The organism is Nonomuraea harbinensis (assembly GCF_019396385.1).
Classification (GTDB): Bacteria; Actinomycetota; Actinomycetes; order Streptosporangiales; family Streptosporangiaceae; genus Nonomuraea; species Nonomuraea ferruginea.
Map to the genome: position 1 here is coordinate 1 of NZ_JAHKRN010000042.1, position 56,744 is coordinate 56,744.

53 protein-coding genes and 3 pseudogenes (1 of these 56 running past the window's edge) are annotated in these 56,744 nt (G+C 72.4%); 25 read left to right on the top strand and 31 right to left on the bottom strand.

Translation table 11 applies throughout. The features are described from left to right. Positions 1-64: 64 nt before the first annotated feature. The 4 genes from KME79_RS32710 to KME79_RS32725 all read right to left on the bottom strand — a co-directional run bounded on the left by KME79_RS32710 (position 65) and on the right by KME79_RS32725 (position 5,454). Positions 65-2,287: a hypothetical protein gene (locus tag KME79_RS32710; protein WP_219548666.1), complete on the bottom strand. Its 2,223-nt coding sequence runs from the start codon at positions 2,285-2,287 to the stop codon at positions 65-67. Between the two features lie 73 nt (positions 2,288-2,360). Then, positions 2,361-3,767 carry a hypothetical protein gene (locus KME79_RS32715; RefSeq protein WP_219548668.1) on the bottom strand — a complete coding sequence of 469 codons (1,407 nt, stop codon included), beginning with the start codon at positions 3,765-3,767 and terminating at the stop codon, positions 2,361-2,363. Positions 3,768-3,837: 70 nt separating this feature from the next. Next, on the bottom strand, positions 3,838-4,797 hold the full coding sequence (locus KME79_RS32720) for an arabinan endo-1,5-alpha-L-arabinosidase (protein WP_261808618.1): 960 nt from the start codon (positions 4,795-4,797) through the stop codon (positions 3,838-3,840). A 321-nt stretch (positions 4,798-5,118) separates the two neighbouring features. Further along, the gene (locus KME79_RS32725) at positions 5,119-5,454 is read right to left on the bottom strand and encodes a hypothetical protein (protein ID WP_219548671.1); all 336 of its coding nucleotides are present in this window, start codon (positions 5,452-5,454) and stop codon (positions 5,119-5,121) included. A gap of 73 nt (positions 5,455-5,527) precedes the next feature. Here KME79_RS32725 and KME79_RS32730 point away from each other — a divergent pair, with 73 nt between their 5' ends. Genes KME79_RS32730 through KME79_RS32740 form a run of 3 tightly spaced genes read left to right on the top strand, consistent with a single transcriptional unit; the run spans position 5,528 to position 10,290 of the window. After that, positions 5,528-6,676, top strand: a complete 1,149-nt coding sequence (locus KME79_RS32730; RefSeq protein WP_219548673.1) for a carboxylate-amine ligase — start codon at positions 5,528-5,530, stop codon at positions 6,674-6,676. A gap of 12 nt (positions 6,677-6,688) precedes the next feature. Then, positions 6,689-8,464, top strand: coding sequence for an N-acetylglutaminylglutamine amidotransferase (locus KME79_RS32735; protein ID WP_219548675.1), 1,776 nt, complete (start codon positions 6,689-6,691; stop codon positions 8,462-8,464). Next, positions 8,461-10,290 (top strand): S9 family peptidase, encoded by a 1,830-nt coding sequence (locus KME79_RS32740; RefSeq protein ID WP_219548677.1) that lies wholly within the window; start codon positions 8,461-8,463, stop codon positions 10,288-10,290. Before KME79_RS32735 ends, KME79_RS32740 begins: the two co-directional genes overlap by 4 nt. A gap of 16 nt (positions 10,291-10,306) precedes the next feature. Here the strand turns inward: KME79_RS32740 and KME79_RS32745 are convergent, their stop codons facing one another. The 3 genes from KME79_RS32745 to KME79_RS32755 all read right to left on the bottom strand — a co-directional run bounded on the left by KME79_RS32745 (position 10,307) and on the right by KME79_RS32755 (position 12,678). Next, on the bottom strand, positions 10,307-11,335 hold the full coding sequence (locus tag KME79_RS32745; RefSeq protein ID WP_219548679.1) for a glycosyltransferase family 9 protein: 1,029 nt from the start codon (positions 11,333-11,335) through the stop codon (positions 10,307-10,309). Continuing rightward, complete coding sequence (locus tag KME79_RS32750; protein WP_219548681.1) at positions 11,332-11,595, bottom strand: hypothetical protein; 264 nt, start codon at positions 11,593-11,595, stop codon at positions 11,332-11,334. The genes KME79_RS32745 and KME79_RS32750 overlap by 4 nt, the downstream gene beginning before the upstream one ends. Before the next feature lie 69 nt (positions 11,596-11,664). Then, positions 11,665-12,678, bottom strand: coding sequence for a TerC/Alx family metal homeostasis membrane protein (locus KME79_RS32755; protein ID WP_148032189.1), 1,014 nt, complete (start codon positions 12,676-12,678; stop codon positions 11,665-11,667). A 223-nt stretch (positions 12,679-12,901) separates the two neighbouring features. Between KME79_RS32755 and KME79_RS32760 the strand changes: the two genes are divergently transcribed. Further along, the gene (locus KME79_RS32760; RefSeq protein ID WP_219548683.1) at positions 12,902-13,534 is read left to right on the top strand and encodes a pyridoxamine 5'-phosphate oxidase family protein; all 633 of its coding nucleotides are present in this window, start codon (positions 12,902-12,904) and stop codon (positions 13,532-13,534) included. Here KME79_RS32760 and KME79_RS32765 read toward each other — a convergent pair whose 3' ends face one another. After that, positions 13,535-14,557 carry a zinc-dependent alcohol dehydrogenase family protein gene (locus KME79_RS32765; RefSeq protein ID WP_219548685.1) on the bottom strand — a complete coding sequence of 341 codons (1,023 nt, stop codon included), beginning with the start codon at positions 14,555-14,557 and terminating at the stop codon, positions 13,535-13,537. It abuts the gene before it with no gap. Between the two features lie 198 nt (positions 14,558-14,755). Between KME79_RS32765 and KME79_RS32770 the strand changes: the two are divergent. The 4 genes and pseudogenes from KME79_RS32770 to KME79_RS32785 all read left to right on the top strand — a co-directional run bounded on the left by KME79_RS32770 (position 14,756) and on the right by KME79_RS32785 (position 16,882). Further along, positions 14,756-15,245: pseudogene (locus KME79_RS32770) on the top strand ((2Fe-2S)-binding protein). Continuing rightward, complete coding sequence (locus KME79_RS32775; RefSeq protein WP_219548687.1) at positions 15,242-15,949, top strand: FAD binding domain-containing protein; 708 nt, start codon at positions 15,242-15,244, stop codon at positions 15,947-15,949. The pseudogene KME79_RS32770 and the gene KME79_RS32775 overlap by 4 nt, the downstream one beginning before the upstream one ends. Next, positions 15,946-16,281: pseudogene (locus KME79_RS47545) on the top strand (xanthine dehydrogenase family protein molybdopterin-binding subunit); the annotation flags it as partial. The gene KME79_RS32775 and the pseudogene KME79_RS47545, both read left to right, overlap by 4 nt. A gap of 157 nt (positions 16,282-16,438) precedes the next feature. Continuing rightward, entirely contained in the window at positions 16,439-16,882 is a 444-nt protein-coding gene (locus KME79_RS32785) for a molybdopterin cofactor-binding domain-containing protein (protein WP_246640818.1), read from the top strand. A 48-nt stretch (positions 16,883-16,930) separates the two neighbouring features. Here the strand turns inward: KME79_RS32785 and fdhA are convergent, their stop codons facing one another. The 9 genes from fdhA to KME79_RS45585 all read right to left on the bottom strand — a co-directional run bounded on the left by fdhA (position 16,931) and on the right by KME79_RS45585 (position 28,178). Beyond that, positions 16,931-18,151 carry a formaldehyde dehydrogenase, glutathione-independent gene (gene fdhA, locus KME79_RS32790; protein WP_219548689.1) on the bottom strand — a complete coding sequence of 407 codons (1,221 nt, stop codon included), beginning with the start codon at positions 18,149-18,151 and terminating at the stop codon, positions 16,931-16,933. A 49-nt stretch (positions 18,152-18,200) separates the two neighbouring features. Next, positions 18,201-19,085 carry an MIP/aquaporin family protein gene (locus tag KME79_RS32795; RefSeq protein WP_281429563.1) on the bottom strand — a complete coding sequence of 295 codons (885 nt, stop codon included), beginning with the start codon at positions 19,083-19,085 and terminating at the stop codon, positions 18,201-18,203. Between the two features lie 79 nt (positions 19,086-19,164). Then, positions 19,165-20,970: a selenocysteine-specific translation elongation factor gene (locus KME79_RS46600; protein WP_219548693.1), complete on the bottom strand. Its 1,806-nt coding sequence runs from the start codon at positions 20,968-20,970 to the stop codon at positions 19,165-19,167. Beyond that, complete coding sequence (gene selA / locus KME79_RS32805; protein ID WP_219548695.1) at positions 20,970-22,268, bottom strand: L-seryl-tRNA(Sec) selenium transferase; 1,299 nt, start codon at positions 22,266-22,268, stop codon at positions 20,970-20,972. The genes KME79_RS46600 and selA overlap by 1 nt, the downstream gene beginning before the upstream one ends. Before the next feature lie 117 nt (positions 22,269-22,385). Then, positions 22,386-23,309, bottom strand: coding sequence for an NrfD/PsrC family molybdoenzyme membrane anchor subunit (nrfD, locus tag KME79_RS32810; protein WP_308249134.1), 924 nt, complete (start codon positions 23,307-23,309; stop codon positions 22,386-22,388). Then, positions 23,306-24,082: a 4Fe-4S dicluster domain-containing protein gene (locus KME79_RS32815; protein ID WP_219548851.1), complete on the bottom strand. Its 777-nt coding sequence runs from the start codon at positions 24,080-24,082 to the stop codon at positions 23,306-23,308. The genes nrfD and KME79_RS32815 overlap by 4 nt, the downstream gene beginning before the upstream one ends. A 4-nt stretch (positions 24,083-24,086) precedes the next feature. Next, positions 24,087-27,263 (bottom strand): formate dehydrogenase, encoded by a 3,177-nt coding sequence (fdh, locus tag KME79_RS32820; protein WP_219548697.1) that lies wholly within the window; start codon positions 27,261-27,263, stop codon positions 24,087-24,089. A gap of 79 nt (positions 27,264-27,342) precedes the next feature. Continuing rightward, positions 27,343-28,014, bottom strand: coding sequence for a cysteine desulfurase family protein (locus KME79_RS32825; protein ID WP_308249135.1), 672 nt, complete (start codon positions 28,012-28,014; stop codon positions 27,343-27,345). Then, entirely contained in the window at positions 27,969-28,178 is a 210-nt protein-coding gene (locus KME79_RS45585; protein WP_246640810.1) for a hypothetical protein, read from the bottom strand. Before KME79_RS45585 ends, KME79_RS32825 begins: the two co-directional genes overlap by 46 nt. A 266-nt stretch (positions 28,179-28,444) precedes the next feature. On the opposite strand from KME79_RS45585, the gene KME79_RS47745 reads away from it, so the two are divergent. From KME79_RS47745 to KME79_RS47185, 3 genes are all read left to right on the top strand, one after another. Then, on the top strand, positions 28,445-28,726 hold the full coding sequence (locus KME79_RS47745) for an FmdB family zinc ribbon protein (RefSeq protein WP_219548703.1): 282 nt from the start codon (positions 28,445-28,447) through the stop codon (positions 28,724-28,726). A gap of 27 nt (positions 28,727-28,753) precedes the next feature. Further along, positions 28,754-30,010 carry a formamidase gene (gene fmdA, locus KME79_RS32835; RefSeq protein WP_219548707.1) on the top strand — a complete coding sequence of 419 codons (1,257 nt, stop codon included), beginning with the start codon at positions 28,754-28,756 and terminating at the stop codon, positions 30,008-30,010. Between the two features lie 115 nt (positions 30,011-30,125). Beyond that, positions 30,126-32,240 carry a sensor histidine kinase gene (locus KME79_RS47185; protein ID WP_219548712.1) on the top strand — a complete coding sequence of 705 codons (2,115 nt, stop codon included), beginning with the start codon at positions 30,126-30,128 and terminating at the stop codon, positions 32,238-32,240. Between the two features lie 22 nt (positions 32,241-32,262). On the opposite strand, the gene KME79_RS32845 is transcribed toward KME79_RS47185, so the two are convergent. From KME79_RS32845 to KME79_RS32860, 4 genes are all read right to left on the bottom strand, one after another. Then, entirely contained in the window at positions 32,263-32,511 is a 249-nt protein-coding gene (locus KME79_RS32845; RefSeq protein WP_219548719.1) for a DUF6071 family protein, read from the bottom strand. Between the two features lie 106 nt (positions 32,512-32,617). After that, complete coding sequence (gene cobM, locus KME79_RS32850; protein WP_219548725.1) at positions 32,618-33,361, bottom strand: precorrin-4 C(11)-methyltransferase; 744 nt, start codon at positions 33,359-33,361, stop codon at positions 32,618-32,620. After that, positions 33,358-33,450: a hypothetical protein gene (locus tag KME79_RS47750; protein ID WP_504739485.1), complete on the bottom strand. Its 93-nt coding sequence runs from the start codon at positions 33,448-33,450 to the stop codon at positions 33,358-33,360. The genes cobM and KME79_RS47750 overlap by 4 nt, the downstream gene beginning before the upstream one ends. 219 nt (positions 33,451-33,669) lie before the next feature. After that, positions 33,670-34,056 (bottom strand): pyridoxamine 5'-phosphate oxidase family protein, encoded by a 387-nt coding sequence (locus KME79_RS32860; protein WP_308249137.1) that lies wholly within the window; start codon positions 34,054-34,056, stop codon positions 33,670-33,672. Between the two features lie 78 nt (positions 34,057-34,134). Between KME79_RS32860 and KME79_RS32865 the strand changes: the two genes are divergently transcribed. The 3 genes from KME79_RS32865 (at position 34,135) to KME79_RS32875 (ending at position 36,652) form a co-directional block, all read left to right on the top strand. Next, positions 34,135-34,416: an SAM-dependent methyltransferase gene (locus KME79_RS32865; RefSeq protein WP_246640811.1), complete on the top strand. Its 282-nt coding sequence runs from the start codon at positions 34,135-34,137 to the stop codon at positions 34,414-34,416. Between the two features lie 144 nt (positions 34,417-34,560). Then, a complete protein-coding gene (locus KME79_RS32870; protein ID WP_219548740.1) occupies positions 34,561-35,121 on the top strand; it encodes a hypothetical protein in 561 nt (186 codons plus the stop codon). 139 nt (positions 35,122-35,260) lie between these two features. Next, a complete protein-coding gene (locus KME79_RS32875; RefSeq protein WP_308249138.1) occupies positions 35,261-36,652 on the top strand; it encodes a PepSY-associated TM helix domain-containing protein in 1,392 nt (463 codons plus the stop codon). Here KME79_RS32875 and KME79_RS32880 read toward each other — a convergent pair. From KME79_RS32880 to KME79_RS32890, 3 genes are read right to left on the bottom strand one after another with little or no spacing between them, the layout of a single operon-like run. Next, positions 36,649-37,773, bottom strand: a complete 1,125-nt coding sequence (locus tag KME79_RS32880) for an S-methyl thiohydantoin desulfurase family protein (protein WP_219548751.1) — start codon at positions 37,771-37,773, stop codon at positions 36,649-36,651. The two genes, KME79_RS32875 and KME79_RS32880, sit on opposite strands and share 4 nt — an antisense overlap. Continuing rightward, a complete protein-coding gene (locus KME79_RS32885; protein ID WP_308249139.1) occupies positions 37,758-39,350 on the bottom strand; it encodes a hydantoinase/oxoprolinase N-terminal domain-containing protein in 1,593 nt (530 codons plus the stop codon). The genes KME79_RS32880 and KME79_RS32885 overlap by 16 nt, the downstream gene beginning before the upstream one ends. A gap of 29 nt (positions 39,351-39,379) precedes the next feature. Then, a complete protein-coding gene (locus KME79_RS32890) occupies positions 39,380-40,711 on the bottom strand; it encodes a purine-cytosine permease family protein (protein ID WP_219548761.1) in 1,332 nt (443 codons plus the stop codon). Between the two features lie 78 nt (positions 40,712-40,789). On the opposite strand from KME79_RS32890, the gene KME79_RS32895 reads away from it, so the two are divergent. The 3 genes from KME79_RS32895 (at position 40,790) to KME79_RS32905 (ending at position 43,400) form a co-directional block, all read left to right on the top strand. Continuing rightward, positions 40,790-41,044, top strand: coding sequence for a hypothetical protein (locus KME79_RS32895; RefSeq protein WP_219548767.1), 255 nt, complete (start codon positions 40,790-40,792; stop codon positions 41,042-41,044). Positions 41,045-41,114: 70 nt separating this feature from the next. Further along, positions 41,115-41,618: a cytochrome P450 gene (locus tag KME79_RS32900; RefSeq protein ID WP_219548772.1), complete on the top strand. Its 504-nt coding sequence runs from the start codon at positions 41,115-41,117 to the stop codon at positions 41,616-41,618. 738 nt (positions 41,619-42,356) lie between these two features. Further along, complete coding sequence (locus KME79_RS32905) at positions 42,357-43,400, top strand: TerC/Alx family metal homeostasis membrane protein (RefSeq protein WP_219548783.1); 1,044 nt, start codon at positions 42,357-42,359, stop codon at positions 43,398-43,400. A 105-nt stretch (positions 43,401-43,505) separates the two neighbouring features. Here the strand turns inward: KME79_RS32905 and KME79_RS47755 are convergent. Then, positions 43,506-43,673, bottom strand: a pseudogene (locus KME79_RS47755) (hypothetical protein); the annotation flags it as partial. A gap of 261 nt (positions 43,674-43,934) precedes the next feature. On the opposite strand from KME79_RS47755, the gene KME79_RS32910 reads away from it, so the two are divergent. Both KME79_RS32910 and KME79_RS32915 read left to right on the top strand, forming a co-directional pair. Further along, positions 43,935-44,720, top strand: coding sequence for an alpha/beta fold hydrolase (locus KME79_RS32910; RefSeq protein WP_219548789.1), 786 nt, complete (start codon positions 43,935-43,937; stop codon positions 44,718-44,720). Positions 44,721-45,056: 336 nt separating this feature from the next. Next, entirely contained in the window at positions 45,057-45,440 is a 384-nt protein-coding gene (locus KME79_RS32915) for an STAS domain-containing protein (protein WP_219548795.1), read from the top strand. A 68-nt stretch (positions 45,441-45,508) separates the two neighbouring features. On the opposite strand, the gene KME79_RS32920 is transcribed toward KME79_RS32915, so the two are convergent. Continuing rightward, complete coding sequence (locus KME79_RS32920; RefSeq protein WP_219548798.1) at positions 45,509-46,663, bottom strand: FAD-dependent monooxygenase; 1,155 nt, start codon at positions 46,661-46,663, stop codon at positions 45,509-45,511. A gap of 436 nt (positions 46,664-47,099) precedes the next feature. Here KME79_RS32920 and KME79_RS32925 point away from each other — a divergent pair, with 436 nt between their 5' ends. Next, the gene (locus KME79_RS32925) at positions 47,100-47,558 is read left to right on the top strand and encodes a GbsR/MarR family transcriptional regulator (RefSeq protein ID WP_219548801.1); all 459 of its coding nucleotides are present in this window, start codon (positions 47,100-47,102) and stop codon (positions 47,556-47,558) included. Positions 47,559-47,667: 109 nt separating this feature from the next. On the opposite strand, the gene KME79_RS32930 is transcribed toward KME79_RS32925, so the two are convergent. Beyond that, positions 47,668-49,182 carry an FAD-dependent monooxygenase gene (locus KME79_RS32930; RefSeq protein WP_219548807.1) on the bottom strand — a complete coding sequence of 505 codons (1,515 nt, stop codon included), beginning with the start codon at positions 49,180-49,182 and terminating at the stop codon, positions 47,668-47,670. 101 nt (positions 49,183-49,283) lie between these two features. Between KME79_RS32930 and KME79_RS32935 the strand changes: the two genes are divergently transcribed. After that, a complete protein-coding gene (locus tag KME79_RS32935; RefSeq protein ID WP_219548812.1) occupies positions 49,284-49,895 on the top strand; it encodes a TetR/AcrR family transcriptional regulator in 612 nt (203 codons plus the stop codon). A gap of 140 nt (positions 49,896-50,035) precedes the next feature. On the opposite strand, the gene KME79_RS32940 is transcribed toward KME79_RS32935, so the two are convergent. Further along, a complete protein-coding gene (locus KME79_RS32940) occupies positions 50,036-50,302 on the bottom strand; it encodes a GlsB/YeaQ/YmgE family stress response membrane protein (protein ID WP_219548817.1) in 267 nt (88 codons plus the stop codon). 259 nt (positions 50,303-50,561) lie between these two features. On the opposite strand from KME79_RS32940, the gene KME79_RS32945 reads away from it, so the two are divergent. The 4 genes from KME79_RS32945 to KME79_RS32960 all read left to right on the top strand — a co-directional run bounded on the left by KME79_RS32945 (position 50,562) and on the right by KME79_RS32960 (position 54,213). Continuing rightward, positions 50,562-51,005, top strand: a complete 444-nt coding sequence (locus KME79_RS32945) for a potassium transporter TrkG (protein ID WP_308249140.1) — start codon at positions 50,562-50,564, stop codon at positions 51,003-51,005. Positions 51,006-51,129: 124 nt separating this feature from the next. Beyond that, positions 51,130-51,795, top strand: coding sequence for a TetR/AcrR family transcriptional regulator (locus tag KME79_RS32950; RefSeq protein ID WP_219548819.1), 666 nt, complete (start codon positions 51,130-51,132; stop codon positions 51,793-51,795). After that, positions 51,788-52,660: an ABC transporter ATP-binding protein gene (locus KME79_RS32955; RefSeq protein ID WP_308249141.1), complete on the top strand. Its 873-nt coding sequence runs from the start codon at positions 51,788-51,790 to the stop codon at positions 52,658-52,660. Before KME79_RS32950 ends, KME79_RS32955 begins: the two co-directional genes overlap by 8 nt. Next, on the top strand, positions 52,657-54,213 hold the full coding sequence (locus KME79_RS32960) for an ABC transporter permease (protein WP_219548821.1): 1,557 nt from the start codon (positions 52,657-52,659) through the stop codon (positions 54,211-54,213). Before KME79_RS32955 ends, KME79_RS32960 begins: the two co-directional genes overlap by 4 nt. Before the next feature lie 23 nt (positions 54,214-54,236). Here the strand turns inward: KME79_RS32960 and KME79_RS47695 are convergent, their stop codons facing one another. The 3 genes from KME79_RS47695 to KME79_RS32970 all read right to left on the bottom strand — a co-directional run. After that, on the bottom strand, positions 54,237-54,563 hold the full coding sequence (locus KME79_RS47695; protein WP_308249142.1) for a hypothetical protein: 327 nt from the start codon (positions 54,561-54,563) through the stop codon (positions 54,237-54,239). Then, a complete protein-coding gene (locus KME79_RS47195) occupies positions 54,560-55,192 on the bottom strand; it encodes a potassium transporter TrkG (RefSeq protein WP_308249143.1) in 633 nt (210 codons plus the stop codon). The genes KME79_RS47695 and KME79_RS47195 overlap by 4 nt, the downstream gene beginning before the upstream one ends. A gap of 240 nt (positions 55,193-55,432) precedes the next feature. After that, positions 55,433-56,744, bottom strand: partial view of a glycosyl hydrolase family 95 catalytic domain-containing protein gene (locus KME79_RS32970; RefSeq protein WP_246640812.1) — the 3' end only. Its footprint extends 1,475 nt past the window's final position; 1,312 of the gene's 2,787 nt are visible here — the last part of the coding sequence; the start codon falls outside the window, past its right edge; it ends in the stop codon at positions 55,433-55,435.

Below are 56,744 nucleotides of genomic sequence, written 5' to 3' on the forward strand. Positions count from 1 at the left end.
GCCTGAGTGACCGCTCCGGCGCCGTGGGCGGGGCTCCCGCCCACGGCGCCGGTTTTGTCGATCGTCACGCCGGCCTGGCCAGCCTGGCGAAGGAGAGCACGACCACCGTGGACAGCAGCCATCCCAGCAGGCCGGCCACGTTGAGCAGCCCCGACACCAGCGAGCCGCCGCCGGTGCGCGTCTCCGGGTACCACGTCGCCCGCTGGCCCAGGGACAGGAGCGGGACGACGGTGTCGACGGTGTAGAAGAGCGGGTCGAAGCAGCGCACCTGGCCGTCGCCGCACGGACCTGGCCGGGGATCCCGGCCGGACACGGTGACGGTGCTGTCGTCCGACGGGGTGGCGGCCTCGACGGTGACCAGGCGGCCGTCCGCCGCGTACACGTTGCCGCGCGGGTCGGTGGCGCGCAGGGTCTCCTGCACGACCGGAGTGAGCAGCATGGCGTAGACGAGGACGAGCAGGGCGCCGAGCAGCCAGAGCACGCGCCCCGGGCGGTAACCGTAGCCGACGGTGAGGCCGTAGAGGGCGTCGATGGTGTCCCTGATCCAGCCGCGCCGGGGCGCCCGGCGGCGCAGTTCCATGAGCAGGTGCTCGGCTTCGACCGGGCGGCCGTGCTGGCGGAAGACCCGGGCCGCCTGCTCGTACGGGCTCGCGTCGTACGAGGTCATGGACCGGAGCCAGTCGCGGCGCTGCCGCCAGTCCCAGGCGTCGTCGAAGCGGTCGTAGACGAAGCCGGAGATCGCCGTGTCGGACGGCCAGCGCGTCACGTCGTCGGCGAGGACCGTGGTGGCCGCGCCGGTCAGGTCGACGTGCGGCGGCACTTCGGCCCAGCGCAGGCGCATGCCCTCGCGCGTGGTGGCAGACACGGCCTTGATGCCGGCGGTGAAGGTGCCGTCGTCGCAGTCGAGCCGGCCTTCCGCGGCGCACCGGTTGAGCACGACCTCGCCGTCCGCGGTGAAGCCGGCGCTGAGCAGGATCGGGCCCCGGATGAGGGCCTGTTCGAGGGAGAGCGCCTGGCCGCCGGGGTTGTGTAAGCGGGCGTTGCGGACGTTGACCACGCCGCCGACCGTCGCGGCGCGGAAGCCGAGCCGGCCTCCCTCGGTCTTCACCTCCCGCATGTTGACCATGCCGTCGATCACGGCGCCCTGGGCGGAGATGACGGAGGTCTCCTCCGGGTGGCTCCAGCGGGTGCCCCGCAACGTGAGGTCGCCCCGGATGTGGGCGCCGGCCAGGCGGAGCGTGCCCGCGACGGTCGCGCCCTCCTCGATGAGGAGTCTCGACCGCAGCTCGGCGTTGGTCAGGTCGAGGGCGCGGCCGCCGGGGACGGTGAAGACGCTCTCGCGGCTGATCTGGATGGTGCTGAACGACCCCATGCTCAGGTCCACGCCGCCGCTGATCCTGCACTCGCCCTCGATGCCGAGGGGTCCGCCGACGACGAGTCCGGGGGCGCTGATGGCGGTGCCGGTGCTGCGGCCGCTGGTGTAGTTGACGCCGGTCACCGGGCCTGTGGGGTCGATGGTGGCATTACGGATCAGGACATGTCCGGAGATGCGGGTGTTGCCGAGGTCGATCCGGCCGCGGACCAGCGGGCGCCTGCCGGTCTGGTCGTCGATGAGGAACACGCTGCCGCCGATCTCGGCGTCCCCCAGGTCCAGCGCCAGGTCCTGCTGCGGGCGGGTGAGGCTGGCGCCGGTCAGGTCCAGCGAGCCCTCGACCCGCGCGCCGATCAGCCGCAGCGCGCCGCGTGCCTCGAACCGGTGCAGCAGCCGGATCGTCCCGCCGACCCTGATGCGATCCGCCTGGATCGCCCGGCCCTCGGACTCGATGAGCGTGTCCAGGCAGAGCAGGCGCCCGCCGATCTCCGACTCGCACAGCCAGACGGCCGCGGTGGACGAGGTGCTGGCGGGAGTCCGGAGGTCGCCGGTGATGCGGGACCTGGACAGATCCAGGTCCCGCCGTACGCGCAGGCCGTTGGCCAGCAGGCCGGGGACCGCGCAGCCGTCGAGCGCCAGCAGGTGGAGGTCGGCGCCGTCCAGGTCGAGGGGCTCGTCGAACACGCACCTGACGAAACGGAGCGGGAAGGTGACCGCCATCCCCGTCAGGTCGAGCCCGCCCGTGATCCTGGCCCCCTCGATCACCAGGCCGCGGGGGTCGATCTCCGCCGGGTCCCGCCGGCACACCTTGCGCACGAGATCGGCGTCGACGACGAGCTCTTCCCCGCGTGACGCCCGCACGACCTGGCCGGCCCGGCAGGCCCGCAGCAGGGCGGCCTCGCCGAAGGACGTCACGACGGGTACGCGATCGCAGACATGGCCATGAGGCCAACCTAGCGCTTAATGATCTCCGCGTCCCGGGCGGACGCTAGCCGCCGTACAGCCCGGCGAGGCGCTCGCGGAGGTCGGCGCCGTAGTCCCGGTGGTAGACCTGGGCGGAGCAGTAGACGGGGCCGCCGTTACGTGACAGGCCGGACGTCCAGGTGGCGGCGTTCTCGACGCCGGGGTCGCTCAGCTGGATGCCGGTCAGCGCGATGTCGTCCACGCTCACGTCGACGAAGTAGTTCGTCACGCCCTTGAGCTCGAACAGCCGCCACTGGAGTTTCGCGCTCGTCCGCCCGGCCAGCTGGTCCGTCAGGTCGATCGTGGCCTTGGTCCACGTGTCCTTGGCGTCGGCGGTGACGTCCCGCTGCCACACCAGTTTCCCGTCCACGAGAAGCTGCTTCTTGTGGTGGCCGGCCGGGCTCTCGGAGCCACGGCCGTCCCGGTGGTAGAAGGTGACCGTGCGCTTGGTCGCTCCGGGCGTCAGCTGGACCGTGCGCTCGGCGCCGCACCACATCCCGGCCTTGGTCGGAGTGCCGGACTCGACGACGAAGCTCAACCGTCCGTCGCCGGTGCGGGAGAGGTCGTCGGTCGCGGGGCGCGTCCAGTTGGCGTCGCGGGGCATGAGCGGGAGCTTGTACTGGATGACGCCCGCGGCCTCTCCCGCGCGGACGAGGTCGAGCGCCTGCTTCGTGATCGTCTCGACGTAGGACACCGTGGGCTTCTGCGCGGCGTGGCTCAGCGGGTGCGCGTACGGCATCACGTAGACGTCGGTGCCGGGAAGGCGCTGGGCGAGCTGCTTGACCTGGTAGGACAGGCTCCACGACCAGGAGGTGTCGCGGTGCGGCGAGTCCCTGAACGGGAAGATCACGCCGTCCAGGAGCGGGATCTGCTGGGCGATGAAGTCGTCAGTGAACTGCTTGTAGTAGACGGTCGGGTTGAACGTGAACGCCGGGTTGACCGCCTTGGCGGCGTCCCTCATCTGGCGGACGTACGCGGGGGTGAAGGTCTTCCCGATGTCGTAGGCGTAGTCGTCCACGGTCCAGCCGGCCAGGTTCGGGTGAGTCTTGGAGAGGGTGGCGAGCTCGCGGGACCAGGCCACGTAGTCGTGCTTGAACGGACGGGAGACACAGCAGCCCTGCTGGCTCGGCGAGTACACCATCACCCACACCTTGATCCCGGCGTCGGCGGCGGCCGGCAGGAACTCCTCGCGCAGGTCCTCCCAGTGCACGTTGTCACCGGCCATCGGATAGACGTACGTGTTCACGTTGAGGGCCTTCAGGGCCGCGATCATCGCCTTGGTGTCCATGTGCCTGATCCCGTCGTCCCGTGGCGCCTCCTCCCTGATGAGGTTGCCTTCCGTCCCCCGCACGCCCGGGACGTCGGCGTGGACGACGCCGGGGATGAGCGCCGGCAGGAGGGCGGCGAGGGTCACGAGCGCCAGACGGGTCACGGGGGTCCTTCAAGATCAGACGATGGAGGGCCGTCAGCCTAGTCACCTCCGGTATGCCGGCGGTAAATCGTCAGCTCACGTGCGGCCAGCCGTCGGCGTCCCAGGCGAGCCGGTTGAGCCCGAGCTTGGGTGTGCCGCCGTCGTCGCCGTCGTAGTAGTGGTAGACGAGCACGTCGCGGCCGCGGTCGCGCATGACGCTCTGGCCGCCGGGGCCGACGAAGCGGCCGTGGGTCTCCAGGAGCAGGGTGCCGCCGCCGGTCATCATCGGCTGCCCGTCGCGGCCGGTGTACGGGCCGGTCGGGCTGGTCGAGCGGCCGACCTTGATCTTGTAAGTGCTGTCCAGGCCCGCGCAGCAGCGGTCGTAGGAGGCGAACAGGTAGTAGTAGCCGCCGCGCTCGACGATGTCCGGCGCCTCGACCGCGTACGGCGCGTCGGGGCGGGTCGCGAGGTGGTACAGGGTGCGGTCCTTCTCGTGCCGCAGCCCGGTACGGGGGTCGAGGCGGATCATGCGGATGCCGGTCCAGTACGAGCCGAAGCTCAGCCACCAGCGGCCCTCGCGGTCGACCAGCAGGTTGGGGTCGATGGCGTTGTGGTCCATGCCGAGCTCGGTGGCGTACACGATGCCGCGGTCGGTCCAGCTTCCCGGGCGGCCGGTGCGGCTGGTGGCCAGGCCGATGGCCGAGTGGTTGCTGCCGAAGCTGGAGACGGCGTAGTACATCAGGTATTTCCCGCGTTCGTGGGAGATGTCGGGGGCCCAGGGGTCGTTCTCGGCCGAGTACGTGCTCCACCAGGCCGGCGGCGTGTCGAACGCGTCGCCGGCGCGGGTGAACGTGACCCCGTCGGCGGAGGTGCGGGCCTCCAGGTGGCCGTGGGTGGAGTACAGGACGTAACCGAACGGGGTGCGGATCATCGTCGGGTCGTGCACGACCGTGTCACCGGCGACCTGGCCGGGCGGCGGGTAGGCCAGCGCGGGAGTGGTGTTGAGCAGCAGGGTGACGACGGCCGCCATGACGGTGATGGCTGGGCGCACGATGGGTCCTCTCCTGGTGGGGGGTGGAGGAGACCGTGCGCCAGGGGTCGAGGGGAATATAGACACGAATCATGACAACGGTCAATGCCCTTGACTGGCGGTGGCAGTCGGCGTACTTTCATGCGGACACGCAGTGATAACGCTAACAGCGTCGCCGGAGACCGTGCGCCACACAGAACCCGGCCGCGCGGCACCGGCTCACCCCAACCGGGCGAGCGCCTGGTCGTAGAACCGGTCTTGACGTCCCGGCCGTCGGCCCTGGTGAGGGCGATGGTCACGTATCGCGCGCCCGGTCTCGTCCGGATGTCGGTGGTGGCCCCGTTACGCGGGATGCTCCTGCGGGGCACCTTGGCGTTCCTGCCGATGGTGCGGACCACCTGCTGGTCCGAGATCGTGCGCGCCGGGCCAGCCCAGGAGGCGGGCGCCCAGGGTGGCCGTCTCCAGGGCGTGCCGTTGGATGGGCCGGCCGAGGCCGTAGCCGGTGAGCCGCTGGATCCGGCCGATGGTCTCCTTGCGCAGGATGTCGGCGATGCGGCGGGCTTCCGCCCACGAGCCGCGGCCCGCAGTCTCCCGGCACGAACATTGCCGACGACCGGCAAAGTCGGCGGAGGACCCGGCGGAACACCGCCCGGACACGCCGTCCCCGCGACCGCGCACAGTGATCGATCCCACGTGAGGAAGGCCTTTTTCAGGGGAGGGGGCATGTCATACGGGCACGAAGGAGGTACTGGTGGCGGGTGACGCGGGATCGATCCGGGTGGGGGTCGAGGAGGAGTTCCATGTGGTCTCCCTGGACACCCGGCGCCTGACCGGGCACGCCGATCTGTTGCTGGAGCAGTTGCCGCCCGATCGTTTCACCCACGAGCTGCAGCGTTCGATGGTGGAGTCCAACAGCTCGCCCTTCCTGCGGCTGGACGACCTGGCGCGGGACCTGGGCGACCTGCGCGGGCGGCTGATCGGGCTGGCCGACGAGGCGGGCCTGGGGATCAGCGCGGCGGGCAGCCCTCCGCTGGTGGACATGCACGAGCTGAAGGTCTCCCCGGACCCCCGCTACGAGCAGATGCTCAGCGACTACCAGCAGCTCACCCGTGAGCAGCTGATCTGCGGCACCCACGTACACGCGGAAGTGGACGATCCGGACCTGGCCGTCGCCGTCGCGCACCGGCTGACGCCGTGGCTGCCGCCGCTGCTGGCGCTGTCGGCCAGCTCCCCCTACTGGGACGGCGACGACACCGGATACGCCAGCTACCGCAGCCTGGTGTGGCGGCGCTGGCCCACCGCCGGTCCCATCGCGAAGTACGACTCCGCCGCCGAGTACAACGAGATGATCAAGGAGCTCATCCGGTCGGAGGTGATCAGCGATCCCGGGATGATCTACTACGACATCCGGCCGTCGCAGCATGTGCCCACGGTCGAGCTGCGGATCTGCGACTCCTGCCCCCGGCTGGAGGACATCGTGCTGATCGCGGGGCTGTTCCGGGCGCTGGTGGCCAGGGAGCTGGAGGCGGTGCGCCAGGGCGTGGAGCGCGAGGTGCACCTGGAAGCGGTGCGGGCGGCGACGTGGCAGGCGGCGCGATCCGGGCTGGAGGGCGAGCTCATCGACCCGGTGGGCGGCGTGCCGCGGGCCGCGCCCATGGTGATCCGGCGCCTGGTCGAGGGCCTGCGGCCGCAGCTGGAGGAGTCGGCGGACTGGGAGCTCGTCTCCGGGCTGACCCGGGAGGCGCTGGCGCGGGGCAGCTCGGCGGCGCGCCAGCGCCAGGCGTTCGCCCGCCGGGGGCGGCTGGCCGACGTCGTGGACCTGCTGCTGGCCGAGACCCGGGCCTGTGAGTGGAACCGGCCCCTCGGCGACTCCCCGCCGTACCGGTCCGCGGCGTCCTGAAAGGGAAAGGCGATGTGCGGGCTGAGCGGTGAGATCCGCTTCGACGACGCGGAGGCGGACCTCGGCGCCGTGGGCCGGATGACCGAGGCCATGCGCGACCGCGGGCCCGACGGCTCCGGCCTGTGGTCGCACGGGCCCATCGCCCTCGGCCACCGCCGCTTGAAGATCATCGACCTGTCGGAGAAGGCGGCCCAGCCCATGGTCGACGCCGAGCTGGGCCTGGCTGCGGTGTTCAACGGCTGCCTCTACAACTACCGGGAGCTGCGCGCCGAGCTGCGCCGCGCGGGCTACCGCTTCCAGTCCGGCTCCGACACCGAGGTGCTGGTGAAGGCGTTTCACCGGTGGGGCGCCGGATGCGTGGACCACTTCACCGGCATGTTCGCGTTCGCGGTCGCCGAACGCGGCGGCGGCAGGCTCACCCTGGGCCGCGACCGGCTCGGCATCAAGCCCCTGTATCTGTCCGAGGACGGCCGGCGGCTGCGGTTCGCCTCGTCGCTGCCCGCCCTGCTGGCCGCCGGCGGGGTGGACACCGGCATCGACCCGGTCGCCCTGCACCACTACATGACCTTCCACTCGCTGGTGCCGGGCGAGCGCACCATCCTGGCCGGGGTCCGCAAGCTGCCCGCGGCCACCGTACGGGTGATCGAGGCGGACGGCACGAGCACCGAGCACCGCTACTGGGAGCCCCGCCACCGGCGCCCGGCGGCGCCCGCGGACGACGGCGAGTGGCGCAGGGCCGTCCTCGACGCGCTGCGCACGGCGGTGCGCAGGCGCATGGTCGCCGACGTGCCGGTGGGCGTGCTGCTGTCCGGCGGGCTGGACTCCAGCCTGATCGTGGCGCTGCTGGCCGAGCAGGGGCAGCGGGAGCCGGCCACGTTCAGCATCGGGTTCGAGCCGGCCGGCGGCGAGCAGGGCGACGAGTTCGCCTACTCCGACCTGGTGGCCCGGCGCTTCGGCACCGACCACCACCGCATCCGCGTCCCGGACTCCCGCCTGGCGCAGGGGGTGGAGCAGGCGGTGCACGCGATGAGCGAGCCGATGGTCAGCCACGACTGCGTCGCCTTCCACCTGCTGTCGCGGGAGGTCGCCGGGCACGTCAAGGTCGTGCAGTCGGGCCAGGGCGCCGACGAGGTGTTCGCCGGCTACGACTGGTTCCCGCCGCTGGCCGGGGTGCCGCGCGAGCGGGCCGCGGACACGTACCTGGAGGCGTTCAGGGACCGCCCGCACCACGACCTGGCGCGTATCCTCGCGCCCGATCACCTGCTGGACTCCGACGTCAGCGGCGACCTCGTCCGCGCCCACCTCGCCAGGCCGGGCGCGGACACCGCGCTGGACGCCGTGCTGCGCCTGGAGACCACCGCCATGATGGTCGACGACCCGGTCAAGCGGCTCGACAACATGACGATGGCGCACGGCCTGGAGGCGCGCACGCCGTTCCTCGACCACGAGCTGGTCGAGCTGGCCGCGGCCTGCCCGGCCGAGCTCAAGCTGGCCGGCGGCGGCAAGGGCGTGCTCAAGGACGCCGCCCGCCGGATGCTGCCCGCCGAGGTCGTCGACCGGCCCAAGGGCTACTTCCCGGTGCCGGCGATCCGGCACGTCGAAGGGCGGCTCCTCGACCTCGTCCGCGACGCGCTCACCAGCCGGGCCGCCCGCGACCGCGGCCTGTTCCGGCGGGACTACGTCGACCGGCTCCTCGCCGACCCCGGCCGCGACAGGGCGGCGACAGGGGTGAACACGCTGTGGCAGCTCGGCCTGCTGGAACTGTGGCTGCAGGCCCACCTCGGATGACGCCGGAGATCATCGGCGGCCTGTCGCACCTGCCGTCGGCCGCCAGCCTGACCGCGTGGAGCTGCCTGGCGCCCGCCCTCGCCCCGGACGACAGCGCCGTCGCCTTCGTCAGCGACAGGGACGGCTCTCCCCGGGTGTGGATCCAGCCGGTCGGCGAGGACGCCGAGGCGTGGGTCGTCGACACCGGGCCGCAGCCCGCCGTCGACGTGAGCTGGGCGCCGACCGGTGCCCGGCTGGCCGTGCTGCTGGCTCCGGGCGGCGGCGAGCACACCCAGGTCTGGACGGTGCGGCCGCACGGCGGCGACCTGCGCCTGCTCTCCGCCCCCGCCGGAGGGTCGGCCGCGCTGGTCCGCTGGACGGGGCGGGGCGAGGAGGTGCTGGTCGCCGAGACGTCGGCCGCCGGCCACACCCACGCCGTGCTGGCCGACGCCGCCACGGGCGGGCGCCAGGTCATCGCCGCGGGCCGGTTGCTGTGGCCGGCCGCCATCAGCCGCGACCACGCCACGATGCTGCTGCGGCGGGGCCCGCGCGGCCGGCGGCACATGTACGTGGCGACCCTCGTCGCCGAGGCGCTGGGCGCGCACCTGCCGAGCGGGGAACGGCCGCTGCTCTCCGGACTGCCGGGATCCACCGACGCCGGCGCCCTCTCCCCCGACGGCCGCACCGCGTACGTGGTCTCCGACGCCGGCCGCGACCGGGCCGCGCTGCTGGCGGTGCGGCAGGGCGCGGACGCGGTCGTGCTGGCCGAGCGGCCGGACGCCGAGCTGGACCGGTTCGCGCTGAGCGCGGACGGGCGCCGCGCGCTGCTGGTGTGGAACGAGCACGGCCGCTCCGGGCTGGACGTGCTGGAGCTGGAGACCGAGCAGCCCAGGCCGCTGCCGCCGCCGCCCGCCGACGTGGTGACCTCCGCCAGGATCAGCTGGGACGGCACCCTGGCCGTCCTCGCCGCGGAGAGCCCCGGCGACCCCTCGCACGTGCTGCTGTGCGACCTGGACCGGGGCGGATACCGGCGGGTCGCGGGCGCCCGCCGGCTGGCCACGGCGGCGGGTGCGGAGCTGGTGCGCTTCCCCGCCCGCGACGGCCTCGTCCTGGCCGCCTGGCTCTACCGGCCGCCGCACGTGCTGGGGCCGGCGCCGTTCCTGGTGTTCCTGCACGGCGGCCCCGAGGACCAGGAGCGTCCCACGTTCAACCCCCTCTACCAGAACCTGCTGGCCGCCGGGATCGGCGTGCTGGCCCCGAACGTGCGCGGCTCCGGCGGATACGGGCGCGCCTTCCGGCAGGCGGACGACCGCGAGCTGCGCTTCCGCGCCGTCGACGACGTGGCCGACTGCGTGGCCGGGCTGGTGCGCACCGGCGCCGCCGCGCGGGACCGGATCGCCTGCATGGGCTGGTCCTACGGCGGCTATCTGACCCTGGCCGCGCTCGTCACCCATCCGGGGCTCTTCCGCGCGGGCGTGACCGTGAGCGGCATCGCCGACTTCGAGACGTTCTACGCCCGCAGCGAGCCGTGGATCGCCGCGGCCGCGGTCAGCGAGTACGGACACCCGGAGACCGACCGCGACCTGCTGCGCGCCCTGTCGCCGCTGCGCGCGTTCGACCGGCTGGCCGCCCCGCTGCTGGTCGTGCACGGGGCGCACGACACCAACGTGCCGCTGTACGAGGCCGAACAGGTCGTCGACGCGGCCACGGCCCGCGGCGTCCCGTGCGACCACCTCTTCTTCGAGGACGAGGGCCACGAGATCCGGCGGATCGGCAACCGGATCAGCTTCGTGACCAAGGTGGTGGACTGGCTGACGAACCGCCTGCACATCCACGGAGCCGGGTGACCGCCGGACCGCAGGGTCACTTCAGCAGGTCCCCGGCCTCCGCCGCGACCGCGTCCACCGGCACGTCGGTCACCCATGACACCTCGTGCGCGCACCGACCGGCGTGCGGGTCGAGCCCGCCCGCGCCGCAGACCGGGCAGGCGGGCGTCCACGACACCAGCGGCCGGTGGCGGTGGCGGGAGAGCGGGCCAGCGTTGATCAGGTTGCCGCACCAGTAGACCGCCACCGTCGCCGTCCCCACCGCGGCCGCCAGGTGGCGTGGCCCGGTGTCGTTGGCCACCAGCAGATCGCACCGCTCGTACAGCGCGGCCAGCCCGCCCACGCTCAGCTCCCCGGCGACCGCGGCCGGGGGCCGCCGCATCGCCCCGGCCACCCTGGCCACCAGGTCGCGCTCCGCCCGCGACCCGGTGACCACGACCGGCCGGCCCAGCCGGTCCGCCACCGCGGCGAAGCGCTCCGGCGGCCACCGCCGCCTCGGGTCGTTGGCCCCCGGATGTATCGCGACCAGCCCTTCCGGCAGCTCGCCCAGCTCCGCCCGGTCGCGCGCCGTCACCGTCAGGCGCGGCTCGGTCAGGCTGGTGTGGCCGCCCACCAGTGCCGCGACCTCCAGATACCGCATCGTCTCGTGCTGGAAGTGGATGTACCGCACCCACCGGTCCAGCGGCGGCGCGTCCGGGGCGCGGAGCCCGGCCGTCGTCCCCGCGCCGAGCGCCCGCACGAACGGGTTGGAGTAGCGCCCGCCGCCGTGGATCTGCACCGCCAGGTCGAAGCGCGACTCCCGCAGCCGCTCCAGCAGCCCGGCAGGCGCCCGGTGGCCGTCCTCGGAGGTGGACACCCCGGTGATCGGCGGGAGCGCGATCACCTCGTCCACCGGGCCCGGCCGCCCGGCCAGGAAGTCCGCGTGCCACGGCAGGGCGAGCAGCGTGAGCTCGGCGTCCGGGTAGGCGTTCCTGATCGCCTCGACGCCGGGCAGCGCCAGCAGGAAGTCGCCGAGCGCGTTGGCGCGCAGCACCGCGATCCGCCGCACCCCGGCGACCGTGCTCACGGCTGTTCCAGGACGGTCGTCGGCGGCTCCAGACGGTAGGCCCGGCCCGCTCCCCCGTACCGCTCCCTCACCCGCGGCCGCCTCACCACGTCCTCGTACGCGGACTCCGCCGGCGGGTCGTCCGCGACGGGCGCCCGCGACCGGTCGGAGATCACCACGCGGGCGCCGGTCACGCGCCGCGCCGCCAGGCCGGCCAGGGTGACCAGCACGGGACGGTCCCTGGCCGGGACGAGCACGTCGAGGTCGCGGGCGTCGGGCACGGTTGCCGGGCTACCCCCGCCTCCGGGGCGACAAACCAGACAACCTTGCTGACCTGGGCATACGCCGGGTCACCGGTCCGGGCGTTCTCCGGCGCGGCGCTCGTCGCGCTGGTTGGCGCGCACGCTGGTGAGCGTGACGGTGAGCAGGACCGTGACGATGACGCCCAGCGAGGCGAGGGTCGGGATCTCGGGGACCTGCGGCCAGATGCCGTGCGCCCAGTGCAGGACGAGCTTGACGCCGATGAACGCCAGGATGAGCGCGAGCCCGTGGTTGAGGTAGCGGAGCTTGCTGAGGGCTCCCTGCAGCACGAAGTAGAGCGCCCGCAGGCCGAGCAGGGCGAAGGCGTTGGTGGCGAACACCAGGAACGGGTCCTCGGTGACGCCGTAGACGGCGGGCACGGAGTCGACGGCGAACACGATGTCCGTGGCGAAGACCGCCACGATGGCCAGCGCCAGCGGGGTCAGCGCGTACCGCCCGGCCTCCCTGACGACGAGCCGCGAGCCCCGGTAGTCGTCGGTCACCGGCACGAACCGGCGCAGCAGCCGGATCGAGCGGATGGAGGAGATGTCGACCTCCTGCTCCCGGCCGCTCGCCGCGTCCTTGAAGACCTTCCCGGCCGTCAGCACGAGGATCGCGCCGAACAGCAGGAACGCCCACGTGCCGCTCTGCAGGGCGGCGGCGCCGAGCGCGATGAAGACGGCCCGCAGCACCAGCGCCCCGATGATCCCGTAGAGCAGGACACGCTGGGCCAGCGCGGCCGGCACCGCGAAGGCGCCCAGCAGCAGCATGAACACGAACAGGTTGTCCACCGACAGCGACTTCTCCACGACGTAGCCGGTGAAGAACTCCACCGCCACGGTGGACCCGGCCCACGCCCACAGGCCGAACCCGAACACCACGGGAAGGGCCAGGTAGAAGATCGACCAGCCGGCCGCCTCGCGCATCCGCACCTCGTGCGGGCGCCGCGTGACGACGAAGTCGAGTACGAGCAGGGCGACCAGCCCCGCGATGGTGATCGCCCACAGCTGGGGTGAGGCGATCGTCTGCAGTTCGACGGCAGCCAAGACTGACGTGGCGGGCATGCATCCTCCTCGAACGCTGAGCCGTTCGAGGTCTCCTTCACCCGCTTGACGCGGGCGGCCGCCCGGGGACCCGCCACAGGTCCGTACTGACCGGGTTCGACGCTTGGGAAGTACTCCCCTCGTTGCCCTCCACGGTAAAGCATCCGTGGAGGGTGATCCACCCGGGGATGCTCACGTACGGGCCGGGGGCTGCGGGCGGCGTGCCCACCACTATATTGAGGCGGTGCATCACGCTTCTGAGATCCGTACGGTGACGACCGAGGCCGAGCTCCGGGAGATCGTGCCGGAGCCGTCGCAGGGCATCTGGGACAAGGACATCGGCCGGATCGACGAGCACGCCCGCGCCATCATCGCCCACTCGCCGCTCGTGCTGCTGGCGACCTCGAACCCCGACGGGACGTGCGACGTCTCGCCGCGCGGCGACCCGGCCGGGTCGGTGCTGGTCCTCGACGACCACCGCCTGGCGCTCGCCGACCGGCCCGGCAACCACCGCGTCGACAGCTTCCGCAACGTGCTCCACAACCCCCACGTCGGGCTGCTGTTCATCGTGCCGGGGATGAACGAGACCCTGCGGGTCAACGGCCGCGCCACCCTCGTGTCGGACGCGCCGTTCTTCGACGACCTGGTGGCCCGGGGCAGGCGGCCCCGGCTGGCGGTGCTCGTGGACGTCGAGGAGCTCTACATGCACTGCGCGAAGGCGTTCCTGCGGTCGTCGCTGTGGAAGCCCGAGACCTGGCCGGCCCGCGACAGCCTGCCCACACTCGGGCAGATCGCCAAGGACCACCTGGGACTCAGGGACGTTCCGGCGGCGGCGATCGACGAAGGGCTCGCCCTGGACGCCCGCACCAACCTGTAGTCAGGGCAGGAGGAGTGCCTTGATCGCGCGGCGCTCGTCCATCGCCCGGTAGCCCTCCGCGGCCTGGTCCAGTGGCAGGGTCAGGTCGAAGACCTGGCCGGGATCGATCTTCCTGTCGCAGATCAGCCCGATCAGCTCGGGAAGATACTGCCGCACCGGCGCCGGCCCGCCGTGCAGGTGCACGAGCGAGAAGAACAGCTCGTCGCCCTGCAGCGCGACGTCGTGGGAGACGCCGACGAAGCCGACGTGGCCGCCGGGGCGGGTGGAGCGGATGGCCTGCGTCATCGACTCCTGGGTGCCGACCGCCTCGATGACGCTGTGCGCGCCGAGCCCGCCCGTCAGCTCCTTGATCCGGGCCACCCCTTCGTCGCCGCGTTCGGTGACGATGTCCGTGGCGCCGAACCGGCGGGCCAGCTCCTGCCGGGGCGCGTGCCGGCTCATCGCGATGACCCGCTCGGCCCCGAGCTGCCCGGCCGCGAGGATCCCGCACAGTCCGACGGCGCCGTCACCGACGACCACGACGGTCTTGCCCGGCCCGGCCGCGGCTGCGACGGCGCCGAACCAGCCGGTGCCCAGCACGTCGGAGGCGGCCAGCAGGCTCGGCACCAGATCGGCGTCCGGCATGCCGGGGGTCGCGACGAGCGTGCCGTCGGCGAGCGGTATCCGCGCCAGCTCGGACTGGGTGCCGATCGAGCCCATGAGCACCCGGTGGACGCAGCCGCTCTGGTAGCCCGCCCGGCAGATCTCGCAGGTGTTGTCGGAGGCCCAGAACGAGCCGACCACGAACTGACCCGGCCTGATGGTGGTGACCTGGCCGCCGACCTCCTCCACGACGCCGACGTACTCGTGCCCCATGGGAGCCGCCCCGTCGAGCTTCTCGACCCCCCGGTAGGGCCACAGATCGGATCCGCAGACGCAGGTCGCCGAGAGCCGGATGACCGCGTCGGTGGGCTCGACGATCACCGGGTCGGGACGGTCCTCGACGCGGACGTCGCCCGGAGCGTACAGAACTGCTCCACGCATGGTGAATCCCCTCTTCCACGTAGGTGTCAGGCTTCCCCCGCCCCGCTTCCGAAAACGGGAAGGCCGGTGCGGGGCGCCCGGGTTTACCCGGCCCAAGCCCTCGCCTCAGCTCCTCCGTACCTTCGCCGGGTAGGGAAGGACAGGCCAGCGGCCAGGGGAAGGGAAGACCATGTCCGATACCGTCGCCGCCCGCGCGTCATCCAGGGGCCGGAGAGCGTCCCGGTGTCGCTGAGGATCAACGGCAGGCCCCGGGTCCTCCAGGTCGAGCCGCGCGTGAGCCTGCTCGACGCGCTGCGCGAGCACCTCGGCCTGACCGGCACCAAGAAGGGCTGCGACCAGGGCACCTGCGGGGCCTGCACCGTGTGGTCCGACGGCCGGCGGGTGCTCGCCTGCCTGATGCTGGCCGTCACCGCCGCGGGGCGCGAGATCACCACGATCGAGGGGCTCGCCGGCGACGACGGGCCGCACCCGATGCAGCGGGCCTTCGTCGAGAAACGACGCCTTCCAGTGCGGCTACTGCACCCCTGGACAGATCATGTCCGCGGTCAAGCTCATCGAGGAGGGCAACGCCGCCACCGACGAGGACATCGCCGAGTTCATGAGCGGCAACCTCTGCCGCTGCGCGGCGTACCCGAACGTCCGCGCCGCCATCCGGCAGGTCCGCGACGGCGCGGGGGGCGCGTCGTGAGGCCGCTCACCTACAGCAGGGCCAGGGACGTCGGCGACGCGATCGCCCTGGCGGCGGCGAGTCCCGCGAGCGCCTTCCTGGCCGGCGGGACCAACGAGGTGGACCTGATCCGGGCGGGCGTCTCCCGCTCCGGCCACCTGGTGGACATCGACGACCTGCCGCTGACGGCCGTCGAGGACCGTCCCGGCGGCGGCCTGCGCATCGGCGCGCTCGCCCGCATGACCGACGTCGCGCGGGCGCCGATCGTCGTCCGCCGCTTCCCGGCGATCTCCCGGGCGCTGCTGCTGGGCGCCTCCGAGCAGTTGCGGAACATGGCGACGATGGGCGGCAACCTCTGCCAGCGCACCCGCTGCCCCTACCTGCGCGACGGCGTCTCGCCCTGCAACAAGCGCGAACCGGGGACGGGCTGCTCGGCGCTCGACGGGCTGAACCGGGGCCACGCGATCCTCGGCACCAGCGAGCGCTGCATCGCCACCCCACCCGTCCGGCTCGCTCTGGGCGGGGTCGGCACGAAGCCCTGGCGGGCGAGGCGGGCGGAGACGGCGCTCGTCGGCGGCCCGGCGGACGAGGCGGCCTTCCGGCGGGCCGCCGCGCTCGAACTCGACGCCGCCGTGCCTCGCCGGTACAACGCGTTCAAGGTCGAGCTCGCGCGCCGCGCGGTGGTGCGCGGCCTGACCCACAGCCTGAGGGGAGCCCGGCCATGACCACGGTCGGCACGCCGGTCACGCGGGTGGACGGCCCGGCGAAGGTGACCGGCGCCGCGCGGTATTCAGCGGAGATCTCGCCGCCGGGGGCGGCGCATCTCGCGATCGTCGGCGCGGCCGTCGCCGCCGGCCGGGTGTCCGCGATGGACACCGGCGCGGCGCACGCGGCGGAGGGCGTCCTCGCCGTCCTCACCCACGAGAACCTGCCGAGGATCGCCGCGCCGCCGCGCCTGCTGCCGTCGCTGGCGGGCCTGACCGCGCCCGGCGAGAGCTTCTTCCCGATGCAGGACACCGTCGTGCACTACGCGGGACAGCCGGTGGCCCTGGTCGTCGCCGAGACGTACGAGCAGGCCCGGTACGCGGCTTCGCTGGTGCGCGTCTCGTACGACGTCGTCCAGGCGACCGCCACGCCTGCTCGAACGCCACCACCTGTCCGACGCGGAGGCGACGGGCACGTGGCGGCCGCCGCCGCTGGACACGCCGCACGGCCTGCTCACCTTCGGCGCCCAGTTCGCCGAGGTCGCCGTGGACCCGGAGTTCGGCCTCGTCCGCGTCCGCCGGCTGAGCGGCGCGTTCGCGCCCGGACGGGTCCTCAACCCGCTCCTGGCCCGCAGCCAGCTGATGGGCGGCATGCTCTGGGGCCTGGGCCAGGCTCTCCTGGAAGGCGACCACGCGGACCCGCGCACGGGCCGCTGGGCCGCGGCGAACCTGGGCGAGTACCTCGTGCCGGTCAACGCCGACGCGCCCGAGGTCACGGTCGACCTCGTCGAGGTGCGCGACGAGGTCGTCGGCCCGCTCGGCGTCAAGGGGGTCGGGGAGATCGGTCAGGTCGGGGTGGCCGCCGCCATCGCCAACGCCGTCTTCCACGCGACCGGCCGCCGCGTCCGCGGCCTGCCCATCGCGCCCGAGACGGTGATGGACCCGGCCTGGTGACGGCCCGGGGGACCGCGAGCGACGGCTCGCGCCGCTCGCGGCGCATGGTCACCTGGACGCGAGCATGCCGTGCGGGTCGATCACGTACTTGCGCGCCGCGCCCTCGTCGAACTCGTGGTAGCCGCGCGGGGCGTCGTCCAGCGAGATCGGGGTGGCGTTGACCGCCTTGGCGATCTGCACGCGGTCATGCAGGATCGCCTGCATGAGCTGGCGGTTGTACCGCATGACCGGGCACTGGCCGGTGACGAAACTGAGCGACTTGGCCCAGCCGAGACCGATCTGGATCGACAGCGAGCCCTGCTTGGCCGCCTCGTCCGCCGCGCCGGGGTCACCGGTCACGTAGAGTCCCGGGATGCCGAGCGCGCCACCCGCCCGGGTGACGTCCATCACCGTGTTGAGCACGGTCGCGGGCTGCTCCTTCTCCGCCTCCTTGCCGTGGCCGCGGGCCTCGAAGCCGACGGCGTCCACGGCGCAGTCCACCTCGGGCTCGCCGAGGATCTGCTCGATCTGGTCCTTCGGCTCGCCCTCGGCCACGTTGACGGTCTCGCAGCCGAAGCTCCTGGCCTGCTCCAGACGGTCCTTGTTCAGGTCGCCGACGATGACGACGGCGGCGCCGAGCAGGAACGCCGAACTCGCCGCGGCGAGCCCGACCGGTCCGGCCCCGGCGATGTAGACGGTCGAGCCCGGCCCCACCCCGGCGCTCACACAGCCGTGGAACCCGGTCGGGAAGATGTCCGAGAGCATGGCCAGGTCGAGCATCTTCTCCATCGCCTGGTCCTTGTCCGGGAACTTCAGCAGGTTCCAGTCGGCGTACGGCACCAGGACGTACTCCGCCTGGCCGCCCACCCAGCCGCCCATGTCGACGTAGCCGTAGGCGGAGCCGGGCCGGTCCGGGTTGACGTTCTCGCAGATGCCGGTCTTGCGTTCCTTACAGTTGCGGCAGCGGCCGCAGGAGATGTTGAACGGCACGGACACGAGGTCGCCGTTCTTGACGTACTCGACGTCGGGGCCGGTGTCGACCACCTCGCCGGTGATCTCGTGACCGAGGATGAGGCCCGTCGGGGCCGTGGTACGGCCTCGGACCATGTGCTGGTCGCTTCCGCAGATGTTGGTCGCGACCGACTTGAGTATCGCCGCGTGGGGCAGTTTGCGGCCCACGTTGGCCGGGTTGACGCCCGGACCGTCCTTGAGTTCGTAGTCGGGATAGTCGGTCACGCGTACCTCGACCTTGCCGGGGCCCTCGTAGGAGACTCCTCTGTTACCTGACATGACGTGCCCTCTCCCTTGTACGGGGTGCGAATGGCGGGTGGTCACGTGGTCATCGATCACCCCCGGGGCCGGGGCGGCGGCGTGGGCCGTGCGCCGGGCGGTCGCGTACCGGGTCGTCGCGAGAGCTCCGGGCCACCGGGACGTCCCGCGCGAGGTCCTCCTCGTCACCCGGCCGCCGGGTGCCGGTGATCTCCCCGGCGGTGCCCTGCTCGGCCGCCTCGGGCAGCTCGCGCGCCGGGCGCGCCACCTGGTCGTACACGAGCACGGCGAGTACGGCTCCGACGACCGGGCCGATGATGTAGACGCCGAACTCCGACCATGGCGTGTCACCGCCGAACACGCTCGTCGTCAGGTACGGGCCGAAGGTGCGGGCGGGGTTGACGGAGCCGCCCGTCATGGGGCCGATCACGAAGATCTCGCAGGCGACGGCCATGCCGATGATCCACCCCGCCCAGCCGCTCGGCGCCCGGCGGTCCACGGCCATCGCCATGATGGTGAGCATCAGCAGGAACGTGCCCATCACCTCCAGCAGGATGCCCTGCCCATAGCTCACGCCCTCGCCGAGAGCGGTGAGCCCGGTGCCCAGGTCGGCGGCCCGGCGGCCGAAGCCGCCCACGATGAGCAGACCGCCGGCGAACGCCCCGATGAGCTGCGCCACGATGTACGGTGGCACCTCCGCCCACGGGAACCTGCGGCCCGCCGCCAGCGCGAGGGTGACGGCCGGGTTGATGTGCGCGCCCGACGTGGTGCCGAAGGCGTAGATGACGAGCGCGACGACCACGGCGAACGACAACGAGATGAAGCCGAGCGCGGCGTAGGAAAGCTCACCGTTGCCCATGAGCAACGCGGCCACCACGGATCCCGGACCGAAGATCACCAGCAGCATTGTCCCGATGGCTTCCGCGACGAGCCGCCGTGGAAGGTCTCCGACCATCGCAACCCCCAGATGACGATGGTTCACAATCCCCCTGATTTCCCAATATATATACCCAGGTCCAGGCCCCTAAGCGGAGTCATCCGCAGCGGCGGCGCACCTCGTCCAGCCGCTCGGTGAGACCGGCCCTGTCGAGGTGTTCGAGCAGCGGCACGGCGACCCGGCGGGTGGTGCCGAGCGCGCGTCTGGCCTGGCTGACCGTGAACGGCTGCGGCAGCCGGCTGAGCACCTCGGCCGCCCGCCCGTCGGCTCCCGGCAGCAGCACGATCCCCTCGCCCACCCGCAGCAGGCTCCCCGCCCGCACGGCCGCCGCCAGCTCCTTCGGGCCCAGCCCCAGCTCGGCCAGCCGCCCCGCCTCCGGCGCCTGGAACGGCCGCGCCGCCAGCTCCCGCTGCACCCGCTCCACCGCCAGCGCCACGGGCCCCGGCAGCCCTGCCTGCCTCGCCACGATCCGCCCGCCGGCGAGCGTGAGCGGCGGCCCCACCAGCGCCGCGACCAGCCGCCGGTCCGGCAGCCCCAGCTCGCGCCGGGCCGCCTCGACCGGCATGGCCGGCTCCAGGGGATTGCGCTCCGCGTACCGCCGCGCCGCCTCGCCCAGCCGCCTCCGCGACTCCTCCCAGTACAGAGGATCGGCGTGCCACTCCCCCGCCACCCCGGGAACCTCGGGCGCCGCCCCCATGGCCCGCAGGTCGGCGGCCCGCAGCAGCCGATGCACCCGCAACGCGAACGCCGCGTCGAGCCCGGCGGGCTTGTCGGGAGCCTCGGGGGCGGGCTTCGGAAGGGCCGTTTCCAGCTGGGCGGCTCGCTCTCTGCCGGCGCCCCGGCCGCGCAGGGCCCGGGGGCGCACGTCGAGGACGGCCGCCCCGGCGAGCACCCGCACCTCGGACCGGGCGCGCCCGGGGTCGCGCAGCAGCAGCACGTCGCCGAGATGCAGCGGCACCGGCCGGTCCAGGCGCAGCCGTACGAAGCGGCCGCCGAGGTGCCGCGCCTCGGCCGTCACGGCCGCCGACCCCACGTGGACGGTCAGCCGCCGAGGCAGGCCGGGATCCTCCTGCGGCTGTTTCCCGACGGGCGCGACGCGTACGTCCACCGACTCCGTGTACGTCCACCCGCCCGGTGTGACGAGCGCCTGCCCGCGCTCGGGGAGGTCGTGCCCGCGCAGGTTGACCGCCACCCGGGCGACCCCGGACACCGTGTCCCGCGCCCGCTTCAACGACTCCAGGCCCCTGACCCGCACCGGCTCGCCGTCGAGCAGCAGCTCGTCGCCCACCGACACCGTCCCGGCGGGCAGCGTCCCGGTCACCACCGTCCCGCTGCCGGTCACGCTGAACGTCCGGTCGATCCACAACCGGACCGCCGCCCCCGGATCCGGCCGGGGCAGCCCCGCCACCACCCGGTCCAGCGCCCGCCGCAGTTCGTCCAGCCCCTGACCGGTGCGCCCGCTCACGGCGACCGCCGCCACCCCACCGCCCGGCTTCCCGAGAGCCTCGTCCAGGCGGGCGCGGGACCGCTCGATCGCCGGGGCCGGGTCGGCGAGATCCGAGCGGGTCACCACCAGCAGGCAGTGCCGCACCCCGAGGGCCTCCAGGGCCACCAGGTGCTCCTCCGACTGCGGCATCCACCCCTCGTCGGCCGCCACCACGAACACCACGGCCGGTACGGGCCCGACCCCCGCGAGCATCGTGCCGAGGAACCGCTCATGACCTGGCACGTCCACGAAAGCGAGCGGCTCCCCGGATGGGAGGTTCGTCCACGCGTACCCGAGCTCGATGGTGAGGCCGCGCCGGCGTTCCTCGTCCAGCCGGTCGGGCTCCATGCCGGTGAGTGCCCGTACCAAGGTGGACTTGCCGTGGTCGACGTGACCCGCGGTGGCCACGACGTGCATCAGCCCACCACCTCCGCGACCGCCAGCACCGCGCGCGCCACGTCGTCGTCGCGTTCGGGCGGGACGGCACGCAGGTCCAGCAGCAGCTGGGCGCCCTCGATCCGGCCGACGACCGGCGGATCGCCCGTCCGCAGCGGGACGGCGAACCGTTCGGGCAGGCTCACGGCCGCGCTCGGCAGCAGCACCCCGGGGGCGCCGCCGCCGCCGACGGCGGCCTCGCTCGGCACCCCCAGGGCGTCGATCCCGGCCCTGGCCAGGCGACCGGCCAGGGCGGTGGCGCGCCTCTCCAGCACGGCCGGATCGGCGTGCAGCGCCCGCCGGACCGGCGGGACGGGACCGCGCAGCGTCGCCTCCAGCGCGGCGAGCGTGAGCTTGTCGACCCGCAGCGCGCGGGCGAGCGGGTGCCGGCGGCAGCGTTCGACCAGGTCGCACCGGCCCAGGAGGAGGCCCGCCTGCGGCCCGCCGAGCAGCTTGTCGCCGCTGGCCGTCACCAGGTCCGCGCCCGCCTCGATCATGGTGGTGGCGTCGGGTTCTGCGGGCAGCAGCGGCTCACGGGCCAGCAGGCCGGAGCCGATGTCCACCACGACGGGCACGCCGAGCCCGGTCAGCTCCGGCACCTCGGCCGAGCCGGTGAAGCCCTCGATCCGGAAGTTCGACGGGTGGACCTTGAGCACGAACCCCGTCGCCGGTCCCACCGCGTCGGCGTAGTCGCGGACGGAGGTGCGGTTGGTGGTGCCCACCTCGCGCAACCGCGCCCCGGTGGAGGCGAGCAGGTCGGGGATGCGGAACCCGTCGCCGATCTCGACCAGCTCGCCCCGGCTGATCACGATCTCCCGCCCGGCGGCGAGCGCGGTGGCGACCAGGACGAGGGCGGCGGCGTTGTTGTTCACGACGTGCACGTCCTGCGCCATCGGCACCGCGCTGGCGAGCGCTGCCAGCGTGCCCCGGCCCCGCCGCGACCGGGCGCCCGTCGCCAGGTCGAACTCCACGTCGGCGGACCCGGCGGCGGCGGTCATCGCCTCGACGGCCGCCGCCGACAGCGGGGCCCGGCCGAGGTTGGTGTGGATCAGCACGCCGGTGGCGTTGACGACCGGACGCAGGCTCGCCGCGCGGGCCGGGAGCGCCTTCACCGCCGCGTCGGCCACCTCCTCGGGGGCGATCTCGCCCTGCCGGGCCCGCTCCTGCGCCGCCGCCACCGCGGCCTTGACCACCGACCGGCCCAGCCGCCCGCCCGCCTCCACCAGGCGCGAGTCGGCGAGCACGGCGTCGGTGCGTGGCACCCGCCTGCGTCGATCCATATTCCCGAACATAAGCGGAGGCGGGCGGGAATCGAACCCGCCGGGCCGAGGACCTCGGCCTCCTGAAAATCGGTGAGGGCCGTCCGGTGACCCGGCGCAGCCGGGCGGGATCCGGCTTCAGGAGGCTTCGTCGAGGCGCCGGCGCTGGGGGACGACGGTGTACTTGGGGTCGGCGGCGGAGGCGCGGCCCGCCGCGAGGATGCCGAAGCGGGTGCACAGCGAGCCCGCCGTGAGGGCGAGGCCGGACACGGCGTTGAGTGCGCGGCTGCGTCCGGCGACCACGGCGAGCAGCCCGCCGCCGGCCGTCAGGACGCGCGCGGCGCGCATGAGCCGGCCCGCCCGTCCCACCTGGTACGGCTCCCCCAGGAACCCGAGCCGGCGCTCCATCAGGTGCCCCGCGACCGTCTCCACGCCCGCCCCGAGCGCGGCCACGGCGCGGGCGGGACCGGCGTGGGCCGGCGGCGTGCCCAGCATCCCGGCCGCCCCGGCAGCGGCCATCGCGCTGCCCGCGAACAGGAACGGCAGCTCCCGGTACGCCTCGTGCCAGGCGGGCACGGCGGTGTCGGCGACCAGGACGGCGGTGTAGGTGGCGGTCAGCGGCCCTGTCACCGCGGTGGCCAGCAGCGCCGCGTCACCGGCGGCCGGCAGGATGCCGGTCAGGTCACCGGCCAGGGCGGCGGCCGACAGCCCGCCGTGCGCGGCGAGGATCCACGAGCCGACGCTCATCGGCGAGGTGAGCTTGAAGACGCGGAACATGTTGAGGAACCGTTCGGGCCTGCCCAGCTCGGCGGAGAGCAGCCCGGCGCCCAGGGCCGCCCCGGCCGCCGCCGCGACGCGGGCGGTGCGGTCGAGGCGGGTCCGGCCGGTCAGCCGGGCCATCACGGCCATCGAGGACGAGACTCCCGACACACCCCCCAAATAGAGATATGTCGGCATGTGGGGTTCGTGCCAGATGGGCGGCTTGATCACCGGGCGGCCGTAGTAGGACCGGAACTCCGCCTCCGGCACCACCTCCTGCGCCACGGCCCTTTCCCGCTTCACCGCCGCTCCCCCGTACGCAGGAACGCCAGAGCCACGGCGCCGGCCGCCGACAGCGCGGCCGCGCCCGCCCAGCCCCACATGGCGGGCAGGTCGCGGGTGGTCACCACCGGATCCGGCGGCAGGCCGTACACCTCGGGCTCGTCCAGCAGCAGGAAGAACGCCCCCGTCCCGCCCACCCCGTCATCGGGGCTCTCCCCGTACAGGCGGGCCCGCTCGTTCCCGTCGGCGCGCAGCCGGGCCACCCGCTGCTCGGCGCGCTCCCGCAGCTCGTCGAGCGGGCCGAACTGGATCGAGTCGGTGGGGCACGCCTTGGAACAGGCCGGTTCGAGGCCGCCGCGCTGGCGGTCGTAGCACATCGTGCACTTCCAGGCCCGCCCGTCGCCCTCCCGCCGGTCGATCACGCCGTACGGGCAGGCGGGCACGCAGTAGCCGCACCCGTTGCAGATGTCGGCCTGCACCACCACCGTGTCGAACTCGGTCCGGAACAGCGCCCCGGTCGGGCACACGTCCAGGCAGGCGGCGCGCGTGCAGTGCTTGCACACGTCGGAGGACATCAGCCACCGGTCCACGCCCTCGTCACCGCCGACGGCCACCGGCCGTGACTGCTCGATGAACGCGACGTGCCGCCAGGTGCTCGCCCCCAGCATGCCGGTGTTGTCGTAGGAGGTGGCCTCGAAGACGAAGCCGTCGTCGGGGATCTGGTTCCACTCCTTGCAGGCCACCTCGCACGCCTTGCAGCCGATGCACACGCTCGTGTCGGTGAAGAAGCCCATCCGCTCAGCCACGGCGGTACCTCTCCAGCAGGTCGAGCGCCGCCGGGCCCCTCGGCCGGCGCCCCGGCCGCACGTCACAGGTCATCGCCTTGCCTTCCTGGATGTAGACGTTCGGATCGAGGACCAGCGGCGTCAGGTCGTTGGTGACGTCACCGGTGACCAGGCCGCCTCCGCCCCACCCCCAGTGGTACGGCAGGCCGACCTGGTGGACGATCACGCCCCCGAGGCGCAGCGGCCGCATCCGCCCGGTGACCAGCACCCTGGCCTCCACCACGGCGCGGCTGGTCACGATCGTGGCCCAGCCGCCGTTGGTCAGCCCCGCTTCGGCGGCGAGCCGCGGCGACACCTCGCAGAACAGCTCGGGCTGCAGCTCGGCGAGGTAGGCCAGCGGCCGGCTCATCGCGCCCGCCGTGTGGTGCTCGGTCAGCCTGTACGTCGTCAGCACGTAGGGGAAGCGTCCGTCCGGCGCGTTGTACGGGCTCTCCGGCCGGTTGTAGGTGTGGCGTGCCGGGTTGGCCTGCTGGGCGTACAGGGGGTTGGCGACCGGAGACTCGTGCGGCTCGTAGTGGGCGGGCAGCGGGCCGTCGACGAGCCCGAGCGGCACGTACAGCCAGCCCTTGCCGTCGGACTGCATGATGAACGGGTCGGTCCCGGCGAGCGCGTCCTGGGCGAAGGCGCCCTCGGGCGGCACGTAACCGGGCGGCTTGCCGATCTCGCAGTCGGGCACGTCGTGGCCGGTCCACTCGCCGCGCTCGGCGTCCCACCACACGTACGCCTTGCGCTCGCTCCACGGGCGGCCCTCCGGATCGGCGGAGGCCCGGTTGTACAGGATGCGCCGGTTGGCCGGCCACGCCCAGCCCCATTCGGGCGCCACCGCGCTCTGCTCCCGGCGGGGGCGGCGGCGGGCGGCCTGGTTGACCTCGTCGGCGTACACCCCGCAGTAGATCCAGCAGCCGCAGGTCGTGGAGCCGTCGGCGCGGAGCTGGCTGGTGGACGACAGCGCCCGCCCGTCGGGGCCGACCCCGTTGATCTCGCGGAGCACGGCCTCGGCCGAGGGCTCGCCGTGCACGCCGAGCTCCGGATAGTCCCAGGTCAGCTCGCGCACCGGCCGGTCGATCTCGTCGTCGGTAAGCCGCCGCCTGATGAGCTTGCCGAGGTGGTAGTAGAACCACAGCTCGCTGCGGCAGTCGCCGGACGGGTCGACCGCCTTCTCCCGCCACTGGAGGAGCCGCTGGGTGTTGGTGAACGTGCCCTCCTTCTCCACGTGGCTCGCGGCGGGCAGGAAGAACACCTCGGTGCCGATGTCCTCGGTGCGCAGTTCGCCCGTCTCCAGCTCCGGGCCGTCCAGCCAGAACGTGGCGGTCTCCACCAGGGCCAGGTCACGGACGACGAGCCAGTCGAGGTTCGCCAGGCCGAGGCGCTGCGCCCGGCCGCCGGAGGAGCCGACCACGGGGTTCTCCCCCACCACGAAGTAACCCTTCACGATGCCGTCGATCTGGTTCATCACGGTGGTGTAGTGGCCGTGGTCGCCGGTCATGCGCGGCAGGTGGCCGAAGCAGAAGTCGTTCTCCTCGGTGGCGGCCTCGCCCCACCACGCCTTCAGCAGGCTCACCAGGTAGGCGCGCCGGTTGCCCCAGAAGCCCGTGCTGCCGCCCTCCAGCTCCAGGTAGTGGTCCAGGCCTTCGTGCCGCCCGGCGTCCGGCATGTCCAGGTAGCCCGGAAGGATGTTGAACAGCGTCGGGATGTCGGTCGAGCCCTGGATGCTGGCGTGGCCGCGCAGCGCCAGGATGCCGCCGCCGGGCCGTCCCATGTTGCCCAGCAGGAGCTGCAGGATCGAGGCGGTGCGGATGTACTGCGCGCCGACGCTGTGCTGGGTCCACCCGACGGAGTAGACCCAGGCGGTGGTGCGCTCGCGGCCGGAGTTCGCGGTGATGGCCTCGGCCAGCTCGGCGAAGTCGTCACGCGGGATGCCGCAGAGCTGTTCGACCAGCTCCGGGGTGTAGCGGGCGAAGTGCCGTTTCACGATCTGGTAGACGCAGCGCGGGTGGGTCAGCGTCGGGTCCGTGGGCGGGCTGGGGTGCACGGCGGCCCCGCGCGCGCCGTAGGTGTCCGGCCCCGCCGTCTTGGCGTGCCGGGCTCCGCCCTCCGCCTGCTCGGAAGGGCGGCCCTCAGGCGTGGACTCGTACGCCCAGCTCCTCGGGTCGTACGTGGCCGTCTCCGGGTCCCAGCCGGAGAACAGGCCGTCGAGGTCCTCGGTGTCGCGGAAGTCCTCGGACACGAGGGAGGCGGCGTTGGTGTACGCCAGCACGTACTCCCTGAAGTCCAGCTCGTTCGCCAGCACGTGGTTGATCAGCGCGCCGAGCAGCACGATGTCGCTGCCCGCGCGGATCGGCAGGTGCCGGTCGGCCAGCGCGCTGGTGCGGGTGAACCGCGGGTCCACGTGGAAGACCTTCGCCCCGCGCGCCTTGGCCTCCATCACCCACTGGAACCCGACGGGGTGGCACTCGGCCATGTTGGAGCCCTGGATGACGATGCAGTCCGCCTCCGCCAGATCCTGCTGGAAGGTCGTCGCGCCGCCACGCCCGAAGCTGGTCCCCAGACCGGGGACGGTGGAGGAGTGTCAAATACGCGCCTGGTTCTCCACCTGGATGGCGCCGAGGGCGGTGTACAGCTTCTTCATCAGGTAGTTCTCTTCGTTGTCGAGCGTCGCCCCGCCCAGACTGGCGATGCCCATCGTGCGGCGCACGACCTTGCCCTCGTGGGTGTCCTCCCAGGTCTCCCGCCGGGTGCGCACCACCCGGTCGGCGATCATCTCCATCGCGGTGTCCAGGTCGAGCCGCTCCCAGCCGGTACCGTACGGCCTGCGGTAGAGCACCTGGGTCTGGCGTCCCGGATGGGTGACGAGCTGCTTGCTGGCCGCCCCCTTGGGGCAGAGCCGTCCCCGGGAGATCGGGGAGTCGGGGTCGCCCTCGATCTGGGTGATCTTGCCGCCCTCGACGTAGACGAGCTGGCCGCAGCCGACCGCGCAGTAGGGGCAGATGGACCGGGCCACCGTGGCGGCGTCCTCGGTGCGCGGGCGCAGGGCGTCGGTGCGGCGCGACCGTGCCGCCTCACCCCTGCCGTCCTGGCCTCTGAGCTGCCGGATCACCGGCCAGCGGGCCGGCCATCCCCTTCCTGCCATGGTGCGATCCATGCCCCGTTTCGGGGGGCGTATTCCGGCGACTCTCGGACGGACCGGTCACGTCCGTGGACGTGACGTTTCAGGCGGCCGCTTCGGCGATCAGCCTCGCCGCCTGCCGCACCTCCCGCTCGGTGCTCCACCGGCCCAGGGACAGCCGCACCGCCTCGGACGCCCGCCCGGCCGGCAGCCCCATGGCGAGCAGTACGGGCGAGGGCACGTCGACGCCTTCGTGGCAGGCCGATCCGGTGGCGGCGGCGATGCCGGGGACCGCGGCCAGCAGGGCCCGGCCTCCGACGCCGTCGATGCTCACGTTCAGCGTCCCCGGCAGCCGTTCGGCCGGGTGACCGTTGAGATGGACCCGGCCGGGCAACCGGGCCTCCAGTTCGGCGTGCAACAGGTCGCGCAGGGCGGCCAGCCGTACGGCGCTGCCGGGCAGTTCGAGCCGGGCCAGCTCGGCGGCCCTGCCGAGGGCGGACACGTCGAGGGCGGACACGTCGAGGGGCACCTTCCCGGCGGCCTGCGCGGCGTCCGTGTGGAACAGGGCCCCCGACTCGTGCGCGACGGCGGCCAGCTCGGCGATCGGCTGCAGGGTGCCGGTCTCGCTGTTGCCGTAGGCGATCGAGACCAGGGCGGTCTCCCGCTCCTGGACGGCGGCGCGGAGCACGTCCGGGTCGACGCGGCCGTGCGGGTCCACCGGCACCCGCGTCACGGTGAACCCGTCCGCGCGCAGACTCTCGCAGGAGCGCAGCACCGCCGGATGCTCGGTGGCCAGGGTGACGACCTGCCGCCCCGGGGAGCCGAGGGCGGCGCGGCCCGCAGCGCCTCGGGGTCGACCGGGGTGGTGGCGTTGTAGTCCAGGTACAGCGCGCCACCGGCCAGCGCGGGATGCGCCTGGGCCCCGTCGTTCTCGCTCACGTACCGATCTTGCTCTTACCGGGCGCGACTCCGCAACGTACTCCCGTCGATCAGCCATGAACATACGGGATGTACGTGGCATGGGTTTTGCCTAGGTATTCGGCGGCCTGCCTTACTCCGCGAGCAAGCTTGGCAGAAGTGCGATCGATCGCAGGTCATTCACGCGTTAAGTTGCGTATATCCGTTTCTGAGGTTGTTTCCCCAGGTCACGTCGATAAGACGTCGCGGCCTGGGGCTTTTGTTCGAAAACGCGGGGGGCACCTTCCATGGCGACATACGGCTATCGCTGTCCGCATTGTCGCGACATCGAGGTCGCCTTTCCGATCGGCACCGCACCCGCCGCGGTGCGGTGCCCGGACTGCGGCGCGACCTCGACGCGGAGGTTCTCGGCGCCGATGCTGGCGCGCACTCCGGCCGCCCTGGCGGCCCGGTTGCGGCGGGCGGAGCGCAGCGCCTCCGAACCCGAGGTCGTCACATCCCTGCCGCCGCGCCGCGCCCCGGCCGCGGTGCCCATTCATCCCGCCACCGGTCGCCTGCCGCGCCCGTGACCGTCCCTGTGCCGAAAGGATCCAGCCGTGCCAGAGCTGATCTTCCCGCTCGACTCGACCAAGAAGTTCACCGACCAGGCCAAGATCGGTCACAACCGCTGGCATCCCGAGATCCCGCCGGTGGCGCGGGTCAAACCGGGCGACAGCTTCCGGGTCCACTGCCGGGAGTGGTTCGACGGCGCGATCCACAACGACGACTCCGCCGAGGACATCCGTGACGCCCCGCTGACGAAGGTGCACGCGCTCAGCGGCCCGTTCGCGGTGGAGGGGGCAGAGCCGGGCGACCTGCTGATCGTGGACATCCTCGACGTGGGACCCATCCCCCAGGAGGACAGCGGCCCCCTGGCCGGCCAGGGCTGGGGTTACACCGGCATCTTCGCCAAGAAGAACGGCGGCTCGTTCCTCACCGACCAGTTCCCCGACGCCTACAAGGCGATCTGGGACTTCCGCGGCCAGGAAGCCACCTCGCGCCACATCCCGGCGGTGTCGTTCACCGGCATCACCCACATCGGGCTCATGGGCACCGCGCCGTCGGCGGAGCTGCTGGCGAAGTGGAACCAGCGGGAGGGCGCGCTGATCGCCACCGACCCGGCGAGAGTGCCGCCGCTGGCCCTGCCCCCGGAGCCGCAGGACGCCATCCTCGGATCGGTGTCCTCGTCCGCGTTCGACAGGATCGCCGGCGAGGCCGCCCGCACCGCGCCGCCCCGGGAGAACGGCGGCAACCAGGACATCAAGAACCTCACCCAGGGCTCCCGCGTCTTCTATCCGGTGTTCGTGCCCGGGGCGAACCTGTCGCTCGGCGACCTGCACTTCTCCCAGGGCGACGGCGAGATCACCTTCTGCGGCGCCATCGAGATGGGCGGCTTCGTCGACCTGCACGTCGACCTCATCAAGGACGGCATGCGGACGTACCGCGTCGGCGAGAACACCATCTTCATGCCGGGCCGCACCGCCCCCCAGTACAGCGAGTGGCTGGCGTTCTCCGGGATCTCCGTCACGCTGGACGGCGAGCAGCGCTACCTCGACTCGCAACTGGCCTACCAGCGGGCCTGCCTGCACGCGATCGACTACCTGACGACGTTCGGCTACAGCCCCGAGCAGGCATACCTGCTGCTCGGCGCCGCCCCGATCGAGGGCCGGCTGTCGGGGGTGGTGGACATCCCCAACTCCTGCGCCACCGTCTACCTGCCGACCGCGATCTTCGACGTCGACGTCCGGCCCAGCGCGTCCGGGCCGGTCCGCGTGCCGGAGGGCACCAGCGCACCGCACGCCGCCTTCGGCTGAACCGCCGGGCACGTGCCTGGTCAGGGGCCATGCGCGCCGGATAGCGTTCTACGCTGATGCTCGCGGACGCCTGGTCGGTTCGCCGACGGGCGCTGAGAGTTCCGCGGGGCAGGGGATGCGAACAGTGAAGGCAGACGGGGGCGGCGCGCCGGGCGCGGGCCGGGTGCGGGCGTGGGTGTCCGTCGTGCTGGCCGTGCTGTCGGTGTCGCTGACCGTGGCCGGCACCGCGATCCAGTTATCGCTGCCCGAGGAGTGGTCGCCGTGGCCGCCTCTGGCGCCCGACCACGGCGCGGGCCTGACGTTCCCGCTGATCGGCGCGTTCCTGATCGCGCACCGTCCCCGTCTGAAGCTGGCCTGGCTGATGTGTGCCGGCGGCCTGGGCTGCGCGGTCAACGTGATGGTGACCGGGCTGCAGTTCGCGCAGGCGTCGGCCGGCGACCTGGAGAGCGCCGGATGGCTGCGCATCCTGGCCGTCGTGGGCTGGATCGTCGGGGCCTGCGCGCTGGGGATCCTGACGCCGCTGCTCTCACCGGACGATCGCCTGCCCTCCCGCCGCTGGCTGCCGGTGGCGATCACCGGTGTGGCCGCGACCGTCGTCGAGGGCGTGCGCACCATCGCGCGGCCGACGCCGCCCGCGAGCACCTACCGCTGGCCGGAGGTCATCCCGAATCCGCTGGCGATCGAGGCCCTGGCTCCCTACCAGGGGGTGCTGACGCGCTCGCTGACTCTGCTGATCAACGCGTGTGTGGTGCTCGCCCTGATCTCCCTGCTGGTGCGGCTGCGGCACGCGTCCCCGGCGGCGCGCAGGCAGATCGCCTGGCCGCTGAGCGCGTTCGTCGTCTACACGGTGTTCGTGCTGCTCGGTGAGGCCTACTGGCTCCCGGCGACGATCTGGACCGGGCTGCTTCCGGTGACGATCGCGTTCGCGGTGCTGCAGTACCGCCTGTACGGCATCGACACCGTCATCAGCCGGACCGTCATCGCGACCGGCCTGATCGCCGCGGTCGGCGGGGCCTACTTCGGCACCGGCGCCCTGGCCGCGCTGCTGGTGTCGGGCTACGACCAGGTGGCGGGGCTGGCCGCCGCGCTGGTGACGGGCGTGTTCTTCCAGCCGCTGCGCACCCGTCTGCGCCGCCTCACCGACGTGATGCTGTACGGCAGGCACGGCCAGCCGGAGGAACTGGCCAGGAGACTGGCGCGCGAGGTCGGCGAGACCGAGCCGGTGAACGCGCTGGCCGCCGTCACGGCCGTGGTGCACGACGGCCTCGGCGTGACCGGGGTCGTCGTCGAGGTCGGCACAGAGGTCGGCACAGAGGCCGGCACCGAGGTCGGCACCGAGGTCGGCACAGAGGCCGGCGCCGCGGGCATGCGGGTGGAGCTGGGGACGACCGGTCCGGACCCGCGGGCCGTGCCGCTGGTGTGGCACGGCGAGCCGGTCGGCCGGATGCTGATCGGGCCGCCAGGGCCGCGCCGTTTCTCCGCCGCCTACACCGAACGGCTGATCAGCACGGCGACCGTCCACGTCGCCGACGTCGCGCACGCCGTACTGATGACGGCCGATCTGCAACGCTCCAGGGAGCACATCCTGAACGCCCGTGAGGAGGAGCGGCGCAGGCTCCGCCGCGACCTGCACGACGGCCTCGGCCAGGCGCTCACCAACATGTCGATGTCCCTGACCATGGCCCAGCTGCGCCTGCGCGAGGTGCCGTCCACCGCCGACCGGATGCTGCGGGACCTGCGCGGCAGCATGGACTCGGTCAGCCAGGAGGTCCGCGAGCTGGTCTACGGCCTGCGCCCGCCCAGCCTGGACGACCTCGGACTGCTCGGGGCGGTGCGCGCGCTCGCCGCGGAGCCGGGCCCGCCCGTCCAGGTCGAGGTGGAGGGCGAGACCCGCGACCTGCCGGCGGCCGTGGAGGTGGCCGCGTATCGGATCGCGCAGGAGGCGCTGACCAACGTGCGCAAGCACGCCGACGCCACCCGGATCGTCGTCACGCTGGCCTGCTCGGAACACGCGCTGGTCGTACGGGTGCGCGACGACGGCAAAGGGCTGACCGGCCACCAGCGCTCCGGCGTCGGCTTCGCCTCGATGCGCGAGCGCGCCGCGGAGCTGGGCGGCACCTGCCGGATCACCCAGGCGCCCCTGACCGGGCCGGGGACGCAGGTGGAGGCCACGTTCCCGCTTCCCAAGCCCTCTGACGTCGGTGAGGCGGGCGTGAAACCTCGATGGTGAGCGCGACCACCTCAAGGGTTGATCAGCGCGCGCTCACCGGGGTGCCGAAGACCTTCGCGGCGTCGAGGTTGCTCAGCAGCGCCGCGCTCTGCTCGTCCAGCTTCCTGGGCAGCATGTCCCAGGCGAAGGCGTAGTAGGCACCCGCGCCCCGTGAGCGCAGGAAGCCGTCCAGCATCAGCCAGTCGAGCGAGAAGTTCAGCAGGGCGCCACGGCGGCTCCAGAGATGCTCGTAGCAGGCGATGGAGGCCGCGTCCCGGCCTCGACGCGCCACCTGCTCAGCCGGTGCCAGTTCAGCTCTTCCGGCAGGTCGGGCCGGTGCCCGTGTCCTCTGTCACGGGCCCGCGCCTCCGCCGTGCCGCCCAGGATGAGGATCCGCCTCACGTCCTGGCCCGCTTCGCGCTGTAGAGGTGGCTGTCGGGGAACTCCGACGCCGACAGCACCCGCCCGACGACGATCACCGCCGTGCGGCGGATCCCGGCCTCGTGCACCTGCCCGGCGATGTCCGCCAGCGTCCCGCGCAGGATCACCTCGTCCGCCCTGCTCGCCCGCGCCACCACCGCCACCGGGCAGTCCGGCCCGTACGAGGGCAGCAGCTCCGCCACCACGGCGTCGATCCGCTGCACGGCCAGATGGAGCACCATCGTCGCCCCGCTCGCCCCGAGCGTGGACAGGTCCTCGCCGTCGGGCATCGGCGTCGCCCTGGCCGACGTGCGGGTCAGGATGATCGTCTGGCCGACGCCGGGGACGGTGAGCTCCCTGCCCAGCGCGGCGGCCGCCGCGGCGAAGGCCGGCACCCCCGGCACCACGTCGTACGGCACCTCCAGCGCGTCCAGGCGGCGCATCTGCTCGGCCACGGCGCTGAACACCGACGGATCGCCGGAGTGCAGCCGCGCCACGTCGAGTCCGGCCCGGTGCGCGGCGACCAGCTCCGCGACGATCTCGTCGAGCGTCAGGTCCGCCGTGTTCACCAGCCGTGCGCCGACCGGGCACGAGTCGAGCAGCTCGCGCGGCACCAGCGAGCCCGCGTACAGGCACACCGGCGACGTCTGGAGCCGCCGCAGGCCGCGCAGCGTGATCAGGTCGGCGGCCCCCGGGCCTGCCCCGATGAAGTAGACGGTCACGGCTCATCCTTCCTGATGACCGACCACACGGTCACCGGCATCGCGGCCCGCCATCCGGTGAACCCGCCGACGGGTGAGGCCCGTTGCACCGACAGCCTGACCAGGTCGCCGCCGAGCCGGCCGCTCGGCCCCCGGCAGCGCGGGGAGCAGCGGCGACGGCCAGGCCACCCGCTCAGCCGCGGAGGCGGGGACGAGATCGAGCTGCCTGGGGGCGCCCATGAGCACCTCCGCCGCCTCCACCGTGCGCCGCGAGTCGGCGGGCAGTCCGTCCCGGCCGTCCGCGCCGACGCCGACGCCGACGACGGTGATCACACGTTGCCCAGGACGCGGGTGACCTCGATCTCCAGGACGACCCTGGACAGGTTCGGGCGAGGCGGCTTGTAGCGGGCGGCGTAGCGGCGTTCGGCGTCGGCCACCCGCTCCGGCTCGGCCCGCACCACGGCCCGGCCCTCCAGCGTGGACCAGCGGCGGCCGTCCACCTGGCACAGCGCCACCAGCGCGCCGGCCTCGCCGATGAGCCGGGCCTTGTACGAGGACCCCGAGGTGATCACCCGGGCGGTGGCGGTCTCCAGATCCAGGGTCGCGCCCACCGGCACCACGTGCGGGGGCCCGCCGGGACGCGCGGTGGCGAGCGTGCACAGATGCCGCTCCTGCCAGAACGCGGCGAAGCCGTCCCCCTGCTCGACCAGATTCACGACCCTCCTCAGGCGATGGCGACCAACATCGTATATCGACGCTTCTGGCATGGTCCGGTCGCGTTCATCCGCTCACCAGTGCCTACACTCCTACGGGCGAAGCGGCTACGCCGCCTGGCCGCGGAAGGCCCCACCGCCAACGACACGGTCGTCATGCTGGACGCCCACTGCTCCTTCACCGGCCTCGACGACTTCACCGTCTATTGGGGCGCCTACCTGGGCACGCCCGACGAGATCCTCGTGTCCGGGCCGGTGACCGAAGTGGGCGACCGCATCCGCGAGCTCCGCGCGGAGGCCCGGGCCCGCAAGGGCTGGATCATGGACACGTACCTCCTGCGCCGCACTCCGCCCCAAGACTGAGGACGCGCGTCTCGGCACGGAGTCCTTGCGCCGCGGGTGAAAGGTTCACGGCAGGCGATCCCGCGGCCTGCGGCATTCTCACCGAGCACCACGCCGGGCGGGTTCCGGGGTGTCAGCGGTGTGCCCCCAGGGAACGATGTGCGGGTGCCTGTCGGCCGGCCCTTCCTGCGTGCGTCGCGTGCCACGGTGTTCGCCGTGGTCTGCGTGCTGGTGTCGGCCGTCGTGCACGTGCTGGCCGGAGGCGCGGCCGTACGGCCCGGGTTCCTGGCCGCGGCGGTGGCGCTGACCTGGGGCGGAGCCTACGCCATCGGTGCCCGCCAGCACGGCCGGGGCGTGCTGCTCGCCGCGTGCTTCGCCGCCCAGTACGGCATGCACCACCTGTTCAGCGCCGGCGCCGAGGCGTCCGCCGTCCCCCTCGCCCACGCCCACGGCGGCACCGGGGTGGGCATGCTCCTGGTCCATGTGGCGGTGGCTCTGCTGTCGTCGTGGTGGCTGGAACGCGGCGAGACCGCCCTGGCCATGATCGCGCACCTGGCCGTCACGTCGCTGAGCGTGCTCTGGGCCGGCCTGCTGCTCGCCGTCTCGCCGGTCACCGCACGCCTGCCGCGCCGCCCTCTGGCGCATCACGAGCATGCCCGGCTGCGGCTCCTGCTGGCCTCCAGCCTGCGCCGCCGCGGGCCTCCCCTGCCGGTCGCCGCTCTCTGATCGGGCCGTAGCCCGCTTCACGGTCGTGGCCGGCCGCTGCCGCCACCCCCCGTCTCCCTGCCGCGCCGACGCGCGGACGAACACCTCATCTCGCGGCGGCACGCACCTGTCGTGGCGCGCGCCCGTAACGGAGACTCTCGTGACCTCTACCGACACCCGCCCCACCGCCGGCCCCGACCCGTCCCCCAGCCGGGCGTCGGCCTGGACCGCGCTCAAGCCGCTGATCCTTCGCCTGCACTTCTACGCCGGGATCCTCATCGCTCCCTTCCTGCTCGTCGCCGCCTCCACCGGCCTGCTGTACGCCGCCTCCTTCCAGATCGAGCAGGTCGCGCACCGCCACGAGCTGACCGTTCCCGTCGGCGAGCAGCGTCTGCCGCTGACCCAGCAGGTCGCCGCCGCGCAGGCCGCGCGACCTGACGGGAAGGTCACCGCGGTGCGCACCCCGGAAGCGGCGGACGCGAGCACCCGCGTCCTGATGGACGTGCCCGGCCTGCCGGAAAGCACTCAGCTGGCCGTCTTCGTCGATCCGTACACGGGTCAGGTGCGCGGCACCCTGGACAGCTACGGCGGCTCGGGCGCGCTCCCGGTCCGCGCGTGGATCTCCCACCTTCACCGTCACCTGCACCTGGGCGAGCCGGGGCGGCTCTACAGCGAGCTGGCGGCCAGCTGGTTGTGGGTCGTCGCCCTGGGCGGCCTGACGCTCTGGGTCACCAGGCGCCGCGGCGCCCGCCGCCTGCGCGGCCTGCTCGCCCCCGACCGGTCCTTGCCGGGAGCGCGCCGGCGCCTGTCCTGGCACGGCTCCGTCGGCCTGTGGGCGGTGCTGGGCCTGCTCTTCCTGTCGGCGACCGGCCTGACCTGGTCCACGTACGCCGGGGAGAACGTCGGCGAGGTGCGCACCGCGCTCGGCTGGACCACGCCGGCGGTCACCACGTCCTCCGGTGATCACGCCGCCCATGCCGGTGAGGGAGTCCACCGGCACGGCGGCCCGGCCGTGAGCGTCGATCAGGTCGCCCGGGCCGGGGCGGGTGAAGGCCTGTCGGGCCCGCTGGAGATCGTGTGGCCCGCCGAGCCGGGCGCACCCTACGTGATCAAGGAGATCGACAAGACGGTTCCGCAGCGCCTCGACCAGGTCGCCGTCGACGCCGGCTCCGGTCAGGTCACCGCCGTGCTGCGCTTCAGTGACTACAACCTCGCCGCCAAGCTCACGCAGTGGGGCATCGACGGGCACATGGGCCTGCTGTTCGGCCTGGCCAACCAGATCGTGCTGATGCTGCTCGCCGCCGGGGCGATCACGCTCATCGTGCTCGGGTACCGGATGTGGTGGCAGCGTCGTCCCACGCGCGGTTTCGGCGAGCCGTACCCGCGCGGCGGCTGGCACCGGCTGGGCTGGGCGGTCCTCGTACCGCTGATCCTCCTCGTCGTGGCTGTGGGCTGGTTCCTGCCCCTGATGGGCCTGTCCCTGCTCGCCTTTCTGGCCGTCGATGTCCTGCTGGGCCTGCGTGCCCGCGCGACCCAGCAGGAAGGCGCCTAGGGTGCTGGGGTCTTCGCGAGGCTTCCGGGCAGGAGGTTCTCCAGCGGGACGTACGGGTCGGTCAGGCCGAAGCCTGCCGGGCCGAAGCAGGCCAGCGCGTCAGGCGTACGCATGATCGGCGGCGTGGAGATGGCGAACACGGTCAGCCGCTGGCCGTAGGCGAGCGACTCGGTGGGGACGGGCGCGCCGGTCTCGGTGGCCAGGGTGCAGATCAAGTCGGGGACGATGGCGAGGACGCGACCGTCCCGGCGGGCGACGAGGTGCTCGTTCTGGAAGGTGATCTCCAGGACGTCGCCGGGATCGTCCGCGGCCTGCAGGCGGGCCCTGCCGCGGGCGAAGCCGTCGACGGTGCGGCGCTCGACGTCGACGACCTTGCCGCGGAACAGCACGACGCCCAGGCTGTAGATGGTGCCGGCGAGCATGACGGAGAGCGCGTCGAAGGGGTCGGCGTGCGCGGCGCGGGCCTCGCGCAGCGTGCGGCCGATGTCGCGGCACAGCGACAGCGTGCCGCGCACGGAGGTGCGGCGGACCTCGGCGGTGTCCATGGGGTAGTCGCTGATGTAGGAGGCGCCGCCCATCTGGATGGTCAGCGCCCTGGCCAGCTGTTCCATGCGCTTGTTGTCGCCGGCGGTGATGACGCAGACATCGCCGTGGTCGGAGGCGATGGCCATGGGCGAGCCGGACACGCCCAGCACGCCGAAGGTCTGCATCTGCAGTTCGGGGAAGGCGCGGCCCATGCCGTCGGCGTCGACCACGGGCAGGCCGAGCTGGGCGCCGAGCATCAGCGGGATCATGCTGTTGAGCCCGCCGCACTCGGTTGGCATGACGGCGTGCGCCCGGCGGCCGAGGTGCTCCTCCAGAGCGCGGAAGGCGGCCACGTTGCCGCCGCCGGAGGGCAGCTTCTCCACGAACACGGTCGGCGCCCCCATCATCGACGACGGCAGCACCAGCGCGTCGCCGGGCAGCTCGTCGGCGCCGATGACGCGCACCCGGCGGCCGGCGGCCATCTCCCGCTCCACCAGGAGCCGGCCGATGTACGGGTCGCCGCCGCCTCCGGTGCCCAGCACCGCGGCGCCTTCGGCCAGGTCGTGCAGCCCTTGCGGGGTCAGGTCGTAGCCCACTGCGGATCCTCCTCGGGAGTACGGGCGCGGCCGAGGTCCAGGTCGCCGACGGCGCGCACGATGACACGGACGGCGTTGCCCGGCAGGTAGTTCACGTGGATCTCGTCGACGTGGACGATCTCGACGCTGGAGGGCACCGCCCCGGCTGAGACGGCCAGGTCGGTCGCCTCGGCGCGGGCCTGGTCCAGCACGTCGTCGCGGGTGAGCTGGGAGCCGATGAGGAACAGCCGGTCGACCTCGCCGCCGATCTGCCCGATGGCGGCGCCGATGGCGTTGGCGACGCCGTGGTGGCCGGGGATGCGCACCTCGGGCACGCCGGGGAGCTCGGCGGGCATGAGGATGGCGCCGCCGCCGACGATGACGACCGGCAGCGGCTCGGCGCTCAGCCGCATCTGATCCACCAGGCCGGCCACCCGGTCCGCCATCCAGGCGGCGCCGCGCCGGACGAGGTCACGGTCCAGGCCGCGCACCAGCGAGCGATCGCCGACCTCGGCCAGCCCGGCGGCGACGGCGAGATCCGTGGCGGTCAGGGTACGGCCGCCGAAGACCAGCGCCTGCTCGGTCAGCTGGTAGCCGACCGAGTCGGGGCCGATCCGCAGCTCCGGCCGCCGGGTGACGCGGCTGCCGCCGCCCAGGCCGACGGAGACCACGTCCGGCATGCGGAAGTTGGTGCGCACCCCGGCGATGTCGACGTCGGTGCCGGCCTGGCGGGGGTAGCCGCCGGTCAGCACGCCGACGTCGGTGGTGGTGCCGCCGATGTCGACCACCGCGGCGTCGGCCAGCCCGGCCAGGAACGCGGCGCCGCGCATGCTGTTGGTGGGGCCGCTGGCGAACGTCCTGACCGGGTAGCTGCGGGTGTACTCGGCGTCCATGAGCGTGCCGTCGTTCTGCGACAGGAACAGCGGGGCGCGCACGCCGACGGCGGCCAGGGCGGCGGCGAACGCGTCGACGATCTCGTCGGCCAGGTCGAGCAGGCAGGCGTTGACGACGGTGGCGTTCTCCCGTTCGAGCATGCGGATGCGGCCGATCTGGTGGGAGAGGCTGACGCGCAGGTGCGGCAGCTCGGCGCGCAGGATGCCGGCGGCGGCCAGCTCGGCCTCGGCGGTGACCGGGGAGAAGACGGAGCTGATCGCCACGGTGGTGATGTCGTGGGCGGCCAGGTCGGCGGCGACCCGCTTGAGCTCGTCGGGATCGAGCGGGGAGATGGGCCGGCCGTCGAACTCGTGGCCGCCGTGGCACAGACGCACCACCGGGCGGACGGCGTCGACCAGCTCGGCCGGCCAGGCGGAGGTGGGCGGCAGCGCGGCGGTGGCGGGCAGCGCGAGCCGGACCACGCCGGTGCGGGCCAGCCGGCGGCGGGTGACGAGGGCGTTGGTGAAGTGGGTGGTGCCGATCATGACGGCGGAGATCCGGCCGCGATCGAGACGGCTGCCTTCCAGCAGCGTGGACAGCGCCGTGACGACGCCGCCGGTGACGTCGGCCGTGGTGGCCGTCTTGATGCCGGCCACCACGTTCATGTCCTGGTCCAGAAGGACGGCGTCGGTGTGGGTGCCGCCCACGTCGATCCCTATGCGCACAGCCGCGTGCTCCTTCCCGGGGATCCGGGTCATGACGTCGACGGCCGGGCCGCGCCGGTCAGGCCGAGCCGGCCGGCGACCGCGTACAGGACGAAGGCCGCCAGCAGGGCGTTGAGCGCCGGGATGCCCGCGGTGACGAAGTGGCCGATCAGTGCGGCGGCCACCCAGGCGACCAGCGCGGCCGGGACCCACCCCGGCGCGTGGGCGGGCAGCTCTCCGCGCTCCCGCGAGCTGTCGAGGGCGGCGCGCCAGGTGCGCACCACGAAGTACTCGGCGACCATGATCCCGGCGATGGGCGGGATGGCCACCCCCAGCAGGACCAGGAAGTCCACCAGATGGTCGGCCATGCCGAGGGCGGCCAGCGCGGTGCCGACGATCCCCAGCACCACGGTGACGGCGGCGCGCCCCGCCTTCACCCCGAACGCGGTGTGCAGGGTGTTGGTGACGCCCAGGCTGGCGGCGTACAGGTTCCAGTCGTTGACCTTGGCGGTGGCGGTGATCAGCACGAGCACGCCGACGGTGCCGGAGGTGGTGGTGACGATGGTGACCACGTCGCCGGTGCGCAGCGCGTGCGCGAGCAGGACGCCGACCAGGGCGAGCACGTACTCGCCGAGCGAGATGCCGAGGACGGTCTGCTTGACGACGTCGGCGGCGTTGCGGTTGAAGCGGCACATGTCGGGCGAGATGACGGCGCCGACGATGAACCCGCCGGCGACCAGGGTGGCGCCCTGGGCCAGGCTCATCGCCGGCCCCGCGGGCTGCGAGGCGATCAGCTCGCCGAGCGGCCGTTCGGCGAGCTCCACGCCGATGGCCCAGCCCGCCAGCGCCAGGAAGGCCGGGACGGTGATCCACGCGGTCCAGGCCATCCCGGCGAAGCCGTGCACGACGATCGCGGTGATCGCCAGGCCGCCGGCGATCGCCCAGATCCACGCCGGTGAGCCGCCGAGCAGGGAGGAGACGCCCTGGGCGAGCACGGCGGTCTGCACGCCGAACCAGCCGAGCAGGCTGACCGCGATCACCAGGCCGACCAGGCCGGAGCCGTAGCGGCCGAACCCGGCCCAGCGGGCCAGCAGGCTGGTCGACAGGCCCTCGCGCATGCCGGCGATGCCCAGCGCGATCGCGACGACCTCGAGGATGGCGGCGCCGAGGGTGACGGCCAGGACGGCCTGCCAGAAGGTCATGCCCATGCCGAGGGTCGCGCCGAGCAGGAACTGCGACAGCGCCGACAGCAGACCGAACCGTTGCACGGCGATGGTGGTCCAGCCGTAGCGGGCGGAGGCGGGGACGCGTTCGAGTGCGTAGTCGTCACGGGCCAGGCCGGTGTCGGCGGGTAAGCCGACGGATGCGGGGGGTTGCGCCATCGTGTGTCCTTCGCAGCAGTGATCTACACCGACAACGCGACGTTAGATAAAGGAGGCGCACGCGAGAAGAGGCACGGTATGTGCAGTTTTCAACGGGCCGCTCGGCTGCCGCGGCGGGAGCTGTACGCCCGCGCCCAGCACGGTGACACGCCGGGGGCGCGCAAGCTGCTCGGGGTGGAGATCGCCGACCGCGAGCACTTCCAGGCCGTCGCCGGTGCCGCCGGCGGCGTCGACTTCGTCTTCGGCGGCGAGGAGGAGATGGCCCAGGGCGCCCAGGCGTGGGAGAGCCTGTCGGCGTACGCCGCGACCCTGGCCGAGGCGCGTCGGCGATGACCTGCTCAGCTCCCTGATCACCGTACGGGACGCCGAGGACGGCAGGCTCAGCGACAGCGAGCTCGTCGCCATGACCGCCACCATCGTCTCCGCCGGATACCTGTCGGCCCGCAACGCCATCTCCGCGGCCGTGCTCAGGCTGCTGCGCGAGGGACGCCTGGCCACGGCCTCCGAGCGGCTGGGCGCGACCGTCGAGGAGGTGCTGCGCCTGCAGTCCGGACAGACAGGCGAGCCCTTCCCCCGCTTCGCCCAGACCGACGTCGAGCTGGCCGGGACCCGGATCCGAGCCGGTGACCTGGTGTTGGTACGCCTCGAGGCCGCACACCTCGATCCCCGGCACTTCCCCGATCCCGACGCCTTCGTACCGGAACGGACATCGAGCCCGTCACTGGTGTTCGGGCACGGCGCGCACTACTGCCTCGGCGCGCCGCTGGCCCGCCTCGAGGTCGCGGCCGTGATCGGAGCGCCGGCCCGGCAACTGCCCGGGTTGTGCCTGGCGGGCCCGGCCGAGAGCGTCGAGTGGGTCCGCGACGGGGTCGACGCCGGCCCGAAGGCTCTCCACGTCACCTGGTGAAGCGGTGGGGTGCGCAGTGATCCGCAGCCTGAGAGACGTACTGCGATGGTGCGCTGATCCACCGCTGAGGTGATGTCCTCGCCGCACTCCGGGCGGCGATCAGCGTCGACACCTCGTAGCCAAGTTTGGTCGCGCCTCGTACTGAGGGTACGTGCCGCTACCCGTCATAGCCGCGCCCCCCGGCCGCTCCGGGCGGTCCTCGACGGGCGGCGTGCGAGAAGAGGCACGGCGGCGAACGGCGGCGCGGGACCGCGGCGGTGGAACCCAGAGCGCAGCGGCAGCCACGAGCGCAGAGAAGATCAGCAGGACGCCCGCCAGGATCTCCAGCAGCACGGTGATCGACATGAGGACTCCTCTTGGGCTTCGCCTGGAGGTGTCGCCACGAGGACGAAGGTCTTCCCGCACCCTCCGCCCCGGCAGCCGCGTCGGCCGGAGGGCCATCCCGCCGGGCCTGTCCAGGCCTGCAGACCGTGATGACGACCGGGATGTCCGACGGCGGGTACTCCCCTTTCTTCCACTATCGGCCCAGCTTGCGGCGCCGGTCAAACGCTTGACGATCACCGCGGGAGCCGCCGAAGTGGAACAGACCGGACCGGTGTGCCTAGCCTGGAAGGGCGAGGGGAGTACTTCCCAAGAGCCGGCCCGGTCAGTACGGGCGTGACTTCGTCCCCGGGCGGCCGCCCGCACGGTCGTGGGCGAAGGAGACCTCGAAAGGCCCGACCGGTCCGAGGAGGTTCCATGCCCGTCCCCATAGGGCTGATGACGGCTGCCCCTCTGGAATCGATCGGCTCGCCGCAGCTGTGGGCGACCACCGTTGGCGGCCTTGCGCTGCTGCTGGGCGCGGATTTCGTGCTGACCCGGCGCCCGCACGAGGTACGGATGCGTGAGGCGGTCGGCTGGTCGGTCTTCTACCTGACGCTGCCCCTGCTGTTCGGCGTCTACGTGTGGCGCGCGTTCGGGATGCAGGCCTCGGTGGGCTTCTATACCGGTTACCTGGTGGAGAAGTCGTTGTCGGTGGACAACCTCTTCGTGTTCATGCTGCTGCTGTCGGCCTTCGCGGTGCCTGGTGAACTGGCCCAGCGGGTCCTGCTGTACGGGATCATCGGGGCATTGGCGCTGCGCGCGATCTTCATCGCCCTGGGCGCGGCCGCCCTGGCCAGCGGCACCTGGGCGTTCCTGCTGTTCGGCGTGATCCTGATCATCACCGCAGGGAAGATCCTCAGAGACGCGCTGCACGGCACTCAGCAGCAGGTCGACATCTCCTCCATGCGCACCATCCATGTGCTGCGGCACTTCATGCCGGTCACCGCCGACTACCGCGGCTCGCGCCTGATGGTCCGCCAGGGCGGCCGGTTGGCCCTGACGCCGCTGGCGCTTGCCATCGTGGCCGTCTTCGCTACCGACATCGTCTTCGCGGTCGACTCGGTGCCCGCGGTGTACGGCGTCACCGAAGACCCGTTCCTCGTCTTCGTCACCAACGCCTTCGCCCTGCTGGGCCTGCGGGCGCTGTACTTCGTGCTGCTGGGCGTGCTGGAGAAGCTGCGGCACCTCAATCACGGGCTCAGCGTCATCCTGGGGTTCATCGGCGTCAAACTCGTCCTGAACTGGGCGCACAGCGTCTGGCCCGCAGTCCCGGACATCCCCACCCTGGTCTCACTCGGCGTCATCGTCGTGGCCCTGACGACCGTCACGATCACGAGCCTGCACGCCAACCGCCGCGCTGCCCACCGTGATGTCCAACGTGATGTCCAACGTGTCACCGTCCCTCCGTCGGACGGATGACTCGCGTGGCGCTGGTGACGCTTGTTCTTGGGTTCGCGCCGACCTCGTAACCGGTCGCCTGGATTGGCCGTGGCGGAGGTCGTGGTCGAACGGCCGGCGTCGTTCAGGGTCGCCGCCCACCGCTTCGAGCCCTTGCTCCGCCAGCGCGTGGAAGCTCGCGAACCCGGCCATCTTGGCGCGGAACGCGCGGGCGGAGACGTCCTCGGCCAGCCGGTACCGGTCGCGCCGCTCGCCCCGGAACCGCTCCACCAGCCCTGCCTGTTCCCCCCTCATGGTCCACTTGTTCGGATCAATCCGCACTTTCGCAACAACAGCATGCTTGTTGCGGGTGGCGTGGATCTTTGCCAGGGTGACATCGTGCCTTGGCCTCGCTCACGGAGGCTCGGGGTTGGTGAGCCGGGAAGCCTGGTCGGCAGATGATCGACCTACCTGCGAGGAAGGGCTCTCTCTGTGGCCTCCCCCACCCTTTACACCTCACCCGCGGGCGAGCGGGAAGTGCGCGACTGGTGCCGTGACCGGCTGCGCTCTTGGACAGTGCGACACCGGCTCGACACCCTGGAGACCAGTTTGGGCACCACGGCGGTCGTCAGCGCCGGCCAGGGCCGCGGCGTGGTGTTGCTGCCGGGCACCAATTTCTGTGCCGCGACCTCGCTGGAGGTGGCCGAGGCTCTGCTCCCCGGCCACCAGGTGATCATGGTGGACCTGCCGGGCCAGCCGGGCCTGAGCACGGCACGTCGGCCTGGGCGGGGACGCCTGGCCGGCTACGGCCGCTGGGTCGGAGAGATAGTCGACCAGTTGGACAGCGGACCCGTCGTGGTCGTGGGTCACTCGCTGGGAGCGGCGGTAGCCCTGGCGGCGCGCCCGGGGCCGCGCATCGGCGGCCTGCTACTGGTGTCCGCGGCCGGGCTGAGCCGGGCCCGCCTGACTCCCGCGCTGATCAGGGTCACGCTGCCCTGGCTGACCGTTCCGACCGTCGAGCGCAGTCAGGCGCTGCTGCGTCACATGAGCGGCCGAGCGCACGAGACGGACGGCTCGGATCACCGGCTGGCGGAGTGGATGACCCTGGTCGCCCGGCACAGTCGCACCAGCTTGGCTCCGTCGCCGATCCCCGCGCCCCTCGTGAGCCGCTGGCGGGGCACCCCGGTGGTGGTGGCCACTGGACAGGAGGATTGTTTCTATCCGCCCGCCCGCCTTCACGGGCCTGCGCTCGCCCTGCTGGATACCAACGTGGTGAGCGTCCCGGGCGTGGGTCATCTCGGTCCGCACGAGGACGCGACTCTCCTGCCCGCGCTCCTCGACACCCTGCGAAAGCGCACCTGAGCCGCTCGCGGGTGGAGCTTTGATGACACCACTGGTCCGATAACGGCATCACTTCTGCCGACTGTAACCGTTTGCTACGCTGAAAAACGGTGTGCCGGGAAGCCTGGTCGGCAATTGTTGTCGCCGACCCAAATCAGAGGCCCTCGATATGCGCACACGGGATTGGTCCATCCCCTTCCTCGGGATCCCTGTGGATGCTCTGCCGCTGGCGGCGGCCCATCCGAGCAGGCTCTACCCACCCGTATCGCCATCAGGAAGCCGCGGTGTCGTCCGGTGTTCCGCCGGGCCCTCACAGGACGTTTCGCGTCCGCCGGGCGGCCGACGCGAGGATTCGGCATGAGCGACAGCGCGCTCATCGTGGGCGTCGCCGAGGAGCACGGCGTGCTCCTCGTCAGGCTCTCCGGAGATCTGAGCTGGGAGAACATGACCAGATGGCGATCGTGGCTGGACACGCACCTGGCAACCGACGCGAAAATGCCGGTGCTGATCGATCTGTCGGCTCTTGCCTTCCTCGACTCCTCCGGGCTTGCCAGCCTGATCACAGCCCACCAACGCCTGCAGCGAGCAGGTGTGGCCATGGCCTTCCTGCAGCCCGGCGCACCGGTCACACGATGGCTGCGCATCACTGGCCTGGAAGCTCACCTGCCGATCTTCGACACCATGGACGCGGCGATACCGGCCGTCAGTTCACCGCCTCCGCCGGCTTGGCCCCGGCCTTGAGACGAGCGGTCCCACGCGAACGCCGGCCGCAAGCGGTGTGATCTTCCATTGGCCAGATGGACCGATGGTCAGCCTTCGATGAAGCGGCGGATCATGTAGCGGCGGACCAGGGGCAGGGAGGCCAGCCGCAGGGGCAGCAAGCTTAGCCACAGCAGGAGCGGGCTGGTAGGGGCGTAGACGCCTTTGACGCGGCGGCCGAGTTTCTGCTTGCGCTCGGCTTCGGGCCGGATGGCGGCCTCCCACGCGGCCAGCGCGGCGGGGACGTCGCCGGGGTGGGCCGCCAGTTCGGTGCCGAGGCGGTCGGCGCCGCCGACGGCCAGGGAGGAGCCGTATCCGGCGAACAGGGTGACGCACCAGGCGGCGTCGCCGAGCAGGACCACCCGGCCCTTGCTCCAGGACGGCGCGACGACCTGGCTGATGGTGTCGAAGTAGACCGACTCGGCCCGCTGAAGACCCGCCAGGGCTTCGGGGATGACCCAGCCGAGGTCGCCGTAGACGCGCCGCAGTTCGGTGGTCACGTCCTCGCCGGGGCGGGCGTGGTCGGCGCGGTAGCCGAAGAAGGCGACGTTGCGGCCGTCGGGGATGCTGATGACCGCGGCGGTGCGTCCGCCGGAGGACAGGGTGCCGGTGGCGCCGGTGGCGATGGAGGCGGGGCGCTTGTCGAGCATGTAGACGGCGACCTTGTGCTCCAGGTCGAGCAGGAAGTCCTCTTCCGGGCCGAACAGCAGGGCGCGGGTGGCCGAGTGCAGGCCGTCGGCGCCGATCAGCAGATCGCCTTCCTCCTCGGTGCCGTCGGTCAAGGTCACGCGTACGGTGTGCTCGTCCTGGTCGACGGCGGTGAGGGTGGCGCCGAAGCGGATTTCGGCGCCACCCTCACCGCCCTCGACCTTCTCGTACAGGACGGCTTCGAGGTCGCCGCGCAGGATGGTGATCGAGCGGCGGCCGGTGGTGGCGGCGATGGTGGCACGGTCGAGGGAGAAGCGGCGGTCGCCGTTCGGCTTGTGGTAGACGAGTTCGTCGGTGATGAAGCCCTTGCCGAGCAGGCCGGGCAGGATGCCCATGCGTTCGGCGGCGTCGTAGCCGATGCCGCCGAAGGTGACGGCGTAGCCTCCGCCGCGGCGGGCGGGGGCGCGTTCGACGATGAGGGTGTCCCAGCCGATCTGGTGCAGGCGCAGGGCGGTGGCCAGGCCGGCGATGCCGGCTCCGATGATGATGGCGCGCATGAAAGGTGTGCTTCCTCAGGAGGCGAGATGGTCGAAGCCGCTGTTCGGCGGTGGCGTCCAGCCAGGTGTCGGGAGAAGGGGCGTCCGCGCGGGGTGCCGGATCGCCTTCGGCCCGCAGCCAGGCCCAGGTGTCGGCGAGGGTCTCGCGCAGCGGGCGGGTGGTGAGGCAGCCGCACACCGTCGGCGGCCGGGATCTCCACGTTCCGCCGCACCCGCACCCGGTGACGCAAGGTGGGCCGCACGCCGTACACACGACTGAGCAGGGTCATAGCCGGTCAACTCCCTATCGACGTTGAACTGGATGTCACATCGCCGACCAGGCTTCCCGGCACACCATCGAACCTCCCGCGGAGGCCGATGCCAACACTATACCGACTTTTCAGAAATTTCTGAAGATATGGTGTGTTCGATATCCTGCTTCCGCAAGGAGGCACACGTGAACGACAGGCATGAGCAGTGGCAGGCGGCCGAACGGCTGGCCCTGACCCTGATCGAAGGCGGGATGCAACGCATGTCCGCGCGCACCCTCGCGGTCTTCCTGTTCACCGACCAGGAAAGCGTCACCGCCGGCGAGATCGCCGACCGGCTGGAGGCCAGCGCGGGCTCGGTCTCCGGCGCGATCAAATCCCTGCTGACGGTCGGCCTGATCGAACGCCTGCCCGCGCCGGGCAGCCGCCGCGAGCACTACCGGCTCCGCGACGACGCCTGGGCGACCCTGTTCACCAGCCAGAACACCGTCATTCAGGCCATGCTCCAGGCCGCGGCCGCCGGGATCGCCGCCACAGAAAGCGGCAACCCCGCCCATCAGCGCCTGACCCAGATGCGCGACTTCTACGCGTTCCTGCTCGGCGAACTCCCCGCCCTGCTGCACCGCTGGCACCAGCAGAGCGCCTGACCCAAGCCCGCCGGCCGGCGCGAGCGCCCAGCCTCGGCCTGCCGCCGGGAACGCCTCGCCACGATCCGCGACAACCGCGCGATGTCTTCGGCGGCACCACGGCGACGACCTATGGTTCGGGGTGTATCGACGCGCGCCGCAGCCAGCGTCCGAGGCCGTCCGAGCCGGGACGGCCGCGCCAGGCCAGGTGGGCGTCCGGGCGCACCAGCCACACCTCGTCATCGCGCCAGCCGTCCGGCGTGAGAGTGACGACGCGGTCACCCAGCGCGGCGCTCACCTGCGGCTCGCAGAGCCGCGCGCCCGGGCCGGTGGCCAGCAGGGCCCAGCGCCCGCCCAGCTCGGCGTGCAGCCGCGTGCCGGCGCACGCGAGATCGGCGACCCGGTCACCCGGCCGCGGCCGGCGTCCCAGCCGCGATCCGCGACCGGCCAGCGGGCCGCGACGGTAGGTCACCCCGAGCTGGGAGGCGGCCATGGTTCCCCGGCGCTGCACCGCCGGCCGGTTGAACAGAGGCACCAGCACCCACCTGATCAGCAGACGCAGCAGCGGGCTGTCGCCGATCTGCAACCGGGCGGTCGCGCTGGTGGAGCGGAGCACCTCGGCGGCGAGCGGGCGGCGCTCGGCCTGGTAGGTGTCCAGCAGCCGGTGGCCGGCGCGGCCGTGGACGACCAGCGCGAGCTTCCAGGCGAGGTTCTCGGCGTCGCCCATCCCGGTGACCATGCCCTGGCCGCCCATCGGGCTGTGGATGTGGGCCGCGTCACCGGCCAGCAGGACGCGCCCTTGCCGGTAGCCGGTCGCCAGCCGCCGGTGGACGCGGAACATCGAGGCCCAGACGAGGTCCTTGAGCTGTTCACCCGCGAGCCCCGCGCGCTCGCCCACGACGCGCCGGAACGCCTCCAGGATCTCGGCCTCGTCCAGCTTCTCGTCGGTGGCGCCCGGCAGGTAGGCCATCAGCCGCCACAGGTCGTCGCCCGTGCCGCCGGGCGAGGGCATCGGCATGACGAACAGCGGCCCGTCGGGATGAGCCCAGCCGTGCCCGCCCTCGCGGCCGAGGCCGAAGCCGGCGTGACCGTCGGCCAGCAGCCACTGGTCGGTCAGGGGCGCGCCGGGAAATCCGATGCCGGCCAGCTTGCGTACCGTGCTGTGCGCGCCGTCGCAGCCGGCCAGCCAGCTCGCGCGTACGGTCCGCCCGCCGCCGAGCACGGCCGTGACGCCGTCCCCGTCCTGGCGTGCGTCGACCAGTCCGGTCCCCCATTCCACGCCGCCGCCCAGCTCGGCGAACCTGCGGCGGAGCGCGGCCTCGATCTCGGTCTGGGGCAGCACCAGCGCGGGCCGGGGAGTGCCGAGGATCGGGTCGCCGAAGCGGATCCGCATCACCGGCCGGCCCCCGATGTAGGTGGTGAGCACCAGCCCCTGGGCCGAGCGTTCGGGCAGGTCACCGAGCGCGCCCAGCCGGTCGAGCACCTCGACGCCCCTGGCGTGCAGGAGGTTGGCCCGCGACGTGGTCGCCGGCCCCGCCGCCTGGTCCACCACGCGCACCCGCACGCCGTGCAGCAGCAGGCCGCAGGCCAGCGCCAGCCCGGCCGGCCCGGCGCCGACGACCAGGACATCCGTGGATTCGTTCATGACATCTCCCTTAGAACGGAACGATTCCGTTCCGGCCCTTCCACGGTACGGCCCGCCTACAATGGAACGCAACCGTTCCGTCTCATGGGAGAATGTCGCGCATGTCCGACTCCAGCCGCAGGCCCGCCGGCGCGGCCGTCCTGCGCCAAGAGGTCACCGGCGCGATCATCGAGGCCGCCCTGGCCGAGCTGACCGACCACGGATACGCCCGCATGTCCATGGACGCCGTCGCCCGCCGGGCCGGCGTCGGCAAGGCGGCCATCTACCGGCGCTGGTCTTCCAAGGAGCCCCTGGTGCTGGACCTTCTCACCGAACTCGCCGACCAGGCCGTGCCCCTTCCCGACACGGGCACCCTGTACGAGGACGTCGCCGGCTTCGTCCGCCACACCTCGGCGCTGCGCGCCGACACCCGCGCCATGCGGATCCTCACCGACCTGACCGCCGAGGCGACCCGCAACCCGCGACTGGCGACGGCCATGCACACCACGGCCGAGCTGCCCCGCCGCGCCGCCGCCACAGAGCTGCTGCAGCGCGCCGTCGACCGCGGCGAGCTGCCCGCCGACCTCGATCTCGACCTGGCCACCGACTGCCTGATCGGCCTGGCCTACCTGCGCCCGCGGACGCCGTGGCAGCCCTCGGAGCCGCTGGATCCCGGTGTCCTGGCGCGGCTGGTGGAGGTCATCCTGGCCGCGCTGACCGCCTGCCGCGGCTGAGCCGGCCACGGGTCGATCGGGCCGGCGCTACGGCATCATGGCCGCGCTCGTACAGGCCGGTCGAAGAAGCTCCGCGCACGACGGCGGTCGACGAGGCAACGCGTGCGCGATCGCCGAACGCGGCGGAGAGCCCGCTGCGATCATCGCACCTCTCGCCGGCGCCTTGAGCCGACGATGGCCTCCGCGGTACCCACCGAGGCCACCGCGGCGATCACAGCCACGACGAAACCGAGCACATTGAGCTCGAAGATGTCGCCGGTGCCGAGCAGGCTGGCCACGGTGCCGCCGATCAACGAGCCCACCAGGCCCAGCAGCAGGGTCGCCAGCAGGCCGAGGTTCTGCTTGCCCGGCTTGATGAGCCGCGCGAGAGCGCCGATGATGAGCCCTGCGACAATGAAGCCGATCATGAAGGTCCTTCCTGCACCGCTTGTCGGGGAGCGGCGATGTGGGGATTCCGTTGGTCGGTATGCCCCTGGCGTCCGGAACCGAACCCGATCGCCGCCATAGAGGCCAGGTACACAGCGACACGACGAACGCGGGCCGAGCCTTCCTCAGCGTTCGACGTGATTCCGCTGTTCTCAAGGTGAAGTCTGGAGCGGTGAACGTGAAGACCACGAAACGGGAGAGGAAATCCGGGACGGTCCGCTACCTGCGCCGGGAAACGTGGTGAGGCGCGGCGGACCGGTCGCGGCTCTGCTGGGCCGGTTCCAGCACCCGGCACAGGTGATCACGACTGGTTTCGCGGCCGCGGTGCTCGTCGGCACCGTACTGTTGTCCTCTCCCCTGGCCAGCGCCTCGGCGGAACCCACCGACTGGATCACTGCGCTGTTCACCGCGACCTCGGCGGTGTGCGTGACCGGCCTGGTGATCGTCGACACGGGCGGACATCGGCCGGCGTTCGGCGAGGCGGTGATCGCCCTGCTGATCCAGGTGGGCGGTCTGGGCATCATGACCCTGGCCACCGTGTTCACCCTGCTGATCTCCGGGCGGCTGGGGCTGCGCGCCCGGCTGTTCGCCCAGGCCGAGACCAAGTCACTCACCGCCGGCGATCTGCGGCGCATCGTGCGCAACGTGGTGCTGTTCAGACGCTCGGCTCCGCGCTGGCGCTGAAGGAACGCACACGCCGCTACGAACTGCCGGAGGAAAGGATGATCATCGGCTGACCGGATCGGCCCGCCGACTCCAGAACAATACGATCTTGTTGGAAACAATATGTCCATATAGTATCCGGGTCATGTGTTCAGCCTATGATCGACCGCCCGAGGACCTGACCGCTCGCGCGCGGATCCGCGACGCGGCCCTGGCGGAGTTCGCCGAACGCGGTTTCAAGGGGGCGACGCTGAAGGCCGTCGCCGATGCCGCCGGTGTCTCGGTCGGCCTGGTGCAGCACCATTTCGGCTCCAAAGAAGGGCTGCGGGAGGCCTGCGACGCGCACGTCCGTGCCACCATGATGGGCGCCGCGGGCCAGGTCCAGGACGGCGTCGAGGTCACCCCCGACGTCATCCAGGGCATGTACGAGGCCAACGAGCTCAGCGTCCGCTACCTCGCCCGGGCCCTGGCCGAGGGCTGGGGCGTGGCGGCGGTGCTGTTCGACGAAGGCGCCGACGCCGCCGAGCGGTTCCTCATGGAGAACTGGCCGGACGACTTCCCCCCGCACGAGTCCAAGGTGCGCGAACGCGCCGCCGTGATGGCGGCGATGCACCTCAGCACGATCGTGCTCCACGCGCACCTGTCCCGCCGGATGGGCGTCGACGCGCTGAGCAGGACGAATCTCCCCCGGCTCGGCATCGCCATGGCCGACGTCTACGCGCACCTGGGGCAGTGGATCACCTCGGGACCCGGAGACCAGGTCCGCCAGGCCGTCACCGATCACCACATGAAGGAGCGCCCCCGTGACTGACGTGATCGAGATCCACGGGCTGACCAAGGAGTTCGGCCGGGTCCGCGCGCTGGACGGCCTGGACATGACCGTGCGGGAAGGAGAGGTGCACGGCTTCCTCGGCCCCAACGGCGCCGGCAAGACCACGACCCTGCGCATCCTCCTCGGCCTGCTGCGCAAGGACGGCGGCCAGGTCCGGCTGCTCGGCGGCGACCCCTGGGCCGACGCCGTCGAGCTGCACCGGCGGCTCGCCTACGTCCCCGGCGACGTCACCCTCTGGCCGAGCCTGTCCGGCGGCGAGGTGATCGACCTGCTCGGCCGGCTGCGCGGCCGCGCCGACGCCAGGCGGCGCGACGAGCTGATCGAGCGTTTCGCCCTGGATCCTCGTAAGAAGGCCCGGACCTACTCCAAGGGCAACCGGCAGAAGGTCGCGCTGATCGCCGCGCTCGCCTCCGAGGTGGAGCTGCTCCTGCTGGACGAGCCGACCTCCGGCCTCGATCCGCCGATGGAGGCGATCTTCCGCGAGGTCGTCGCGGAAGAACGGCGCAAGGGCCGCACGGTCCTGCTCTCCAGCCACATCCTCGCCGAGGTCGAGGCGCTCTGCGACCGGGTGAGCATCATCCGCGACGGCCGCATCGTGGAGGCCGGCACCCTCGCGCAGCTGCGCCATCTCACACGCGTCTCCGTCACGGCCGAACTCGCCAGGGTCCCGGCCGGTGGGCTCCCCCATGTCCACGACCTGAGCACGGACGGCGGCCGGGTACGTTTCCAGGCCGACACCGACCACATCGGCGACGTGCTGGCCCACCTGGCGCAGTACGGAGTGCGCGACATCACCGCCCAGCCGCCCACTCTCGAAGAGCTGTTCATGAGGCACTACCGATGAACACGACAGCGCTGATCCGGCTGATCCTGCGCCGCGACCGCGTCTGGCAGCCGCTGTGGATCCTGTCCGTCGCCCTCTTCGTCGCCACCACGGTGGCCACCATCCGGCAACTGCTCCCCACCCGGGACGCGGTCCTGCACTACGTCGAGGAGATCGCGCGGAACCCCGTCATCCTCCTGCTGCAGGGACCCGCGTACGGCGACAGCGTGGGCGCCGCCGCCGCCCAGCAGCGGGCCGCCGCCACCACCATCTTCGCCGCCCTGGCCAGCATCGTCCTCCTGGTCAAGCACACCCGCTCCGACGAGGAGCAAGGACGGCGGGAGCTCGTCGGCTCGGCCGCCGTGGGGCGGCGCGCCCCGCTGACCGCCGCCCTCACCGTCGTGCTGGGCGCGAACCTGATGCTCGCCGCACTGATCGCGGTGGTCGGCGTGAGCGCCGGGCTCCCTCCGGCCGGCTCCCTCGCCTGGGGCCTGACCGCCGCGTCGGGTGGCTGGGTCGGGGCCGCGCTGGCCGCGGTGGCCGTGCAGCTCACCCAGAGCGCCCGCGTGGCCGGAGCCGCGGCCTTCACCGTGTTCTTCGCGGCCTACCTCCTCCGGGGCGTCAGCGACCTGGGCGGCCCCGGGATGGAATGGCTGGGCTGGCTCGTACCGAACGGCTGGTTCCTGCGGGCGCGCGCCTTCGGCGGCGAGCAGTGGTGGGTGTTCGCGCTGGTCGCGGCGTTCGTCGCGGCCATGGCGTGGGCGGCCTTCGCGCTGTCGGCCCGCCGCGACCTCGGCGCCGGCCTCCTGCCGCCCCGCCTCGGCCCCGCCCGCGCGCCGGCCGGTCTGCGCGGACCGCTCGGGCTGGCCTGGCGGACGCACCGGGGGGCGGCACTGGCGTGGATCACGGGCGCCGCCTTCATCGGCGCGGGGCTCGGGCTCGGCGGGCAGACCGCCGTCGAGACGTTCGGTCAGAGCGGAGCGCTGGACTACTGGGCCGGGCGCACGGGAGAGGACGATCCCGCGCGGATCTTCTTCAAGCTCGTCGTGTACGAGCTGGCGGTGTTCTCCGTCTCCCTGTACGCGATCATGACCGTGCTCCGCCTGCGCGGCGACGAGGCCACCGAGCTTTTCCTGTCCGGCCCGGTGAGCCGGACCCGCTGGGCGGCTGCCCATCTCCTGTTCGCGGTGACGGTCCCCGTCGCCATGCTGGTGATCGCCGGCCTCGCGCTGGGCCTCGGCACCGGCGACTTCGCCGGCGGGTTGGCCCTCACCACGGTCATCCTGCCCGGCATCTGGGTGATGGCCGGGATCGCCGTGGCGGCGTTCGGGCTGTTCCGGCGGGCCGGAGCGGTCGTGGGGTGGACCGCCCTGGTCCTGACCATCGCCCTCGAAGTCGCCTGGGAGGTCGGCCTGGTGAACGACTCGCTCTTCATGATCTCCCCGTTCGCCCACGTCCATTACTCCACGCTGGCCAGCCCCGGACCGGGCACGCTGGCCGGGCTCACCGTCGTGGCGGCAGGCTTGGCCGCGGTGGGTCTGTACGGACTCCGCCGCCGCGATCTGACCCTGTGAACCTGCTGTGACCGGTGCCGGTGTCAGCCGACGATCACCTTCTCCTCCGGCAGCTCGTAACGACGAGTGCGCTGCTTCAGGGCGAGCGCGGAGCCCAGCGTCAGCGGGCCGATGCGCCCGATGAACATCAGCACGTCGGTGAGCAGCCAGGAGGAGGGGTTCATCTGGCCGATGTCCATGGAGTTGAAGCCTCCGGAGCGTGGCATGACGGCGGCGAAGAAGGCCGCCAGCAGCTTGCCGGAATCATCCAGCGGACCCATCGTGGCGGGGTTGTGCCACTCGCTCGCCAGGAACGTCAACGTACCGCCGCCGAGCAGGACCACGCTCAAGCCGACGGTGACCCGGGTCATATCGACCAGCGGCCCGGATGCCGCCAGGTCCGCAGGAGTTCGAAGACGACGGGGTAGCCGAGCCCGCCGACGACGACAGCCAGTGCCACGGGCAGGCAGATCCACGGATCCGCGACGAAGCGCATCAGACTGTCGGGCCACAGGGCGAAGCCGGCATTGTTGAAGGCCGACACCGAGTGAAAGAGGCCCAGGTAGGCTGCCCGGCCGAGCGGCTCGCCGTATCCGGTGACGAAGCGGACCGTGAGGACCACCGCGACGGCGGCCTCGCAGACGATGCTGAACATCACCACCTTCCGCAGAACCCGGCGAAGGTCGGCGGCGACCACCGATTTGGTCTCCAACTGGGCCGACAGGCGGGCGCGCAGGCCGATCCGGCCCGAGATCATCACGATGATCAGCGTGGCCAGTGTCATGATGCCCAGACCGCCCACCTGGATGAGAAAGACGATCACCACCTCGCCGAACACCGACCAGTGCGTTTCGGTGTCCACCACGATCAGGCCGGTCACGCAGACGGCCGAGGTGGCGGTGAACAGCGCGGTGAGCCAGTGGGAGGAGTCGCCCTCGGTGGTGGCCAGCGGGAGGCCGAGCAGCAGCGTGCCGATCAGCACAGCGGTCCCGAATCCCACCGAGATCATCACTGCCGGGTGCCGGCCGCGGCCCGGCACCGCGGGCCGGCGCCGTGCCTTCCGGTTACCCCTCCCTCGCCGGCTGCTGGGCAGCAGGCCATGAGCCACGCATCAGGGAGCCCCCGTGGAGTCGTACGGCTGAAGACGCCGCCGACCAGGCTTCCCGGCACTCCGCGCATACCGTAGCGCAGCACGGCATGGCCGCCAACCGCGCACCGTTCCACGGACGGGTATGGACGGTCAGGTGCTCATGATCGTCCACTGGTTGTTGGTGCTGCTGTTCGGCGTCCACAGGGCGACGGTGGAGCCGGCGGTGCTGTTGCCCATGCCGTCCAGGGCGGTGCCGGTGCCCCGGTTGATGATCTGGTGGCGGCCGTTGCCCGTGCTGTTGAGTCGCCACTGCTGGTTGGCGCCGCCGTTCCAGGCCGCCTGCCGGGCGTTGGCGCCGTTGGCGGTGTTGCCCCAGCTGTCGATGACCATGGCGTTGGTGCGGTTGACGATGCGGTACCAGCCGCCGCCCAGGTCCACGAGCTGCCACTGCAGGTTGGTGCTGCCGTCCCAGTTCCACTGCTTGAGGTTCGACCCGGAGGCGACGTTGCCGCCGCTGTCCAGCACCAGGCCGGTGGTCGCGTTGGTGATCCGCACGTGGCTCGCGGGCGCGGGGCCGGACCCGGTCATGCGGTACGTACGACCGGCTTGACCGGTCAGTCTGATGACGTCGTTCTCGGGTTTGGCGACGCTGACGGCATCGCCGGTCGTGGTCTCGACCACCTGGTAGGTCCCGGCGAAGATCCGGGCGCGTACGTTGACCGTCCCGCCACGGTCGAACCTCAGGAGGATCTCGGTGGCCCCGCCGGAGCTCCAGGTCGCGTCCACGGTGTGGCCGCCGCGTCCTCGGAGACCCCGTACCGTGCCGTTCGGCCAGGCCGGCGGCAGGGCCGGCAGCACGTGCAGCTCGCCGTTGTGGCTCTGCAGCAGCATCTCGGCGATGCCGGACGTGGCGCCGAAGTTGCCGTCGATCTGGAACGGCGGGTGCAGGTCGAACATGTTCGGCGCCAGCCGGGCCGTCGTCACCAGGAGGCGGAGCAGCGTGTGCGCGCGGCCGCCCTCCTCCATCCGCGCCCAGTAGTTGATCTTCCAGGCCAGGGACCAGCCGGTCCCGTCGTCCCCGCGGAGTTCGAGGGTGCGCCGGGCGGCGGTGTACAGCGCCGGGGTGCCGCGCTTGGTGATCTGGTTGCCGGGGTGCAGGCCGTAGAGGTGGGAGATGTGCCGGTGGGCGGGCTCGGTCTCGACCCAGTCGTACAGCCACTCCTGGATGTTGCCGCGCGAGCCGATCTTCATCGGCGGTAGCCGGTCCCGGGCGGCCAGGACCCGCGCCCGGAAGTCGGCGTCGACGCCGAGCGTCTGGGAGGCCTGGGCGCAGCCGTCGAACAGGTCGCGCAGGATCTGGTTGTCCATGGTGGGGCCGGCGCAGACGCTGACGCCAGCGTGGTGGGCCAGTTCGGGAGAGTTCGACGGGTTGGTGACCAGATACCCGAGCTGAGGTTCCTGT

What these genes read in the sequence shown, in the direction of transcription:
- KME79_RS32735 (WP_219548675.1), top strand. Translation starts at nt 6,689, where the DNA reads ATGTGCGGGCTGAGCGGTGAGATCCGCTTCGACGACGCGGAGGCGGAC.
- KME79_RS32740 (WP_219548677.1), top strand. Translation starts at nt 8,461, where the DNA reads ATGACGCCGGAGATCATCGGCGGCCTGTCGCACCTGCCGTCGGCCGCC.
- KME79_RS32755 (WP_148032189.1), bottom strand. Translation starts at nt 12,678, where the DNA reads ATGCCCGCCACGTCAGTCTTGGCTGCCGTCGAACTGCAGACGATCGCC.
- KME79_RS32765 (WP_219548685.1), bottom strand. Translation starts at nt 14,557, where the DNA reads ATGCGTGGAGCAGTTCTGTACGCTCCGGGCGACGTCCGCGTCGAGGAC.
- fdhA (WP_219548689.1), bottom strand. Translation starts at nt 18,151, where the DNA reads ATGTCAGGTAACAGAGGAGTCTCCTACGAGGGCCCCGGCAAGGTCGAG.
- KME79_RS32795 (WP_281429563.1), bottom strand. Translation starts at nt 19,085, where the DNA reads ATGGTCGGAGACCTTCCACGGCGGCTCGTCGCGGAAGCCATCGGGACA.
- KME79_RS46600 (WP_219548693.1), bottom strand. Translation starts at nt 20,970, where the DNA reads ATGCACGTCGTGGCCACCGCGGGTCACGTCGACCACGGCAAGTCCACC.
- selA (WP_219548695.1), bottom strand. Translation starts at nt 22,268, where the DNA reads ATGGATCGACGCAGGCGGGTGCCACGCACCGACGCCGTGCTCGCCGAC.
- KME79_RS32815 (WP_219548851.1), bottom strand. Translation starts at nt 24,082, where the DNA reads ATGGGCTTCTTCACCGACACGAGCGTGTGCATCGGCTGCAAGGCGTGC.
- KME79_RS47745 (WP_219548703.1), top strand. Translation starts at nt 28,445, where the DNA reads ATGGCGACATACGGCTATCGCTGTCCGCATTGTCGCGACATCGAGGTC.
- KME79_RS47185 (WP_219548712.1), top strand. Translation starts at nt 30,126, where the DNA reads ATGCGAACAGTGAAGGCAGACGGGGGCGGCGCGCCGGGCGCGGGCCGG.
- KME79_RS32890 (WP_219548761.1), bottom strand. Translation starts at nt 40,711, where the DNA reads ATGGCGCAACCCCCCGCATCCGTCGGCTTACCCGCCGACACCGGCCTG.
- KME79_RS32895 (WP_219548767.1), top strand. Translation starts at nt 40,790, where the DNA reads ATGTGCAGTTTTCAACGGGCCGCTCGGCTGCCGCGGCGGGAGCTGTAC.
- KME79_RS32900 (WP_219548772.1), top strand. Translation starts at nt 41,115, where the DNA reads ATGACCGCCACCATCGTCTCCGCCGGATACCTGTCGGCCCGCAACGCC.
- KME79_RS32905 (WP_219548783.1), top strand. Translation starts at nt 42,357, where the DNA reads ATGCCCGTCCCCATAGGGCTGATGACGGCTGCCCCTCTGGAATCGATC.
- KME79_RS32915 (WP_219548795.1), top strand. Translation starts at nt 45,057, where the DNA reads ATGAGCGACAGCGCGCTCATCGTGGGCGTCGCCGAGGAGCACGGCGTG.
- KME79_RS32920 (WP_219548798.1), bottom strand. Translation starts at nt 46,663, where the DNA reads ATGCGCGCCATCATCATCGGAGCCGGCATCGCCGGCCTGGCCACCGCC.
- KME79_RS32930 (WP_219548807.1), bottom strand. Translation starts at nt 49,182, where the DNA reads ATGAACGAATCCACGGATGTCCTGGTCGTCGGCGCCGGGCCGGCCGGG.
- KME79_RS32935 (WP_219548812.1), top strand. Translation starts at nt 49,284, where the DNA reads ATGTCCGACTCCAGCCGCAGGCCCGCCGGCGCGGCCGTCCTGCGCCAA.
- KME79_RS32940 (WP_219548817.1), bottom strand. Translation starts at nt 50,302, where the DNA reads ATGATCGGCTTCATTGTCGCAGGGCTCATCATCGGCGCTCTCGCGCGG.
- KME79_RS32950 (WP_219548819.1), top strand. Translation starts at nt 51,130, where the DNA reads ATGTGTTCAGCCTATGATCGACCGCCCGAGGACCTGACCGCTCGCGCG.
- KME79_RS32960 (WP_219548821.1), top strand. Translation starts at nt 52,657, where the DNA reads ATGAACACGACAGCGCTGATCCGGCTGATCCTGCGCCGCGACCGCGTC.
- KME79_RS47695 (WP_308249142.1), bottom strand. Translation starts at nt 54,563, where the DNA reads ATGACCCGGGTCACCGTCGGCTTGAGCGTGGTCCTGCTCGGCGGCGGT.